The organism is Delftia sp. PX-1 (genome assembly GCF_055797465.1).
Window position 1 is genome coordinate 1,447,159 of sequence record NZ_CP184763.1, and the last position, 55,631, is coordinate 1,502,789.

Sequence of the window (55,631 nt, forward strand, 5' to 3'; positions counted from 1 at the left end):
CGCCGCTGGGCGGCGTGGAATGGCTCAACCGCTACGACATGCGCTTTCTCGACGGCATCATTCCCCAGACCTGGGATGGCCGCGAGACCGACAGCCTCACTCGCCTGTGGGTGCGCGACGAGCCGCCGCGCGCACTGGATTTTTGCGCGCTGGCCGGCCTGGCTGACGTATTCTTCCCGCGCGTGTGGCTGCGCCGCGCACAGCGCACCCCGGCGGGCACGGTGTCCATCACCGTCTACTTCCATGCGGGGCGCGAGGAACTGGCCGCCGCAGGCACGGGCCACCTGCTGGCCCAGGCGCGCGGCCAGGAATTTCGCAACGGCTTCTTCGACCAGAGCGCCCAACTGTGGAGCGAGGCCGGCGTGATGCTGGCGAGCAGCCACCAGATCGTGTATTTCAAGGAATAAGCAAGGCAAGACCATCATGAGCGAAACCACCCAGGACATCCTCGTGCACACCGAAGCCGGTGTCTGCACCATCACCTTCAACCGCGCCGACAAGAAGAACTCCATCACCGAGGCCATGTACGCCAGCATGGCCGATGCGCTGGCCCAGGCCGGCGAAGACGCCGCCGTGCGCTGCGTGGTCTTCCAGGGCGACATGGCCATCTTCAGCGCGGGCAACGACATTGCCGACTTCCTCAAGCAGTCGGCCGGCGGCGCCGCCAGGCCGGAGGGCGAGCAGCGCCCCGTCTGGCGCTTCCTGCACAACATCGCCGCCTTTCCCAAGCCCGTGATCGCCGCCGTCTGCGGCCCGGCCGTGGGCATCGGCACCACCTTGCTGCTGCACTGCGACCTGGTCTATGCGGGCGACAACGCGGCCTTCTCGCTGCCCTTCGTGAACCTGGGCCTGTGCCCCGAAGCGGCCTCCAGCCTGCTGCTGCCCCAGATGCTCGGCTACCACCGCGCGGCCGAGGCCCTGCTGCTGGGCGAGCCCTTCCTGGCCGAGGCCGCCCTGGAAGTGGGCCTGGTCAACCGCGTCGTGCCGCCCAGCGAATGCAATGCGCTGGCCCAGGCCCAGGCCAGGAAGCTGGCGGCCAAGCCGCTGTCGGCCCTGATCGAGACCAAGCGCCTCATGAAGGCCGGCCAGTCCGGCCTGGTGCGCGAGCGCATGGCCGAGGAGGGCGCGAGCTTCGGCAAGCTGATGGGCGGGCCTGCTGCCAAGGAGGCGTTCACCGCGTTCATGGAGAAGCGCAAGCCGGACTTCAGCCAGTGCTGAAATCCACGAAGGCCTCTGAGGTGCCCGTGCAGTTCGAGCCCGAGTTCATCGCCGGGCTGCGCGAGGTGTTCGAGCGCCAGATCGCCTTCAACCAGGTGCTGGGCCTGCGCATCACCGAAGTGCTGCCCGAGCGGGTTGAAGGCCGCATCACCATGCGGCCCGAGCTCATAGGCCACGCGGCCTACCAGCGCATCCACGGCGGCGTGATCAGCGCCGGCCTGGACTCCATGGGCGGCCTGGCCGTCATGGCCGCCATCGGTGCCAAGCACATGGACGACGCGCCGCTGCAGCGCCTGCACCGCTTCTCGCGCCTGGGCACCATCGACCTGCGCGTGGACTACCTGCGCCCCGGCATCGGCAGCGAATTCATCCTGCGCGCCGAGGTGCTGCGGCTGGGTTCGCGCGTGGCCAACACGCGCATGGAATTCCTGGGGGCCGATGGCAGCTTGCTGTCCACGGGGACGGCGGCGTATATCGTTTCTTGAAGCATGGTCCGCTGACTGCGGGCCTTCTTTTTGCGTTTCTTCACCCCCAGCGCGCGCGCCACACAGCCCAGGCCGTGCCTGCGCCATAGGCGGCCATGGCCACGGCCACGAGGATGAACAGCGACTGGGCGCTGCCCAGGCCGCTGGACATGAGCCAGCCGCCGCCCACCACCACGATCAGCAGGCGCACGGTGCCGGCCAGCACGGGCGCCCAGACGCGGCCTGCGCCCAGGGAGGCGAAGTACAGCACCAGTCCCAGGCCGAACAGCCCGAAGGCCGGGCCCACGGTGCGCAGGTAGAGGTCGGCGTAGGCGCGCACGGCCGGGTCGCCGGTGAAAATGCCCGACCACAGCTGCGGCCAGACCATGACCACCAGCCCCAGCACGCCCAGCAGGGCCGCTGCCATGGCGCCGCCCGACCAGGCCACGCGGCGCGCGCGCGCCACCTGGCCGGCGCCCATGGCCATGCCCACCATGGGCACGGCGGCCATGCCGACGCCGAAGGCCATGGGGATCAGCAGGAACTCCAGCCGCTGGCCAATGCCGTAGCCGGCCAGTGCCAGCGGGCCCAGGCGGGCGACCATGCCTGTCAGCAGCAGCGCGGCCAGCGCCGTTTGCACGGGGGACAGGCAGGCGAGGGCCCCCACGCGCAGGATGTCGCGGAACATGGGCCAGGCCAGGCGGGGCCTGCGCCAGTCCAGTTGCAGGCGCTGCTGGCCCCATTGCAGATAGGCCAGGAAGACTGCGACGGCCAGTGCCATGGCCACGATGTTGCCCACGGCCACGCCCGGCATGCCCCAGCGCGGCATGGGTCCCAGGCCCAGCCCCAGCGTGCCGCCGACAGCGATCTGCACCAGCGAGGCCGCAAAGATCACGGCCGACGGCATGCGCATATTGCCCGTGCCCCGCACCACCGAGGCCAGCGTATTGCACAGCCACACCAGGATGGCGCCGCTGAACAGCACGGCGCCAAAGCCTGTGGCCGCTGCCAGCACCTCGCCGCGCCCGCCCAGCCAGCTGTAGAAGGTGGCGCCGCAGAGCACGAAGATGAGCGAGTACAGCAGGCCTGCGATGGTGCCGATCACGATGGCGTGCAGGGCCAGTGCCGAGGCACGCGCGCCGTCGCCCGCACCCAGCGCGCGGCTGATGGCCGAGGACACGCCGCTGCCCATGGCACCGTTGCTCATCATCTGCGTGAGCATGGCCAGCGGAAACACCAGGGCCATGGCCGCCAGCGACACGGTTCCCAGCTGCCCTACGTAGTAGGTCTCGGCCACGGCGACCAGCACCGACATGCTCAGCGCCACCATGTTGGGCACGGCCAGGCGCATCAGGGTGGAGGCGATGGGGCCACTGACCAACGGATGCGCGGACCCGCTGACCGCAGCGCCAGGGGCTGCGGAGGACAGGGCGGCGCTCATTCCGCGCTCTCCTGCGTGGCGGTTTCCAGCACGGGCAGCATGCCCAGCACCAGGCTTTCCAGCGCGCCGATCTGCTCGCTGCCGCACAGCTCGCGCACGCGCAGCTGGGCCTGGCGCCACAGGGCGGCAGCCTCGCGGATGCGGGCGCGGCCTTCGGGCGTGACCACCACGCAGCGGCTGCGCGCATCCGCGCCGGGAACCAGGTCGATGAAGCCGGCCTGCTGCAGCGTGCGCAGGTTGCGCGTCATCGTCGTGCGGTCGGTGTGCAGCTGCTCGGCCAGGGCCGAGACCGTGGGCGGGCCGTCGGGCGCATTGCGCGCCTGCACCAGCAGGCTGAACTGCGTGCCGCGCAGGCCGCTGGGCGCGAGCGTGTCGTCATAGAGCTGGGAGATCTTGCGCGACAGGCTGCGCACCATGAAGCAGGTGCAGACCGGACTGGCGGCGCTTGAGGTGGAGGAGGTCATGGGGCGTGGGGCAGGTGGCCTGGAATGGAAATGAGTGTAGATGCACCTATTGATTTGCGCATGTCCGCTGCGCGACCTGCGCATGCGCGGTGTGTGATCGAGAAAGGCTTGCAAGCACATGAAACGGGAGAACCATCTGGTTACTTTTCTTGCGAGATGCCGGCATTTGTTGCCAGTTCGTGTGCGTAGCATCGGATTTTTCCGAAGGAGACCCACCCATGGCTGTTCAGAACCCGTTCTTTGGCAAGCGCGACAACGATGCTTTCACCTCCCGCAACACCCTGGGCAGCGGCATAGGCGCCACCGGTACGGGCGGCAGTCCCTCCGGTGCCGTCACGCCCAGCTCCAGCGTGACAAGTCCGTCGACCGCCCAGCGCCAGGCATCGGCCGTGGCGCAGGACTCCCAGGGCAGCAAGCTCACCGTAGGCCCCAATATCAAGCTCAAGGGCGTGGAGATCACCGACTGCGACACGCTGGTCGTCGAAGGCACGGTGGAAGCCACCATGGACTCGCGCGTGATCCAGATCGCCGAGCAGGGTGCCTTCCACGGCACGGCCGAAATCGACATCGCCGAGATCCATGGCGTGTTCGACGGCACGCTGACCGTGCGCGAGAAGCTGGTCATCTACGGCACGGGCAAGGTCAGCGGCAAGATCCGCTACGGCAAGGTGGTGATCGAAGAGGGCGGCGAGCTCACGGGCCAGATCGAGGCCGGCTCCTCGCCGCGCTCGTCCTCGTCGGGTTCGGCTGTGGCATCCAGCGCCTCCAGCCTGTCTTCCTCGTCGGCCGCCTCCAGCGACAGCGCCGCCAGCAGCTCCGCTGCGCTGGCCGCGGCCAGCGCGGCCGCCTCGCTGCAGCCGCGCGTCACGCCCTCGCTGGCCTGAGCCACCCCTGCGCCGGAAATGAAAAAGCGACCTGCAAAGGTCGCTTTTTTCATGGCTGCAGATGGGCGGGTTCAGCCGGCCTGCTGCTGCTTGCGTTCTGCATTGCGCTCGGCCGCTGCGCGCCAGGAACGCACCTGGTCGTTGTCCGGCAGCGACTGGGGCTTGCCCTGGCCGTCGATGGCCACGTAGGTCAGCAGGGCTTCGGTCACCTTGACGAAGCGGCCCTGGTCGGCAAAGCGCTCGGCATAGACCTCGACATCGACCGTGACCGAGGTGCGGCCCACGCGCTGCACGCTGGAGTAGAACGACAGGATGTCGCCCACGCGCACGGGCTGCTTGAAGATGAACTCGTTCACGGCCACGGTGACCATGCGGCTCTGGCCCAGGCGCGAGGGCAGCACCGAACCTGCCAAGTCAACCTGCGCCATGACCCAGCCGCCGAAGATGTCGCCATTGGCGTTGACATCGGCGGGCATGGGAATGACCTTGAGAACCAGCTCCTTGTCTGCGGGCAAGGGATGGGGCGGGAGGTCGGGGCGGGGTGGCATGGGCACAATCGGGTCAATATAACAACCGAGAATTGTCTTTCATGCGACGCGAGAGCGCTTCCCCTACGGATTTACCCTTAGTCCCAACCCCGGCACCGTCGCGGGACTGGAACGCGCTGCGGCGCCTGCTGCCCTACCTGTGGCAATACAAGTGGCGCGTGCTGGCGGCGCTGGGCTTCATGATCGGGGCCAAGCTCGCCAACGTGGGCGTGCCGGTGCTGCTCAAGCACCTGGTCGATGCGCTGGATCTGAAGGCCGGCGATGCCCGCGCGGTGCTCGTCGTGCCCGTGGCCCTGTTGCTGGCCTACGGGCTGCTGCGCTTTTCCAGCTCGCTGTTCACCGAGCTGCGCGACCTGGTCTTTGCCAAGGCCACGCAGGGCGCCTCGCGGGCGATTGCGCTGTCCACCTTCGAGCACCTGCATGCGCTGAGCCTGCGCTTTCACCTGGAGCGCCAGACCGGCGGCATGACGCGCGACATCGAGCGCGGCGTGCGCAGCACCGAGTCGCTGATCTCGTATTCGCTCTACAGCATCCTGCCCACCTTCATCGAGATGGCGCTGGTGCTGGGTATCCTGGCGCTGCGCTTCGACATCTGGTTCGCGGTCATCACGCTGGCGGCGCTGGTGTTCTACATCACGTTCACCGTCACGGTGACCGAGTGGCGCACGCGCTTTCGGCGCGAGGCCAATGCCCAGGAGTCGGCGGCCCACACCAAGGCCATCGACTCGCTGCTGAACTACGAGACCGTCAAGTACTTCGGCAACGAGGGCTTCGAGGCGCGGCGCTACGACGAGAACCTGGAGGCGCTGCGCCGCGTTCGCCTCAAGAGCCAGAGCACGCTGAGCCTGCTCAACTGCGGGCAGCAGCTGATCATCGCCACGGCCCTGGTCGCCATCCTCTGGCGGGCCACGCAGGGCGTGGTGGATGGCCGCCTGTCGCTGGGCGACCTGGTCATGGTCAACGCCTTCATGATCCAGCTCTACATTCCACTGGGCTTTCTGGGCGTGATCTACCGCGAGATCAAGCAGAGCCTGACCGACCTGGAGCGCATGTTCACCCTCATGGACAAGGAACGCGAGGTGGCCGACGCGCCCGGCGCCCAGCCGCTGCAGACCCATGGCGCACCGCCCGAGCTGCGCTTCGAGCATGTGGACTTCGCCTATGACCCCGAGCGGCCCATCCTCAAGGACGTGAGCTTCACCATTCCCGCCGGCAAGACCGTGGCCGTGGTCGGCCCTTCGGGCTCGGGCAAGAGCACGCTGGCGCGGTTGATCTTCCGCTTCTACGACGTGCAGTCCGGCCATGTGCGCATCGCCGGGCACGACCTGCGCGAGCTGACCCAGGACAGCGTGCGCGGCGCCGTGGGCATCGTGCCGCAGGACACGGTGCTGTTCAACGACACGGTGGAATACAACATCGCCTACGGCCGCCCTGGCGCCAGCCGCGAGCAGGTGGTGGCGGCCGCGCGCGCCGCGCGCATCCACGACTTCATCGAGGCCACGCCCCAGGGCTATGCCACGCGCGTGGGCGAACGCGGCCTGAAGCTGTCGGGCGGCGAAAAGCAGCGGGTGGCGATTGCGCGCACCCTGCTCAAGGACCCGCCCATCCTGATCTTCGACGAGGCGACGTCGGCGCTGGACTCGGCCAACGAGCGCGCCATCCAGGCCGAGCTGCAAAGCGCCGCGCGCAACAAGACGGCGCTGGTGATTGCCCACCGCCTGTCCACCGTGGTCGATGCGCACGAGATCCTGGTCATGGAGGCGGGCCGCATCGTCGAGCGCGGCACCCACGCCCAGCTGGTCGCGGCGGGCGGGCGCTATGCGGACATGTGGGCGCTGCAGCAAAGCGGGGAGCCCGCCGTGCTGTAGCGCGGGGCGGCCGAGGGACCGGGCGGCCGGGTGGCCGGGCGCCTGGACGGCTTCAGGGCTTGAGGTGCGTGACCAGGAACTGCTCCATGGCCTCGTAGAACTCGAACTTGTTCTCGTCGTTGTGAAAGCCGTGGCCCTCGTTGTCCTTGACCATGTACTGCACCTCGACGCCGCGCTCGCGCAGCGCCTTCACCACCTGGTCGCTCTCGTCCTTGTTCACGCGCGGATCGCGCGCGCCCTGGGCGATGAACAGCGGGGCCTTGATGCGGTCCACATGCAGGGCCGGCGAGGTGGCGGCCAGGCGCTCCCTGTCGCGCTCGGGATCGCCCACCATGGCGTGCATCTGGTCCAGCAGCGGCTTCCAGTAAGGCGGAATAGTCTTCATGAAGGTGAACAGGTTGGACACGCCCACATAGTCCACGGCCGCCGCATACAGGTCGGGCGTGAAGGCCACGCCGGCCAGCGTGGCATAGCCGCCATAACTGCCGCCGTAGATGCCGATGCGCGCAGGGTCGGCAATGCCCTGGTCGATCAGCCAGTGCACGCCGTCCGTGATGTCGTCCTGCATCTTCAGGCCCCACTGGCCGAATCCCGCTTCCCAGAACCCGCGGCCATAGCCCGTGGAGCCCCGGAAGTTCACCTGCAGCACGCAGAACCCCCGGTTGGCGAGGAACTGCACCTCGGGGTTGTAGCCCCAGCCGTCGCGGGCCCAGGGGCCGCCGTGCGGGTTGATGATGCAGGCCAGGTTCCTGGGCTCGCGGCCGGCCGGCAGGGTCAGGTAGCCGTGGATGGTCAGGCCGTCGCGGCTGGTGTAGCTGACGGGCTGCACGCGCGACATGGCGGACTCGGGGATGGCCGGGTTGATGTCGGCCAGCTTGGTCAGCGCGTCGGCGGCCGCGTCGTAGATGTAGCGCGCGCCCGGCGTGCGGTCGTTGAAGGCGGCGACGATGAACTTGTCCTCGGCGCGGTTGGCGCCCTGGATGGCGAAGTCGTAGCCGGGCAACTGCGCGGCCAGCCGGCCGTACAGGGCTTCGGTCTCGGCATCGAAGAAGCGGTACTGCGGCTTGTCGGTCTGGTAGGCGGCCAGGGTCAGGACGCGGCGCTTGCGCGAATAGGCGGCCGCGCCCAGATCGACTTCTTCGGGCACGAAGATTTCCTCTTCCTCGTCGGGCCTGGCCGGGTCGATGACCACCAGGGCCAGCTTGTCGCGGCCCCGGTTGGACAGGGCGTAGAGCCTGCGGTCATCGAAGGTGAAGAAGGCCGGGCTGACGCTGGTGCGGTAGTCGGTGGTGATCAGGGGCTGGAACTCGCCGGCCTCGTCGTCGCGGTAGAGCAGGGCGCTGTTCAGGCCGTCGCTGGCCACGGCGGCCCGCACGCGGCCTGCGTGGTCGGTCTGCCAGCCGACGATGTTGCCGGGGTTCTGCGCCACCAGTTGCGCCGCCCCCGTGTGCACGTTCACGCGGTACACGTCGAAGACCTCGGCATCGCGCCGGTTGTGGCTGATCAGCACATGGTCGGGGTCGTCTTCCAGGTCGTCCTCGATGCTGGCGCGCACGCCTTCCCAGGGCGTCAGGTCGGTGGCTTCGCCGCTGCGCGCGTTGACTGCCAGCACATGGAAGTTCTCGTCGCCGCCGAAGTCCTTCTGGTAGAGCACTACATCCGGGCCCTTCCAGAAGAAGTTGCTGATGTCGCGCTCGGTCTCGCCGGTGAGCCGGCGCACCTCGCCCGCGGGTGCGCTGCCGTCCAGCGCCTGCACATGAATGTTCATGCGCGCCGGATGGCCGTCCACGCTGACGGGCTGCATGAAGCCCAGCATGCTTCCGTCATCGGCCAGGCGGAAGAAGCCGCGTTCCGGATTGCGGAAGAAGTCCTTGATCGGATAGGCCTGCGGAGCCTGCGCATCGGCGCTGGCATCCCGTGCCAGGTTGAGGATGTGGGCGGCCATGGCGGGGTGTCGGGAAAACGTCGGCAAGGGTGACCTCCTGGGTTGCAGCGGCAGGGGAAAAAGGGAGCCGGCCATGATGCCATGGCGCTGTATACAAACAGGCGGGACACTGTCTTTGATGGGATTGGTTGTATACATTTGATTGGTGTTTTCCCGTGTTTTTGCGGAAAAGTGCACCATGAATCGCCTTGAATGTATACATTCACGCCATTCCATCCAGACAAAGCCCCATGAGCCCCCAGCTTGCCCCCGCCGCCTCCGAAGCGGAAAGCCATTCCCAGGTCATCAAGGCCCAGCTGCAACTGCGCGAGATGATTCTTGCGGGCGAGTTGCCCGCAGGCGAGCGCATTGCCGAGCTGACCGTGGTGCAGCGCCTGGGCATCTCGCGCACGCCGGTGCGCGCCGCGCTGATGCGGCTGGAGCAGGAAGGCCTGCTCGAAGCCATGGCCGGCGGGCGCGGCTACCGCGTGCGGCTGTTCTCCGAGGCCGACGTGGCCGATGCCATCGAACTGCGCGGCACGCTGGAAGGCCTGGCCGCGCGCTGGGCGGCCGAGCGCGGCGTGGCCGAGCCGCTGCTGGCGCAGGCCGGCCGCTGCCTGGATGCCATCGACCGCGTGCTGGAGACGCCCGACTGGGGCGATGAGGCCTTCTCGCGCTATGTGGCGCTGAACTCCGAATTCCACGACCTGCTGCATTCCATGGCCGGCAGCAGCGTCATGCAGCGCGAGCTGGAGCGCGTGGTGCGCATGCCCTTCGCCTCGCCTTCGGGCTTTGTGCTGGCGCGGGCCGAATCCCCGCGTGCGCGCCACAGCCTGATGGTGGCCCAGGACCAGCACCGCCAGGTGCTGGACGCCATTGCCGCGCGCGAGGGCGCCCGGGCCGAGGCGCTGATGAAAGAGCACTCGCGCATTGCGCGCCGCAACCTGCGCGAAGCCGTGAGCGAGCCCGGCAGCCATGCGGTTCCTGGCGTGCAGTTGATCCGAGCCTGATTCGAGTCTGACCCGCGCTTGATCTGCGCTTGATCTGCCCTTGATGTGCGCCGGCGGCCTCGGCCGCCTGCGCCCCAGCCACCGCAGCGCCAAGGACTGCGGACCCCACCCATAAAGGAGACCCCCCATGAGCACATTCCCCAAGAACACCTGGTACGTGGCCGCCACGTCCGACGAGATCCAGGACAAGCCGCTGGGCCGTCGCATCTGCGGCGAGCGCATCGCGTTCTACCGCGCGCAGCACGGCATTGCCGCCGTGGAGGATTTCTGCCCGCACCGCGGCGCGCCCCTGTCGCTGGGCTTTGTCTGCGAGGGCAAGCTGGTCTGCGGCTACCACGGGCTGGAGATGGGCTGCGACGGCAAGACCATTGCCATGCCGGGCCAGCGCGTGCGCGGCTTCCCCGAGATCCGCAGCTATCCCGTCGAGGAGCGCCATGGCTTCATCTGGGTCTGGCCCGGCGACAAGGCGCTGGCCGATGCCGCGCTCATCCCGAAGCTGCCCTGGCACGACAACCCCGAATGGGCCTATGGCGGCGGCATGTTCCACATCCAGGCCGACTACCGGCTGATGATCGACAACCTCATGGACCTGACGCACGAGACCTATGTGCACGCCAGCTCCATCGGCCAGGCCGAGATCGACGAGACGCCCTGCAAGACCGAGACGCGCGGCGAGGGCGCCGATGTCGAGGTGGTCACCAGCCGCTTCATGAACGACATTCCCGCGCCCCCGTTCTGGAAGATGGCGCTGCGCAGCAACGGCCTGGCCGACGATGTGCCCGTGGACCGCTGGCAGGTCTGCCGCTTCACCCCGCCCAGCCATGTGCTGATCGAGGTCGGCGTGGCCCACGCAGGCCACGGCGGCTACGACGCGCCCGACGAGCACAAGGTCTACAGCATGGTGGTGGACTTCATCACGCCGGAGACCGAGGAGTCCATGTGGTACTTCTGGGGCATGGCGCGCCGCTTCAATCCGGGCGATGCCGAAGTCACCGACCGCATACGCGAGGGCCAGCACAAGATCTTCAGCGAAGACCTGCAGATGCTGGAGCTGCAGCAGCGCAACCTCAGTGCCCACCCCGACCGCAAGCTGCTCAAGCTCAACATCGATGCGGGCGGCGTGCAGTCGCGCAAGGTCATCGACAAATGGATTGCGCAGGAACAGCAGGCGGCGGCGGTGGCCGCAGCAGCGGCCCAGCCTGCCGCCGCGGTGGCCTGAGGCCGGCCATGGCCCGGCGCGCATCCAGGACCGGCGCCGGGGATGGGGTAATCTCGGCGGGCTTCAACCCCAGGGCCGCAAGGCCTGCCGCCACCGATGGTCCACTCCGCCTCCGATCCGCTTTCCATCGACCTCTACGACCAGCCGGGCCACCTGATCCGGCGCGCGCAGCAGATCGCGGCGCAGCTGTTCCGCGACGTGCTGGGGCCGGACGTGACACCCGTGCAGTACGCCATCCTGCGCATGCTGCAGGAAAAGCCGGGCATCGACCAGGTAACGCTGGCGCGGCTGGTGGCGCTGGACAACTCCACCACAGCCGACATCGCGGCGCGACTGGAGGCCAAGGGCTGGGTGCTGCGCGAGATCCTGCCCCGGCGCCAGCGGCGCCTGACGCTCACGGCCGAGGGCGAGGCCATGCTGGGCGGCTTCGTGCCGAATGTGCACGAACTGCACAACCGCATGCTGGCCGCGCTGGAGCCCGAGGAGCAGGCCGAGTTCAAGCGCCTGCTGCGCAAGTTCGTGCAGTTGCACGACGCACGCGACGCCCTCGACGCTTCCTCATCCGACTGACAGCGGCCCGGCCGCCTCCGCGTCCGAGACTGCGCGGCCCCGCCTGATCGGGGAAATCCCGGTATCTGGCGCCGATTTTCATTCAGTAAACTGAATCACATTCAGCATACGTAATGATGTGCTGAGAACACAAGAAAGCTTCCACAGAGCTTCAACCCAAGGAGACCCACGATGACTGCCTCTACCCCTGTTCCATGGCTGCAGCGGCCTTGCGCCGCCGCATCGTCCAACTGCCCGTTGCGGGAGCTGCGGCCATGAGCGCCGACCTGCGTGCAAGCGTCGACCAGCGGCCCATGACGCGCTTCCAGTGGTCGGTCATAGCCCTGTGCATGGTGCTCAACATGATCGACGGCTTCGACGTCCTGGTTATGGCGTTCACGGCCTCTGCCGTGTCGGCGCACTGGCAGCTCAGCGGCGCCCAGCTGGGCTTTCTGCTCAGTGCGGGCCTGTTCGGCATGGCGGGCGGATCGCTGCTGATCGCGCCCTGGGCCGACCGGCTGGGCCGCCGGCCGCTGATCCTGGCCTGCCTGGCCCTCTCGGGCGTGGGCATGCTGGGCTCGGCCTTCAGCCAGAGCGCCACGCAGCTGGCGGCGCTGCGCGTGCTTACGGGCCTGGGCGTGGGCGGCATCCTGGCCTGCAGCAACGTGATCGCCAGCGAATACGCCTCGCAGCGCTGGCGCAGCCTGGCCGTCACCCTGCAGTCCACGGGCTACGCGCTGGGCGCCAGCATTGGCGGCTCCATCGCGGTGTGGCTGCTGGGGCGCCATGACTGGCGCGCGGTCTTCCTGTTCGGCGGCTGCGTGACGCTGGGCGTGCTGGTCCTGGCCTGGTGGCGACTGCCGGAATCCATGGACTTCCTGCTGGCGCGGCGCCCGGCCGGCGCGCTGCAGCGGCTCAACGCCCTGGTCGGGCGGCTGGGCCTGCCCGCATTGGCTGCGCTGCCGCCTGCCGCGCCCGCATCGGCGGGGCCGGCGCGGCGGGGCCCGCTGCAGCTGTTCGCACCGGGCCTGCGCCGGCCCACGCTGCTGGTCTGGCTGTCGTTCTTCGCGGTGATGTTCGGCTTTTACTTCGTCATGAGCTGGACGCCCAAGCTGCTGGCCGCCTCGGGCCTCACGCCCGAGCAGGGCGTGACCGGCGGGGTGCTGTTGAGCCTGGGCGGCATCCTGGGCGCCACCTTGCTGGGCCTGCTGGCGGCGCGCTATCCCGTGCACCGCGCGCTGGCCGGCTTCATGCTGGCCACGGCCGTGCTGCTGTGCTTCATCGTGAGCAATCCGGGCTCGCTGCTGCTGTCGTATGCGCTGGCTTTTCTGATCGGCGTCTTCGTCAACGGCTGCGTGGCCGGGCTCTATGCCATCGCGCCCATGGTCTATGGCGGCGAGGTGCGCGTGACCGGCGTGGGGTGGGGCATAGGCATAGGGCGCATCGGCGCCATCGTCTCGCCCATGGTCGCGGGCTCGCTGCTGGACGCCGCGTGGTCGCCCAGCCAGCTCTATGTGGGCTATGGCCTGGCCTTCGTGTTCGCGGCCTGCATCGTGTCGCTGCACCGGCTGCAGGGGCCCGAAGCCGGCAGGCCCGCAGCCACGGGCCGCACGCTGTCGGCGCATTGAGCGCGACTTGCAGACAAGAAGGAGAACCCATGACCGAATGCACCACCATTGCACCTGCCTCCACGCCTGCCTTCCCGCTGGACCAGTGGTATGTCGCCGGCTTTGCCTGGGAGCTGCAGGACGCGCCACTGGCACGCACCCTGCTGGGCCGGCCCGTCGTGCTGTTTCGCACGCCCGATGGCAGCGTGGCCGCGCTGGAGGACCGCTGCTGCCATCGCGAGCTGCCGCTGTCCTGCGGCACGGTGGAGGCGCGCGGCCTGCGCTGCGGCTACCACGGCCTGCTGTTCGACCGCGCCGGCCAGTGCCTGGAGATTCCGGGCCAGCAGCGCATACCGCCCAAGGCCTGCGTCAAGTCCTTCGACCTGCGCGAGCGTGACCAGATCCTCTGGATCTGGATGGGCGCCACGCCCGATTCCGTGCCCGCGCAGGAGCCGCCCGCCTATCCCGTGCACGGCGATGCGCGCTACCGCTTCGGCGGCGATGTCTACCACTACGAAGCGCCCTACCAGCTCATCCACGACAACCTGCTGGACCTCAGCCACCTGGGCTATGTGCACCTCAAGACCATTGGCGGCAATGCCGGCATCCACATGAATGCGGAGCTGCAGGTCCGCCAGGACGGGGACAGCGTCACCGTGCTGCGCTGGATGCCCGACTCCGACCCGCCGCCCACCTATGCGGCAGCCTGGCCGTTCGCGGGCCGCATCGACCGCTGGCAGGAAGTGGAATTCCACCCCTCGCACGTGTGCATCTGGACCGGCGCCATGGACGCAGGCAGCGGCCGGCTCGACGATCCGCAGCGCGAGGGCTTTCACATGCGGGGATTTCACGGCGTGACGCCGGAGACCGAGCATTCGGCCCACTACTTCTGGACCATTGCCACCAACCCGCATCCCGACATGCAGGACACCACGCGCCTGGTGATCGACCAGACGGCTGCCACCTTCGAGGAGGACAAGGTCGTCATCGAGGCCCAGTTCCGCAACCAGCAGCGCTTTGGCGCGCGCCCTGTCATCGACATCCACGTGGACGCCGGCCCCAACCGCGCGCGCCGCGTGATCAGCCGGCTGCGCGAGGCCAGCGCCCGTGCGCTGGCGGCGGCCTGATTTTCCGAACCCATCCCTTTCCGCATTTTTTCCCCATGCAAGCCAACCCCATCCTCCAGGTGCGCGTCGCGCGCAAATGCGCCGAGGCGCAGGACATCTGCAGCCTTGAACTCGTGCCGCTGGACGGCGAAAGCCTGCCCGCCTTCACGGCCGGCTCGCACATCGACCTGCACCTGCCCGGCGGCCTGGTGCGCCAGTACTCGCTGTGCAACGACCCGCAGGACACGGGCCGCTACGTGGTCGGCGTGCTGCGCGAGGCCGCCTCGCGCGGCGGCTCGGCCGCCGTGCACGAACAGGTGCAGGAAGGCCAGCAGATCGCCATCGGCGCACCGCGCAACCACTTCGCGCTGCATGCGGGTGGCCCTGCGCGGCACCTGCTGCTGGCCGGCGGCATAGGCATCACGCCCGTGCTGGCCATGGCGCGCCAGCTGGCGCGCGAGGGTGCCGACTTCGAACTGCACTACTGCGCGCGTTCGCGCGAGCGCATGGCCTTCACGGCCCTGCTGCAGTCCATGCCCTGGGCCGACCGCGTGCACCTGCATGTGGATGGCGAGGGCGCGCTCGACATGGCGCAGCTCCTCGGCGCCCCGCAGGCGGGCCTGCACCTGTATGTCTGTGGCCCACGCGGCTTCATGGACGCGGCCCTGGGCATGGCTCGCGCATCGGGCTGGAGCGAGGACCGCCTGCACTACGAATTCTTTGCAGGCGAGGCCGTGCAGCGCGAGGGCGATGCCGGGTTCGAGATCGAGATCGCCAGCACCGGCCAGGTGGTGCGCGTGGCGCCCGAGCAGACCGTGGTCCAGGCGCTGGCCGGCATCGGCGTGGAGGTGCAGACCTCGTGCGAGCAGGGCGTGTGCGGCACCTGCCTCACGCGTGTGCTCTCGGGCGAGCCCGAGCACCGCGACATGTACCTGACCGAGGACGAGCAGGCCGCCTGCGACCAGTTCCTGCCCTGCTGCTCGCGCGCGAAATCCGCCCGGCTGGTGCTGGACCTGTAGCGCTGGACCCGGCCGGCGCACAATGAGGTTTTCCCCCAAGGCCCGCCCTGTGGCGGCGGGCGCCGCCTTCCTGCCATGCAACCTGCCCTGCTCGTCCTCAACTTCAATACCGAGGCCCATCTGCGCCAGATGGCCCAGGCCTTTCCCTCCTTCGAACTGCTCTACGCGCCCGACGCCGCCCAGTGCGAGGCCGCCATCGCCGAGCACGGCACGCGCATACAGGCCGTGCTGACCATAGGCTCCATCGGCCTGTCGGCCGCGCAGATGCAGCGCATGCCCGCCCTCAGGCTGGTCTGCGCGCTGGGCGCGGGCTACGAGAACATCGATGTCGCCCATGCGCAGGCCCACGGCATTGCCGTGGGCAATGGCGCAGGCACCAATGACGACTGCGTGGCCGACCATGCCATGGGCCTGCTGATCGCCTCCGTGCGCGGCCTGGTGCGCCTGGACCGCGCCACGCGCGACGGCGTCTGGCGCACCGCCATGCCGCTGCCGCCCAATGTCTCGCACAAGCGCCTGGGCATCCTGGGCATGGGCGCCATCGGCGCCAAGATCGCCCAGCGCGCGCTGGGCTTCGAGATGGAAATCGGCTACCACAACCGCAGCCCGCGCAGCGGGCTGCCCCACCGCTACTTCGGCGACCTGCTGTCCCTGGCGCAGTGGGCCGATGTGCTGGTGGTCGCCACGCCGGGCGGCCCGGGTACGCGCCATCTCGTCAACGCCCAGGTGCTGGACGCACTGGGCCCGCAGGGCCACCTGGTCAATATCGCGCGCGGCAGCGTGGTCGATACCGCCGCCCTGGCCGCCGCCGTGCGCGAAGGCCGCCTTGCCGGCGCGGGCCTGGATGTCTACGAAAGCGAACCTGCGCCACCGGCCGAACTGCTGGACCTGGACGCCGTGGTGCTCACGCCCCATGTGGGCGGCTGGTCGCCCGAAGCCGTGCAGGCCTCGGTGGACCGCTTCATCGCCAACATGCGCTGCCACCTGGAAGGCCGCCCGCTGGTCTCGCCGGTCACGGCCTGAGGCTGGATTCAGCCCTGTGCCATCCCGGCAGCTGCTGCCAGGTGCAGCAGCCCCATGACCAGGCAGAGGGCCGAGGACACATGCCAGAAGCGGTCGCTGTTGTCCGGAAAGCGTGGTTTCAGCCACGGATAGGCCACGGCCCGCGCCACCAGCATCAGGCCGGCCCCGGCCAGCACCAGGCGCATGAAGGGCAGGGGACCCAGCAGGCCCGCGCCTGCCAGCGCATACCCTGCCAGCAGCGACAGCACCACGCCGATGGCCGCCGACACCAGCGGCGGATACCAGTGCCCGGCCTCGGCCATGCGCGCCATGCGCTCGCCGGCACCCATGAGCCGCAGCCCACGTCCCCCCCAGACGATGCAGGCGAAGTGGGCCAGCGCGGCCGCCGTGTCGAACAGGGCGGCGGCCAGGGCCAGCAGTTGCACGCCCTTCACGGCAGGGCTTCCCACGCGCCGGTGTGCTGATGCTTCTTCATGGTGTATTCCTTGGGATTTGCTGCAATGGCCGGCCACTGTAGTGCTTAAACTCCGGGCAGAAAACTCGCCTTGTGCTCAGGTTTTGCCGCATGCCCTCCCATACCTCCGCTACCACTGAATCCCAGAGAAGAAGACAGCCCGTACAGGCCCGTGCGCAGCGCACGCTGGAGGCCATTGTTCAGGCAGCAGCTCAGATTCTGGTCAAGGAGGGCGAAGCCGCGCTCACCACCAATCGCATTGCCGAGCGCGCAGGCGTCTCCATCGGCACGCTCTACCAGTACTTCCCCGACAAGCAGGCCGTCTTGCGCGCCATGGTCGATGGCCAGCGCCTTGCGGCCGTCGCGGCCATCGAGGCCTGGCTGGAGCAGGCGTCGGAGCAGGGCCTGCCGCGCGAGGCCGTGGCGCGCGGCGTGGTCGCCTGCATCGTCGAGGGCTTTGCGGGCCGTACGCCTGCGCGGCGCAAGCTGGCGCGCTTTGCCTGGCGCCAGGATGGTGACGAGCGCATTGCCCTGTCCATGCGCGAGACCGCCGAGCGTATGGCCGCCCACCTGCAGCGCTGGGGCGGCCCCTCGCTGTCCTATGCGCGCCTTTACGTGGCCACGCGGGCCGTGCTGGGCACGGTGCGCTTTGCCTCGCTGGAGGCTTCGCCGCTGATCGCCTCGGGCGCACTGGAGGAGCTGCTGTGCGAGATGGGGGCAGATATGTTGCTGGGTGGCGCGACGGACGCGGGAGCCGCTGCCCGTGCCCCTGGCCCATAGGCAGCAGGGGCTGTGCCTGTGCCATTTCGCTGGACCGGCTTCGCAGCAAGGCATGCCTTGATGGGCGGGCTGAAGTCCTGGTCGTCCTTGCGAAGCAGGATGGCGAAAAAAAGGCCCCGCAGAGCGGGGCCTTTTGCTTCTACCGGAGTGTGCGATCAACCGATAGCATTCTAACGAGTTCGCGCGGCAATGGCTTTCTCCGCCACATCCACCAGGTCGGCGCCGACCTGCTGCTTCCACTTGTCGTAGACGGGGCGCGTGGCCTTGACGAAGGCTTCGCGCTCGGCCGGCGTGAGCTGGGTCACGGTCACGCCGTTGGCGGCCAGGTCCTTGAGCAGGGGCTTGTCGGCCTCGATCATGCCCTTGCGCGCGATCACGACCTGCTCCTTGGCCGCGTCCACGGCGGCCTGGCGCACGATGTCCTGGTCTTCCTTGGTCCAGGTGGCCCAGATGTCCTTGTTGACCACGAAGATCAGCGGATCGTTGATGTAGCCCCACAGCGTCAGATGCTTCTGGCCCACGGACTGTAGCTTGGCGGCCATGTAGACCGAGACGGGGTTTTCCTGGCCGTCCACGGCGCCGCTGGCCATGGCGGGCTGGGCATCGGCCCAGCTCATCTGCGTGGGGTTGGCGCCCAGCGCGGTGAAGGTGTCCAGGAACAGCGGCGAGCCCACGACGCGGATCTTCAGGCCCTTGAGGTCGGCAGGGGTCTTGATGGCGTGCTTGGAGTTGCTGATCTCGCGGTAGCCGTTCTCGCCCCAGGCCAGCGGCACCACGCCGGCCTTGTCCAGGCGCTGGAACAGGCGCTTGCCGGGCTCGCCATGCGTGAGAGCGTCGGCAGCCGCGTAGTCGGGCATCAGGAAGGGCAGGGCGAACAGGTTCAGCTCCTTGATCTGGGGCGACCAGTTCAGCGTGGAGCCCACGGCCATGTCGATCACGCCCTGGCGCAGCGCGCTGAATTCGCGCGTCTGGTCGCCCTGGATCAGGGACACGCCCGGGTAGAGCTTGATGTTGATGCGGCCGTTGGTGCGCTCGCGCACCTTGTTGGCCCAGATCTCGCCGCCCTTGCCCCAGGGAAAGGCCGTGCCCAGCACCAGCGACATGCGGTACTCGCTCTTGTACTTGGCCGGTGTCTGCGCCACTGCGGGAGCGGACGAAAGGGCCAGGGCCGCCGCTGCGGCCAGGCCGCTGGCGAGGAAGGTGCGAAGTTTCATTGCGAAGGTCTCCTTGTTGAATTTTTGGGAAATCAGTAGCCCAGGCGTGCTGGGAGCCAGAGAGCCAGCTGCGGGAAGGCGATCACGGCGATCATCACCAGGAACATGGCCAGCAGCATGGGGCCGACCCAGCGCACGGTGGACTCCATGCGCACGCCCGCGATGCGGCAGGACACCATCAGGTTCACGGCCAGCGGCGGCGTGAACTGGCCCAGCGCCACCTTGAGCGTGAGGATGACGCCGAACCACACCGGGTCCCAGTGGTAGTGCTGCATGATCGGCAGCAGCAGCGGCACGAAGATCAGGAAGATGGAGATGCCGTCCAGGAACATGCCCACGGTGATCAGCAGCAGGATCAGCAGCGCCATCACGCCGTACTCGCCCAGGCCCGATTCCACGATGGCCTTGGCCACCGGATCGATCACGCCCAGCGTGGACAGCGAGAACGCGAAGATGCCGGCCAGCGACACCACCAGCAGGATCACGGCCGACAGCTCGCCGGCCTCGCGCAGGATGGGATACAGGTCGCGCAGCGTGATGGTGCGGTGGATCACCATGCCCACGAACAGGCCGTAGAACACGGCCACCACGGCGGCCTCGGTAGGGGTGAACCAGCCGGCGCGCATGCCGCCCAGGATCAGCACCGGGGCGGCCAGGCCCCAGGAGGCCTCGCGCAGGCTACGCCAGAACGGCGGGCGCGGCATGGACGATTCCAGCGCACCCATCCTGTGCCTGCGCGACATCCACACGGCCGGAACGATCAGCGCCACGCCGGCCAGGATGCCGGGGATCATGCCGGCCGCAAACAGCGCCGGCACCGAGGCGCCGGGCACCAGCACCGAGTAGATGATGAAGGCCACGGACGGCGGGATCAGGATGTCGGTGGCCGCGGCCGCGCCCACCACGCTGGCCGAGAAGCTGCCGGGATAGCCGGCGCGGCTCATGGCCGCGATCATCACGCCGCCCACGGCAGCGGCATTGGCCGGGCCCGAGCCCGAGATGCCGCCCAGGAACATGGCCACGGCAATCGCCACCAGGGGCAGCATGCCGGGGCCACGGCCCACGATGGCCACGGCGAAGTTCACCAGGCGCAGCGCCACGCCAGAGCGGTCGAAGATCGAGCCCACGAGCACGAACATCGGAATCGCCAGCAGCGGGTACTTGCCCAGGCCGGCATAGAAGTTCTGCGGCACGGCCAGCAGGCCGAACCACTGCGTGTCGGGGCTGGCCAGCGCGATGGCGGCCGCACCTGCCAGGCCCAGGGCCGCGCCGATGGGCACGCCCAGGAGCATCAGGCCCAGGAAGGCGATGAAGAGCAGGGTCGCGATCATGGCGCCTTCTCCTCGTCCACGAAGGCGCCGGGGCGCCCCTGGCGCAGGAACAGTTGCAGCGCGCGCAGCGTGATCAGCGCCGAGCAGATGGGCAGCCACATCGAATACCACCACTGCGGCACGCCGATGCCGGGCGAGGTTTCCTCGAAACGGTAGTCGTCCCAGACCACGCGCACGCTCAGTGCGGCGATCACCGCGAACAGCAGGGCCACCATCAGCGTGCCGAAGCGCGCCAGGCGCTTCCTGCGCAGGGCGCTGCCGCCTTCGGCGAAGTATTCGATGCGGATGTGGGCGTTGCGCGCCACGGCCGCCGAGCCCGCGACCATGGCCAGCAGGATCATCAGGAAGACCGAGATTTCCTCGGTCCACGCGAAGGAAGAGGAGGTGAAGTAGCGCACCAGCACATTGGCGAAGGTGATCAGGGCCAGCAGGGCCATGATGACCACGGTGAGCCAGTCCTCGATGCGCAGCGAACGCGGCTCGTCCGGCTGGGAAGGCGTCTCAGCGGCGCCGTTTTCGGTGGGAGGGGATGACATGGACGCGGGGAGTCAGAAAATTACACATGGCGGGGCAGATGCAGTCACTGAGCTTCCTCGGCGTCGTGTGCCGGGGGCCGTGAGGAAAAAATGTCACATTGGGTAAATGCGGCGCAGCGCCATTATGTGCGCATACGAGCGCCGCATCAGATGGCGGTTTCCTCAGTGTGGCGGCCCATGCGGGACGTTGATACGGGCATGGCCGGCGTGGAGGCACCGAGGAAGGGCCGCCCCGCACCGAGGGTGCCGTCCCCCTCCCGGAGAGAGAGGGGGAAGCGGCGTAGCCGCCCAGGGGGTGCCTTCCATCACAGCGGATAATGGCGGGCATGGAAACCAAATGGCTAGAAGATTTCGTCAGCCTGGCTGAAACACGCAGTTTCAGCCGCTCCGCCCAACTGCGGCATGTGACGCAACCTGCGTTCTCGCGCCGCATCCAGGCACTGGAGGCCTGGGCCGGCACCGACCTTGTGGACCGCAGCTCCTACCCGACCCGGCTCACGCCGGCCGGCAAGACCATGTATGACCAGGCGCTGGAGATGCTGCAGTCGCTGCAGAGCACGCGCACCATGCTGCGGGCCCATGTCAGCGCGGGCAAGGGCATGGTGGGGTTTGCCGTGCCGCACACGCTGGCCTTCACCTTCTTCCCGAACTGGGTCTCCAGCGTGCAGGCCAAGTTCGGGCCGTTCCGCAGCCGGCTGTTCGCGCTCAACGTGCACGACGCCGTGATGCGCCTGGTCGAGGGCGGCTGCGACCTGCTGATCGCCTACTTCCATCCGTCCCAGCCCTTCCAGCTTGACCCGGCGCGCTACGAGATGGTCAGCCTGGGCCATGAGGTGCTCGCCCCCTACGCCAGGCCCGACGCCGACGGCCTGCCGCTGCACCAGTTGCCGGGCCGCCAGGGCCAGCCGCTGCCCTACCTGGGCTATGCGCCGGGCGCCTACCTGGGCCGCGTGACGGAACTCATCCTCAAGGAAGCGGCCGAGGCCGTGCACCTGGAACGCGTCTACGAGACCGACATGGCCGAAGGCCTCAAGGCCATGGCGCTGGAAGGCCATGGCGTGGCCTTTTTGCCATTCAGCGCCGTGCGCAACGAGCTGGAGGCCGGCCGCCTGGTCAGCGCCGCACCTGCCGGTGACGACGGTTTCCGCATGGACATGGAAGTGCGTGCCTACCGCGAAAAACCCACCAGCAAGGATGCGCCCCAGGGCGTGGCCGGCGCGCTGTGGAACTTCCTGCTGGAGCAGGGCGAGACCATCGGCTGACACGCCAGGCGGCACACATGAAGACAAAGGGGCTCTCGAGCCCCTTTTTGCTGCACGCTGGTGCATGGCAAAGCCCTTCAAGAGACCGACTTGGTGCATGGGTTATGCCTAGGGTAAACACCTATTATGCATGGCATGCATAAGGGTTTCTGCAAACGGCATTGGCTGTGCTGCCACGCCTGGCATTAGAGTGCGCGCACAGCAGCCACGCCGTGTGCAGGCCCCCAGGCGCGCTGGATCGGGCAAAAAACGCGTGCCATGGCACGGCAGTTGCTTACCTGAATCCGGCTGACGTGCTGGAAAGCCCTAGCACGTGTCGGTGCTCCAGCACCGTGCGTGATTGCACAATATGTGTCACATCGTTGATAGTTCGAGCCAGCCCACAAGGCGACTCGACCGTTCTCATCAAGACCGTTTTCGTTCTCATCTCAGGAGACCCGTATGAAGAAGCATTTGTTGGCCATCGCCGTGACCGCCCTGGCTGCAGGCAGCGCTTTTGCGCAGGCTGGCGACACCCTGGCCAAGATCAAGTCCTCCGGCGCCGTGACGCTGGGCGTGCGTGAATCCTCCGGCCTGGGCTACACGCTGGGCAATGGCAAGTACGTGGGCTTCCACACCGAGATGGGCGAGCGCGTGCTGGCCGACATCCAGAAGCAGCTGGGCCTGGCCAAGCTGGACATCAAGTACCAGCCCGTCACCTCGCAGAACCGTATCCCCCTGGTGACCAATGGCACCGTGGACATCGAGTGCGGCTCCACCACCAACAGCCAGGCCCGCCAAAAGGATGTGGCCTTCGCCGTGACCACCTATGTGGAAGAAGTGCGCATCGCCGTCAAGGGCAACTCCGGCATCACCGGCATCAAGGACCTGAACGGCAAGACCATCGTCACGACGACGGGCACCACCTCGGTGCAGACCCTGCGCAAGAACAAGCGCGCCGACGGCCTGACCTTCAAGGAAGTCATGGGCAAGGACCACGCCGACAGCTTCCTGATGCTGGAAACCGGCCGTGCCGACGCCTTCATCATGGACGGCTCCATCCTGGCCGCCAACATCTCCAAGTCCAAGGCACCTGCCGACTACAAGATCGTCGGCGAAACCCTGTCGGTCGAGCCCATCGCCTGCATGCTGCGCAAGGACGACCCCGCCTTCAAGAAGGCCGTGGACGACTCCATCAAGCGCCAGATCGCCGACGGCTCCCTGGCCAAGCTCTATGACAAGTGGTTCATGCAGCCGATTCCCCCGGCCAACGTGAAGGTCGGCCTGCCGCTGTCCGACGCCACCAAGGACGCATGGGCCAACCCCAACGACAAGCCCATGGAGTCGTACGAAGTCAAGTAAGCACCAGCTGAATGCCGCCCCTTCTGCCATGCGGTTGGAAGGGGCGTTTTTTGTTGCGGCGCCGTTTTTGCCGGTAGTGCATTTTTCAAAAATCTGAATAAAGAGGTGCTCCTATGAGTTGGGATTGGCAGGTGTTCTGCCAGGACACCATTACCCAAGAGGTCGGTCAAAGCTGCTTCGGCAAGAACGGCGACATCACCTACCTCGACTGGATGCTGTCGGCCTGGGGCTGGACCATTTCCGTGTCGCTGCTGTCGCTGTTGATCGCATTGATCGTCGGCTCGCTGATCGGCACGCTGCGCACGCTGCCCGACCGGCCGTGGATCGTGCGGCTGGGCAATGCCTGGGTCGAACTGTTCCGCAATATTCCGCTGCTGGTCCACATCTTCATGTGGTACCACGTGGTGCCGTCCATCTTCCCCGCGCTGAAGTCCCTGCCGGGCTTCGTGCTCGTGGTGCTGGCGCTGGGCTTCTTCACCTCGGCGCGTATCGCCGAGCAGGTGCGTTCCGGCATCCAGGCGCTGCCGCGCGGCCAGCGGTACGCGGGCATGGCGCTGGGTTTCACCACGTTCCAGTACTACCGCTACGTGCTGCTGCCCATGGCGTTTCGCATCATCATTCCGCCGCTGACCAGCGAGACCATGAACGTGTTCAAGAACTCGTCCGTGGCGTTTGCCGTGTCCGTGGCCGAACTGACCATGTTCGCCATGCAGGCGCAGGAAGAGACTTCGCGCGGCATCGAGATCTACCTGGCCGTCACCGGCCTGTACGTGGTCTCCGCCTTTGCCATCAACCGCATCATGGCCTTCATCGAGAAGCGCTCGCGCGTCCCGGGCCTGATCGCTGCCAGCGGCGGAGGACACTGACATGAACCTGCAAATCGACTGGTCGTTCTTCACCTGGGACCTGTTCAGCAACTTCGTGCTGAAGGGCCTGTACTTCAGCCTGACGCTGACCGTCATCGCCACCATCGGCGGTGTGCTCTTCGGCACGCTGCTGGCGCTGATGCGCCTGTCGGGCAAGAAATGGCTCGATGTGCCCGCCACGCTCTACGTCAACGGCATGCGCTCCGTGCCGCTGGTGATGGTGATCCTGTGGTTCTTCCTGCTGATGCCGCTGATCATCGGGCGGCCCATCGGCGCCGAGGTCTCGGCCATCATCACCTTCATCGCCTTCGAGGCGGCCTACTTCAGCGAGATCATGCGCGCGGGCATCCAGTCCATCCCGCGCGGCCAGGTCTTCGCGGGCCAGGCCATGGGCATGACCTATGGGCAGAACATGCGCCTCGTGGTGCTGCCCCAGGCCTTCCGCAACATGCTGCCCGTGCTGCTGACGCAGACCATCATCCTGTTCCAGGACACCTCGCTGGTCTATGCCATCGGTGCCTACGACATGCTCAAGGGCTTCGAAGTGGCCGGCAAGAACTACGGCCGTCCCATCGAATCCTATCTGGCCGCTGGCGTGACCTACTTCGTGCTGTGCTATTCGCTGTCCTGGGCAGTGAAGCGCCTGCACAAAAAGATTGCCATCATTCGATGACACACCACCCCCTGAGTCGCTTCGCGCCTTCCCCCTTGAAGGGGGACGACGGCCTTGGCTGCGGGGCGGCCCTTGCTGGCCGTCCCGCCCCCATGACCGCGCCCCTTGTCGGCGCGGCGATGGACAACTGACACGAGTCGGAGTGAACCAATGATTGAACTCAAGAACGTTTCCAAGTGGTACGGCAGCTTTCAAGTGCTGACCGACTGCTCCACCAACATCCAGAAGGGTGAGGTCGTGGTGGTCTGCGGCCCGTCGGGCTCGGGCAAGTCCACGCTGATCAAGACCATCAACGCGCTGGAGCCCTTCCAGAAGGGCGAGATCTTCGTGGACGGCGTGGCCGTGCACGATCCCAAGACCAACCTGCCCAAGCTGCGCAGCCGCGTGGGCATGGTGTTCCAGCACTTCGAGCTGTTCCCGCACCTGTCGGTGACCGAGAACCTGACCATTGCCCAGGTCAAGGTGCTGGGCCGCAGCGCGGACGACGCCAGGAAGCGCGGCCTCAAGATGCTGGACCGCGTGGGCCTGACGGCGCACAAGGACAAGTTCCCGGGCCAGCTGTCGGGCGGCCAGCAGCAGCGCGTGGCCATTGCGCGCGCGCTGTCCATGGACCCCATCGTGATGCTGTTCGACGAACCCACCTCCGCGCTGGACCCCGAAATGGTCGGCGAAGTGCTGGACGTGATGATCGGCCTGGCCAACGAAGGCATGACCATGATGTGCGTGACCCACGAAATGGGCTTTGCGCGCAAGGTGGCCAGCCGCGTGATCTTCATGGACGTGGGCGGCAAGATCCTGGAGGACTGCTCCAAGGACGAATTCTTCGGCAACCCGGAAGCGCGCCAGCCCCGGACCAAGGAATTCCTCAACAAGATCCTGCAGCACTGAACCGGTGCGGCCCTTGCGGGCACGGCAATCAAGGGGCGCTTCGGCGCCCCTTTTTTGTGGCCGCGGAGAGACGATGATGAGAATCGTTCTCGATACAATCGCCGGCTCAGCTGTTTGCACCGTGCTCCAGATCCCGCCCCCATTTCCCCGCCACCGGACAACTTCCACGTCCGCCGTGCCATGCCTGCCATGAAGCGCGACGACGCCCCGGGAGAGCCCGGTGGCCATTCCCGCAGTCTCTACACCCGCTGGCGCAAGCCGCTGCAGCGCATGCTGGCGCGGTACTTCAAGAGCCCGGCCGATATCGAGGATGCCTCCCAGGAAGTCTTCGTGCGCATGCTGTCGGCCGACAAGCGCCTGCCTGTGGACGAAGAGCGGCCCTATCTGCATCAGGTCGTGCGCAGCGTGGCGGCCTTCGCGCACCGCACGGCGCCGCAGCAGGCCGGTGTGCGGCTGGTGTCCGTGGAGGATTGCCGCGACGAGGTCGAGGCCCTGCCGGCCCGCGACGGAGCCGACCATGCGCTGGACGATGAGCGCCGCCAGCGCCTGGCCCGGCTGCGCGATGCCCTGAACGAGCTGCCCGAGCGCCAGCGCCAGGCCTTCGTGCTGCACCGCGTGCAGGAACTGACGCTGGAGCAGACGGCCGAGCGCATGGACATCACCGTGCGCATGGTCTCGCGCCACCTGAGCCGGGCACTGTCCTATTGCGAGATCCGCGTACGCTACGCCAGCGCCGAGCAAATGCGTGCCCTGCTGCGCGCAGACGAGCAGCGGCCGGGCGCCGCAGAGAACACACGATGAGCAACGAACTTCCCCCGGGCGTTTCGCCGCAGGAGCTGGTGGGGCTGCATGACAGGGCGGCCGACTGGTTCGTGCGCCGCCAGCAGCCGGACTGGACGGGCGCCGATGAGCGCGCGCTGGATGCGTGGCTGGGCGCCCACCCGCTGCACCGCAGCATCTTCGAAGGCATGTCGCGCCACTGGCATGGCGCGCCACAACTCAGGGAATTGTTTCCCGATGAGTTCGGCGCAGCGGTGCCGCCCGCCGCGCCTGCCGTCTGCGCTGCACCAGCGGCCGCGCCGCCGCGCCAGCGCGTTCTTGCCCGCTGGCCCGGCCGCCCTGCGGCGGCCCTGTCCGTGCTGGCGGTGGTCTCGCTGCTGGCCTGGGGTGGCTGGTACCGCTGGGACCACACGCCAGGCTATACGCTGCAGGCCCGCACGGCGCCCGGGCAGACGCAGAGCATCGAGCTGCCCGATGGCTCGCGCGTGGCCCTCAACGTGGACAGCGAACTCCAGGTGCGCTACTACCCGCGCCGCCGCGAGGTGGTGCTGGATCGGGGCGAGGCCTTCTTCGAGGTCACGCCCGGCCCGGACAGGCCCTTCACCGTGGACTCCGGCGCCAGCCGCGTCCGGGTGGTGGGCACCGCGTTCAATGTGCGCGCCGGGCCGCCGCGGCTGGTGGTGAAGGTGCTGGAGGGCAAGGTGCAGCTGCGGCCCGAGCGTGACCGGGCCGGGGGCGATGTCCTGCTGCTGGCGGCAGGCGCGGGCGTGGCTGTGGACGGCGCCGGCCGGCACAGCGCCGTGGTGGCCGATGCGGACAGCGTGGGCGACTGGCGCACGGGCCAGGTGCGCTTCAGCGGCACGCCGCTGGCGGAGGTGGCGCAGGAGCTGTCGCGCTATCTGGGTGCGCCCGTGGAGCTGGGCGACGAGTCGCTGGGCCGCCTGCGTGTCTCGGGCCTGCTGGCCACGGCCGCGCCCGAGCGCTTTGTGCGCGCGCTGCCGGCCTTGATTGCGGTGCGCGTGCAGCCGCGCAGCGGCGGAGGTTGGCTGATCGTGCGGGGATGAATCGAAGGATGGGAAACAATTTGTTTCAAATTGGTGAACAACCCCAGGTTCCAGCTTTGCACCGCTCTTGGCTTCTATAGGGGCAGGGGCGTGGATTTTCCAGGCCCGCACGGCTGCCAGCCAAGGACCACCGAGGGCGCTCGTCCCTCACGCCCCAGCCAACGGCCGCAACACCTGACGCGCATGCGCGGGTGGGCTGGCATGGCTTGTCCGGCGCGGTTCCTGATCGCCCGCGACGGCTGCCTGCGGCCTGCCCGTCGCGTGCCCGTGCAACGGCACAGCAACGGAGAGGCAATGAGAGCGCAAGAAGCAGCAGGCAGGGAATTCGCAGGCAGGGGCACACATGCCCGACGCAGGAACATGAAGGAGCAGGGCGCCGGCCCGCAGGCCAGTCCGCGCCTGCTGGCGTGGCTGGTGGCCGGTGCCGTGGCCGGCATGGGCGCCGCGCCGTCCGCCCGTGCGCAACAGCTTCAGCAGCCGGCCGCCTCTTCACCGATGCCGTCATCCGGACAGCGGCTGGCCTTTGACCAGCCGGCCCAGCCGCTGATCAACGCGCTGCGCGCCTTTGGCCGCCAGACCCAGTTCCAGGTGCTGTACGACGAAGCCGTGCTGGTCGGCCGCCAGGCGCCGGCCCTCCGGGGCAGCTTCACGCCGCAGGAGGCCATGGACCGGCTGTTGGCCGGCACCGGCGTGACCGCGCACAGCACCGAGCAGGGCACGTTCACGCTGCGAAAGGCGCCTGCGCCTGAGCCTGCGCCGCAGGCGTCGGCGGGCACCACGCTGTCCACGGTCAACGTGACCTCGCAGCGCATGGCCGCGCCGGGCAGCTACGTGGGCAGCGGCAGGAGCGCCAGCACCAAGCTGGACACGCCGCTGATCGAGACGCCGCGCTCCATCTCCATCGTCACCCAGGAGCAGCTGCAGAACCAGGCGCCCAAGAGCATCGAGCAGGCCCTGTCGTACACGGCCGGCGTGTCCACCGAAGTCACGGGCGCGGACCTGCGCATGACGGGCGCCATCATCCGGGGTTTCAGCGATGGCAGCTCCTACTACAAGGACGGCCTGCGGCAGTTCTCGGCCGGCACCTATGGTTCGTGGAACGACGAGATCGACGAGCTGGACAGCATCGAGGTCATCAAGGGCCCGGCCTCCGTGCTCTTTGGCCAGGGGCGGCCGGGCGGCGTGATCAACGTGGTCTCCAAGAAACCCGAGGCCGACCATGTGAACAGCGTGGGCCTGTCCTATGGCCGCTACCAGCGCGCCCAGGCCACGGCCGATCTGGGCGGCGCGCTGGATGCCTCGGGCGACCTGCTGTACCGGCTCAACCTCAAGGCGCGTGACAGCGACGGACGCACCGTGGGCTCGCGCGATGACCGCATCTCCATCGCGCCCTCGCTGCGCTGGAACCTCTCCGGCCGCACCCACCTGACCGTGCTGGGCAGTTACTCGCGCGAGCGCGGCACGCCCAAGTCCTGGTGGCCCAGCCTGTTCACCTACCCGCAGATCAAGGACCTGCCTGCGCACCTGACCGCCGGCGACCCGTCCTTCGACCGCTTCAACCGCGACACGCGATCGCTGGGCTACGAGTTCTCGCACCAGACCGACAGCGGCTGGCAGCTCACGCAGAACCTGCGCTACTCCACCATCGACATCGATTACCGCCATATCTACGCCATGGACGTGCTGGCCGACGGCCGAAGCGTCTCGCGCGCCAGCCTGGCCCAGCGCACCAAGGGCCGCACGCTGGCGCTGGACACCCGCCTGCAAAAGGACCTGCGATGGGGCGGGCTGCAGCACCGGCTGGCCTTCGGCATGGACCATGTGAAGTACAAGGAGCGCGGCGGCCTGGGCTTTGGCTGGGATGTGCCCGACCTGGACATGCTCGACCCCGCCTATGGCCAGTCCATCGCCTATCCAGAGCTGGAGGACAGCCGCACGGACCTGCGCCAGACCGGCATCTACACGCTCAACCAGTTCAAGTGGGACCGCTGGGTGGCCAATCTCAGCCTGCGCCATGACCAGGCGCGCACCACGCAGAACAGCAGCACCCAGCCGCGCATGAGCGACAGCGCCACCACCGGCAGCGCGGGCCTGCTCTACCTGTTCGACAGCGGCTGGGCGCCCTATGCGAGCTATGCGACCTCCTTCGATCCGGTCACGGGCCTGCAGTACGACGGCAATCCGTTCGAGCCCCGGCGCGGCAAGCAGTACGAGGCGGGCGTGAAGTACCAGCCTCCGGGAAGCACCTCGCTGATCACGGCCTCGGTCTTCGACCTGCGCCAGACCAACGTCACCACGCTGGACCCCGACCACCCGCGCTTCAGCATCCAGACGGGCGAGGTGCGCTCCACGGGGCTGGAGCTGGAAGGCCGCTTCGCGCTCACGCGCGAGCTGAACGCGCTGGCCAGCTACACCTACCTGGACCCGCGCACCACGCAGAGCAACCGGCCCGCCGAAATCGGCCGCCAGACCATACAGACCACACGCCACATGGCCAGCCTGTGGCTGGACTACCGCCCGCGCGCGGTGCCGGGCCTGATGGTGGCCGGCGGCCTGCGCTACAAGGGTCGCTCTCCCTACAACGTGGCGGCGGACGGCACGCTGAACATCAACGACTCCGCCACGCTGGCCGACCTGGCGCTGGCCTACGAGACGCCGCAGTACCGCATCGCGCTGAACATCAACAACCTGTTCAACCGCAAGTACTTCGCAGGCATCTTCCGCGGCGTGGATCGCGAGGCCACGCTGAGCTTCAAGTACTACTGGTCTATGTAGAAGACCTGCGCGCGGTGGGCTTGCGCGCGGCGCGAGCCGGCCCGCGCGGCTCGGGCGTCCTGATCAGCTGGTGGTTGAACTCCCTCCACAGCGCGTCGCGCCGGGCCAGCGCCTCGGACACATCGGCATGGCGCAACTGGGCCACGGCCGAGACCAGGGCATTGCACAGGTAGAAGGCGGCCGTGTAGGAGTGAAAGGGCGAGGCATTGGCCGTGCGCACCTGCAGCCAGTGGTGGGCCACGGTGGCCAGGGGGGCCGTGGGGCTGTCGGTGATGGCCAGCACCCGGGCGCCGGCTTCCGAAAATCGCTGCGCCACCTCGTAGGTGCCGCGTGAATACTGGCTCACGCTGAAGGCCAGCAGCGTGTCGGTGGGGCCTACCCACAGCAGCTGGTCGGCCGGGGCGATGGCGCCTGCATCCAGCTGCTGCACGCCGGGGCGGCACATGTTCAGGTGCAGGGCCAGCCAGGCGGAGACCGGCGAGCTGTTGAGCTGGGCCAGCACGAACACCCGGCCCTCGTCCTGCGCGAGCTGCCGGGCCATGGACTCGAAGGCCGCCATGTCCAGCCCCTCGCGCGTGGACTGGATGTTGTGCTGGTCGTGCAGCAGTGCATCGTCCACGCACTCGCTCAGGCTGCGCTGCGCGCCCAGCAGCACGGGCGCGCGCTGGGCAGCCGTCTGCAGCAGCGCCGTCACCTCGCCGCGCGCCTCGCGCTGGGCCTCGGCATAGCTGGCATAGCCGAGCTTGGCGAACAGGCGCACCACGGTCGAGGCGCTGGTGCCTGTGCGCGCTGCCAGGGCGGTGGCCGATTCCAGCAGCGCATGCGGATAGTCGCTGCCCAGGGTCTGGGCCAGCGTCTGCTCGCTGGCCGTCAGTTCCGCGCCCTGCTGCGCCAGGCGCTGCGGCAGCAGCAGCGCGGCTTTTTGCAATGGTGATTTCATGTTTTTCTTGTATATGCAACGTATGTTGCAAAATAGGGGGTCGCGTGCAACACTGCATGCACTCTGGAGATTCCACCATGCACGATACCCTCGAACAAAGCCGCGTGCAGCAGCGCGCGAGACTGCTGGACTGGCTGGGCGGCCAGCAGCAGGCCATGCAAGACCTGTTGCACAGGATTGTCGATATCGACAGCGGCAGCCGCGACGAAGCCGGCATCCTGGCCGTGGCCCAGGCACTGCGCGAGCGGCTGGAGGCGGCCGGCGTGGCCGTGCGCTTCGAGGACGTGCCCGGCTACGGCGTGCTGCTGCATGCCGACGTGCCCGGGCCCGGCGAGGGCGCGCCCATCTATCTGATGGGCCACATGGACACGGTCTTTCCGGCCGGCACCGTGGCGCGCCGCCCCTTCCGCGTGGAAGAAGGCCGGGCCTACGGTCCCGGCGTGGCCGACATGAAGTCGGGCCTGGTGCTCAACGTCTTCGTGGCCGAGGCCTTTGCGCGCTGCGGCGGCCTGGGCGCGCCGCTCAAGCTGTTCTTCTCGTGCGACGAGGAGATCGGCTCGCCCGCCACGCGCCAGACCATCATGGATACGGTGCGCGGTGCGCGCGCCGTCTTCAACGCCGAGCCGGGCCGCGTCAGCGGCAACCTGGTGACCAGCCGCAAGGGATCGATGGCCGTGGAGTTCGAGGTACAGGGCGTGGCCGCCCACGCCGGCATCAACCACGCGGCCGGCGCCAGCGCGCTGGAAGCCATGGCGCGCAAGCTGCTGGCCCTGCATGCGCTGACCGATCCCGCCACGGGCACGACCACCAATGTGGGCGTGCTGCAGGGCGGCATCGTGCCGAACATGGTGGCGCCCCACGCCAAGGCCGAGCTCGATGTGCGCTACACGGCCCAGACCGATCCCGATGCGCTGATGGAGCGCATCCGCGCCATCGTGGAGGAAGAATCCGTGCCCCGCACCCAGGGCCGCGTCACCGCCGTGCGCCGCACCCTGCCCATGGCGCCCACGCCCGATGCGCTGCTGCAGCTGTACCGTCGCGGCGCGCAGTCGCTGGGCTTCGACGTGCAGGGCGAGTTCACGGGCGGCGCGGCCGACAGCGGCCTCACGGCCTCGGTGGGCGTGCCCACGCTGTGCGCCACCGGCCCCGTGGGCGGCCATCCCCATACCGAGCGCGAGTACTGCGAGCTGGCCACCTTCGTGCCGCGCGCCCAGGCCGTGGCCCTCGCCATCTTCGACCATCCTTGACTCCGCTGATACCCATGAAAAACCTGTCCGTGAATGCATCCTTCCCCACCCGCCGCAAGCTGCTGGGCGCAGGCCTTGGCCTGGCGGGCCTGTCCGCGCTGGCGCCGATGGCCGCACGCGCCGATGACAAGTACCCCTCGCGCCCGATCACGCTGGTCGTGCCGTTTCCGCCCGGCGGCTCGGTGGACATCATGGGCCGCCAGTACGCCGAGCCCCTGTCGCGCATCCTGGGCGTGCCCATCGTGGTGGAGAACCGTCCCGGCGCGGGCGGCTCGGTCGCCACGCAGTACGTGTCGCGCGCCAAGCCGGACGGCTACACCCTGGTCGTGTCCTCGCAAAGCAGCCACCTGGCCAATCCGCTGACCCAGCCCAAGATCGGCTACGACCCCATCAAGGACTTCGAGAACATCGCCATCCTGGGCCGCCAGCCCAATGCGTTGATGGTGCATTCCAGCCTGCCCGTGAAGAACTTCCAGGAGTTCATCGAGTACGTGAAAAAGCGCCCCGGCCAGGTCAACTACGGCAGCGCCGGCATCGGCAGCATGGGCCAGCTCAATGTGGAAATGCTCAAGGCCGCCACGGGCATCTTCGCCACGCACATCCCCTACCGTGGCGGCTCGCCGCTGGTCACGGCGGCCATCGGCAACGAGGTGCAGTTCATCCTCGACAACCTGGTCTTCATGCTGCCCCACGTGCAGTCGGGCAAGGTGCGCGCCCTGGTCGTGGCCTCGGAGCAGCGCCTGCCCATGCTGCCCGACGTGCCCACCATGGCCGAGGTCGGCTATCCCCAGCTCAACATGAGCTCCTGGACCGGCATCGCGGCGCCTGCGGGCACGCCCGACGCCATCGTGCAGACGCTGCACAAGGCCGTGCGCCAGGCCGCCACCGCGCCTGCCATGGTGGCCAGCCTCAAGGAGCGCGGCGTGGTCGCGCCCGAGGAGATGAGCCCTGCCGCGTTCGAGAAGATGATGGCCGAGCGCCTGAAGCTCTTCGGCGAGGTGGTGCGCAAGGCCCATATCGTGGCCGAGTAAGCAGGGCACGCCCAGGGCGCCCCCAGGGCGCCCCGGATGGCCGGACGCAGCCGACGTATTTCCATAAGGAGGAGACATGGGCATGACCCCTATCGCCCGCCAGGCTGCCAGCCACCCTTCCCGCCGCCGCGTGCTCGGCGCGGGGCTGGGCCTGGGTATGCTGGCGCCGCTTGCGGCGCTGGCCGCCGAAGGCAAGGCCGCCGGCTACCCCTCGCGCCAGATCAGCTTCATCGTGCCGTTCCCTCCGGGCGGTTCGGTGGATGCCATGGCACGCCAGTACGCCGAGCCCATGGCACGCATCCTGGGCGTGCCCATCGTCGTGGAGAACCGGCCCGGCGCGGGCGGCTCGGTGGCCGCGCTGGCCGTGGCGCGCGCCAAGCCGGACGGCTACACCCTGGTCGTGTCCTCGCAGAGCAGCCACCTGGCCAATCCTCTGACCCAGCCCAAGGTGGGCTACGACCCCATCAAGGATTTCGAGAACATCGCCATCCTGGGCCGCCTGCCCAATGTGCTGGTCGTGCCCGCCAGCCTGCCCATCCGCAGCTTTGCGGAGTTCATCGCCTATGCCAAAAAGCACCCTGGCCAGCTCAACTACGGCAGCGGCGGCACGGGCAGCATGGGCCAGCTCAACATGGAGATGTTCAAGGCCGATGCGGGCCTGGACATCACCCATGTTCCCTACCGGGGCGGCACGCTGCTGGTCACCTCGGTGCTGGCGGGCGAGGTGCAGGTGTTCCTGGACAACCTCATCTCCATGCTGCCCCACATCCAGGCAGGCAAGGTGCGCGCCCTGGCCGTGGCCTCCGAGCAGCGCGTGGCGCAGCTGTCCGATGTGCCCACCCTGGCCGAGGTGGGCTACCCGCAGCTGAACATGAGCTCATGGACCGGCCTGGCCGCGCCGGCCGGCACGCCCGCGCCCGTGGTGCAGGCCCTCTTCAAGGCCGTGCGCCAGGCCGCCACGGCGCCGGCCATGGTGGCCAGCCTGCAGGACCGTGGCGTGACCCCGCCCGAGGAAATGAGCCCCGCCGCCTTCGAGGCCATGATGTCCGAGCGCCTCAAGCGCTTTGGCGAGGTGGTGCGCAGGACGGGCATCGTGGCCGAGTGAGCTGCTAGTCCAGCTGCACGCCCACCTCGCGCACCAGCCGCCCCCAGTCCGCCAGGTCCTGGCGCAGCGTGTCGGCGAATTGCGCGGGCGTGGTCCGGGGCAGGTCGGTCAGGTTGAGCTCGCCCAGCTTTTTGGCCGTGGCCGGGTCCTGCAGCAACTGGTTGATGGCGGCGTTGAGCTTGTCCACGATGGGCTGCGGCGTTTTGGCGGGCGCGAAGACGCCGTACCAGGAATAGTTGTGGAACGGGTAGCCGGCCTCGGTCAGGCTGGGCAGGTCCGGCTGGCTGGGAATGCGCTTGTCGCCGCTGTGGGCGATGGCGCGCACGCGGCCCGCACGCACCAGCTCCACGGTGGAAGAGGTGTCCGCAAACGCCGCTTGCACCTGCCCGCCCAGCAGGCCCTGCACACAGGGGCTGCTGCCCTTGTAGGGCACATGCTGCATCTGCAGGCCGGCCTGCTTGAGCAGGAATTCCATGGTCAGGTGCCCGCCCGAGCCCTGGCCCCAGGAGCAGTAGCTGAGCTGGCCGGGCCGGGCGCGCACATGCTCCACGAACTCCTTGAGCGAATGCACGGGCAGATCGCGCGAGACCAGCAGCAGATTGCCCGCGCGCCCTATTTGCGCAATGGGTGCGAAGTCCTTGATCGGGTCATACGGAACCTTGCGGTAGAGGCTGGGGTTCACGGCCATGGACGCCGTGTAGGTGAACAGCAGCCGGTAGCCGTCCGGCGCGCCGCGCGCGGCCTGCTCCACGCCGACCAGGCCGTTGGCGCCGGGCCGGTTGTCCACCACGAAGGGCTGCCTGAGCAGCCTGGTCAGGCCTTCGGCAAACACCCGCGCGATGGTGTCCGTGCCGCCGGCGGCGGCCGTAGGCACGATCAGCGTGACGGGGCGGGCGGGGTAGTTGCCGGCATCCTGCGCCGGCTGGGCGTGGCCCGTGCAGGCCATGGCCAGCAGCAGTGCCAGGGCCATGCCGTGCTTCTTCATCGTCTTCATGCACTTGTCTCCTTGTGTCGCCTTGAGTCGCCTTGCCTGTGCGCGGCCCCGTCAGCGCAGCCCCAGGCGCGCCTGCCGGCCCTGCTCGATCATGTCGGCCCCCACGCGGTAGAGGTTGCGCGAGACATAGCTGTCCACCTCGCGCGCACGCTCGCGCAGCCAGGCGGCCTTGAGGCTGCGGGCCTGGCCGATCTCGGGCGCGTCGCCGGCCGCCGTGGCCAGCACGTCGATCACATGCAGGGCCAGCTGCCACTGGCCCGCGTCGGCCAGCGCCTGGGCGCTGGCCACCAGGCCGGGCTTGTCGGTGATGGCATCGGCGATGGCGGCGCCTGCGGCCTCGGGCGGGGCCGGGTGCAGCGTGGTCGGGTTGCGGTCCCACCAGCCGTTTTCCGAACGGTAGATGTCGCGCACGATGTAGCTGGGGTCGCCATAGGTGGGCTTCATCCACTCCACGCCGAACAGCTCCTGCGGATAGTCCATGGCCGCGAGCACCTGCTGCTCGTTCAGGCCCTCGTTCATCAGGCGCACGACTTCGGCGCGCAGCCAGCGCAGCGCCTGTGCGGTGTGCAGCAGCACCTGCTGCACGGCCTGCTCGCCCTCGATCACGGGACCGAACTCGCGCACGGCCTTGAGCGGGCGCAGCGCGGCCATGGCCTGCAGCGTGTCGGCCCAGCGCACGGTGTCGCGCAGCGTGCGAAAGGGCGTGCCGATGTTGGGGATGGAGTCCAGCAGCGCCGCGCCGCCGTACAGCACGCGCTGGCCGGGGCTCCACAGCGCGATGGCATCGTCGGTCTCGGACGGCGCCCAGAACAGTTCGATGCGGCTGTCCCCGCTGCCTATCTCCAGCCGCGTGAAGAAGGTTTCGGTGGGCTCGTGCATGTCCAGCCGGTGCTCGAAAAAGCCCGCGCTGCGGTTGAACTGGATCTCGGCCATGCGGTGCTGCAGCGCCCGGGTCTCGCGGTAGCGTGCCTGGCGGCGCGGCAGGTTGCGATGCGCGATCAGGCGCGGCACAGGCTCTCCGCGCGCGGCCGCATGCTCCAGCCAGGCGGGCACGCCCGCGTTGTAGCCGATGTGGCCGTGGCTGTAGCACAGCGCATGCACGGGCGCGTCGCTGAGCTGGCGCAGGCTGGCGATCATGTCCTGGCTGACCTTGCCGCCGGGGCCGGCGTCGATCACCACCAGGCCCGCGTCGGTCTCGGCCACGAAGGACTGGCCCTGGCCGCGCAGTATGTGCAGGCCCGGCGCCACGGTTTCGCTGCCGGTGCCCACCAGCAAGAAGGGCTTGTCGTCGTCTCTGGCGTTCATGGGGTCTCCGGGTCTGGTTCGATGGGGGGCAGGGCGTAGCGGCCGTCCAGCAGTTCGGGACTGGGCATGTAGGCGCGCAGGCACAGGTAAAAGCCTTCGCGCGGCGCGGGGAGCCAGTTGGCGCGGTGGTCTTCGCTGGCCGGTGGCGCGTGGCTGATGTGGATAGTCAACCCGCCATCGCCATCGCCATCGCCATCAGCGTCGGGGCGCAGGCCCGGCGTGCGGTCGCCGATGGCATGGCGGTCGATGGGGTTGTCCACCAGCATGCAGTCGTGGGCGCCGTAGAGGGTCAGGGACCAGAAGGCCTGCACGGGCGGCAGCGCGCCTGGGGCAAAGCGCAGCCGGTAGCGGCGGCTGCCGTGCAGGGGCAGGCCCTGGGCGTCATGCCAGGCCAGCGGGTAGATGGCCTCGCGGCTTTCCAGCATGCCGATGTACTTGAGCGCAATCTCGGCGCGGGCCTGGAAGTCGTCGCCAAAACTGCCTTCGACCAGGGCGGGGAGTTCCCAGCCCGAGTCCAGGCGCCGGCCCGTGCTGGCCGCGCGCAGCCGGGGCAGCACGCTGTCCAGTGCGCGCTGCAGTGCGGCTTGCTGTTGCGCATCGGGTGCGCCCAGCCCGGCGCCCAGGCCCACGGCCGCAAAGCGCGCGACCCGTGCGGTGTGTTCCTCTGGTGGCGGGTTGTCGCGCAAGGCGGCATTCACCTGGGCTGCATAGTGCTCGGCATTTGGCGGGGCCTGGGGATCGCAGTCCGGGTCGAAGGCGCGGGCCTGCGAGGGCGTGCCCGCCTGCCAGTCGGCCAGCGGGCGCACCGCAAAGCCGTCCTGCAGCGCGTGCACGGCGGGCAGGTCATGCTCGCCATCGACCAGGATGCGGCCTATCACCCACAGCCAGGGCGTGGGCGCGGCAATGTGTGCGCCGGGCGCATCGAACGGTGGCGGCAGCGTCCCCTGCCAGCCGGGCGGCGTGACCAGGAAGGAGCGCGCAGCCGTGCCCGTCAGGCGCTGGCCCAGGTGGGCGAAGGGGTTGGTGATGAAGTCCAGCAGGCCCAGCACGTAGTAGCGGCCCGCCGTGTCGGGCACGTCGATCACCAGCGGCCCGGCGCCCAGGTCCAGCCAGGCGTTGGTGTAGAGCGTGTCGTTGTTGGGCGTGACCACGCGGCTGGTGCCGGCGCGCAGCAACTGGCGCGCATGCACGAACTGGTTGCACCAGCGCAGCGGTGCGGGCGCGGCCTCGCCCGCCGCATTGCGCCGGGGCGAGGTGGCCGCGCGCATGCGGCGCATCTCGTACAGCGGGCAGGTGTGGATGACGGCCTCCTCGGCCAGGGTGCTCAGGTCCATGGCGTGTCTCATGCGGCCACGGGCTGCAGGGGCGGAACAGGCCATTGGTGCGCGCCTGCCTGCGGGTGGTACATGCGCAGGATGAGGTAGAAGCGCCCGTGCGGCGTGGGCAGCCAGTTGGCGGCGCCCTGTGCCGGCCGGGCATGGCCCAGGTCGATCTGCAGGCTGCCGTCGGCCTCGCGCAGCAGTCCCGGCGTGCGGTCCCCTATGGAGTGGCGGCCGATCTCGTTGCCGTAGAGAAAGCGGTCGGCGTCGTACAGGGTGACCGACCAGAAGGCGTCGGCCGGCGGCATGTCGGCGGCATTGAAGCGCAGCACATAGCGCTGGCTGCCGTCCAGCGGCTGCAGGCCTGCGTCGTGGTGGGCGGCGGCGTAGATGGCCTCGCTGGTGGCCAGCGCGCCCAGGCCCAGGTAGGCGGTGCGTGCGCGGCCCAGGTACTCGCTGCCGTAGCGGCCGGTGGACGGCGTCATGGTCCAGGGCCGGGGGCGGCGGTTGCGCCCCATGGCGGCCACGGTGCACACGCCGTCGGCAAAGCCCTCGGTCAGGCCTTCGCGCACGGGCTCCTCCAGCTGCTCCCACGCCATGTGGGCGCTGGCCACCAGGCCGGCCTGGCCGAACCAGGCCAGCAGCCCCTGGTCCTCCTTGCGTCCGGGCGCCTCGGCCAGTGCATGGCAGAGGTTGGTGAAAAAGCGCGGCGCAACCTCGGCCGCAGGCTCCTGGTTCTCGAAGGCGGCCGCCATGGCGTCCACGGGCGGGCCGACCCAGTTCGCGACGGCGGCCGGGCGGCCTCCTTTCGGCGTGCCCGGCGCGGGCTCCAGCCGGATGTCGGCCTGCAGTGCGCGGGCTGCAGGCCAGTCGGGCGCATCGCCCACCACGGTGCGGCCGATCAGCCAGACCAGGTTGCTGGGGCAGTGCACCAGACGGTGGCCGGCCAGGTGTTCCGGCACCTGGCCGCCCGGCCCGACCAGGACCACGGTCTCGCCTTCGGGCGCGCAGTTGCGCGGTCCCAGGTTCTCGAAATTCTCGGTATAGGCGTCGTACAGGGCCAGCACGAAATAGCGGCCCGGATGCGCAGCGCTGGAGGGCACGGTCAGCAGGCGCGGGCCGTCGGCCAGGTGGATCCAGGCCAGCGAGTACAGCAGGTCGTTGGCGGGCGTGACCACGTCGCGGTCCTCATGGGTGGAGGGGCGCTGGCTGTGGTGCAGCGTGTCGAAGTCGCCGCGCATGTCCAGGCCCAGGCCGGTGGCACGTGCGGCGCCGGCATCGGTCTGCAGGCGGCAGGTGCGGTAGGTCTCTATCAGCGGATAGCCGTAGACAAAGGCGGCCAGGCCGATGGAGCGCGCCAGGGCGCGGCGGACTTCGGGCAGGGAGGGAGGGGTCGGGTTCATGTCCATTGTTTTCTTCAGGGCAGGAGGGGGGTCAGTCGAGGGTCACGCCCGTGGAGCGCGCCAGGTCCAGCGCCACGGGCAAGAAGGCGGCGTAGGCGGCGCTGGCCTCGGCCGGGCTGTTGCCCTGGGCCTCCAGGCCCAGCGCCTCGACACGCTGGCGCACCTGGGGCTCGCGCATCACGGCGGCGACCTCGCGGCCCAGGCGTTCGACGATGGCGTCGGGCGTGCGCGCGGGCGCCATCAGCGAGATCGATCCCGTGATGGCATACACGGGCTCGCGGTAGCCCTGCTCGGCAAAGGTGGGCACATCGGGCAGGGCCTTGCTGCGGCGCGGTCCGGCCACGGCCAGGGCGCGCAGCTTGCCGGCGTCGATGAAGGGCTTGAGCGTGGCGGCCGAGCCCAGCGTCATCTGGATCACGCCGCTGATCAGGTCGATGGACATGGGCCCCTCGCCCTTGTAGGCCACGTGCAGCGACTGCAGGCCGTAGGCCTTGTCCATGAAGACCTGGACCTGGTGCGGCTGCGTGCCCGCCCCCCAGGAACCCATGGCGTACTTGCCCGGCGACTGGCGCACGGCCTCGACCAGGCCCTTGAAGTCCTTGGCCGGCACGGCCGGGTTGACGGCCATCACCATGGAGGGCGAGACCACGTCCGAGACCATGCGCAGCTCGGTGCGCGGGTCGTAGGGCAGCTTCTTGTAGAGCACCAGGTTGGCCGTGATGGGCCCGGGCACGGTCAGCAGCAGGGTGTGGCCGTCGGGCACGCTCTTGGCCACATGCTCGGTGCCGATGATGCCGCCCGCGCCGCTGCGGTTGTCCACCACCACGGGCTGGCCCAGGCGCTTGGCCAGGCCCTCGGCCAGGATGCGCGCCACGGTGTCGGTGGAGCCGCCGGCCTGGTATTGCACGACGATGCGCACGGGCCGGGCGGGATAGCCGTCCTGGGCCAGCGCGGCGCTGCAGGCCAGGGCAAGACAGGTCAGTGCGGCGGTGCGCAGCAGGGGTGTGTTCATGGTGGCCTCCGGGCGGGAGATGGAATGGGCATTGGCTTTCATGCAGCCTCCCTGCCGATGACCAGCGCATCGACGGCCACGCAGCCGCCGTCCTCGCGCGGGCGGGCGATCAGGGGGTTGATCTCGGCGCTTTCCAGCGTGGCGCCTGCGCGCTGCGCAAAGCCGGCCAGGGCGCACAGCGTGTCGGCAATGCTGTCCAGGTCCACGCGGGGGCGGCCGCGCGCGCCGTCCAGCACGGCAAAGGCCCGCAGCTCGCGCGCCATGGCCAGTGCGTCGTCGCGCGTGATGGGCAGCAGTCGCAGCGAGACATCGCGCAGGATCTCGGCATGGATGCCGCCCAGCCCGAACATCAGCACCGGGCCGAATACCGGGTCGCGGTGCACGCCGGCGATGCACTCCACGCCGCCCTGCACCATGGGGGCGGCCAGCGCGCCGTCGATGCGCGCCTCGGGCCGGGCCTGGCGCGCATTGGCCAGGATGCGGTCGAAGGCGGCCTGGGCGCCGGCCGCATCCGCCAGGTTCAGTGCCACGCCGCCCACGTCGGATTTGTGGGCGATGGCATCGCTGCAGACCTTGAGGGCCATGCGTCCGCCCATCTCCTGCATGGCCTGCGCTGCCTCTGCCGCCGTGCGCACCAGCCGGTGCGGCACCACGGGCACGCCGGCCTCGGCCAGCAGGGCCATGCTGCGCTGCTCCGACAGCGTGCCCGCCGCCAGGTGCAGCGCACTGCCTGCATCGGCCATCGAGGGCAGCGCCTGCGGTGTTTCATGCAGGCGGGCCAGCGCGCCAATGCAGCGTATGGCTGCGCCCGGGTCGGCGAACACCAGGCAGCCCAGCGCCTCCAGCGCATCGCGGCGCTCAGGCGGGCACAGCGTGCTGACGGCCAGCAGGGTATCGGGATGGTGGGTGCGCAGCGTCTGCACCAGGCTTTGCAGCACGGGCCAGAAGGCGTCGGACAGGCCGCCTGCCGCGAAGAAGCCCAGCCAGCTGTCGAACTGCCGGTCGGCCAGCATCAGGCGGGCGCTGCGCTCCAGCAGCGTCATGTCGTTGGTGACCTGGCCCGTGATGTCCACGGGGTTGCGCGGCGCGGCAAACGGCACCCATTCGCGCAACTGGCGCTGGGCCGCGTCGGACAGCGGTGCCACGTCCAGGCCGGCTGCGCTGGCGTCGTCGGCCATCATGGCGCCCACGCCGCCCGAGACCGTGAACAGTCCGATGGACCGCCCCTTGGGGGCCCGCGCGATGGAGGCGCTGGCCGCCAGCGCGAAGAAGTCCGTGATGGAATGCGCGCGCAGCACGCCGTAGCGGCGGAACACCGCGTCATAGACGGCATCGTTGCCCGCCAGCGAGGCCGTGTGCGATGCGGCGGCGGCCGCGCCCAGGGCGCTGGTGCCCACCTTGCACATGACCACGGGCCTGCCGCGCTCCTGCGCCAGGGCCAGGGCCGCGCGCAGCCGGGGGCCGTCGCGGCAGCCCTCCATGTAGGCCATGATCACGTCGGTCTCGGGGTCCTGGGCCAGCCAGGCCAGGCCATCGGCCAGCTGCACATCGGCCTCGTTGCCCGTGGTGGCCCACAGCGACAGGCCCAGCCCGCGCTCGCGCGCCAGGCTGTAGGCATAGGCACCGAAGGCGCCCGACTGGCTGACCATGCCGATGCGCCCGGGCCGCACCAGGCCGCCGCCCGGCGCGGGCGAGAACGTGGCGTAGACCTGGTGGCCGGGGCGCATGAAGCCCAGGCAGTTCGGGCCGATGAGGCGTATGCCCGCCTCCTGCGCGCGCCGCGCCAGCGCCTGCTGGGCGGCCGTGCCGTCGGAGCCGGTCTCGGCATAGCCCGAGGAAAACAGCACCATGGACTGCACGCGCGCGGCGGCCGCATCCTCCAGCACGCCGGCCACCTGCGACTGCGGCACGGCGACGATGGCCAGGTCCACCGGCGCGCCGATGGCGGCCAGCCGCTCGTGCGCGGGCAGGCCCTGCACGCGGCTGGCGCGCGGGTTCACCGCATACAGCGCGCCGCCGTAGCCGAAGCGCAGCAGGTAATCCAGCGGAATGCCGCCGATCTTGCTGGCCTGGTCCGAGGCGCCGACCACGGCGATGGAGCGCGGCGCGAACAGCGCGTCGAGCCGGGAAGTGTCGAAGCAATGGCTGTCGGTCATGTGTGTCCCTCAGAAGTTGTGGCGCACGCCCAGCGCCAGGGACCGCACGCCGTCGCCGCTGTGGGCGGCCACCGGCACGTTGGCAATGGCGGCCGAGGCATTGGCCGCGTTGCCCAGCTGCAGCCAGCGCGCGTAGAGCACGGTGCGCTTGCTCAGCGCGTAGTCGTAGCCCAGCGTCCAGGTGTTCTGGGCGCGGTCCGTGCCGCCCACCTCGCGCCGCGCCACCGAGACCAGCAGCTTGGAGCGCGCATCCACGCTCCAATCGGCGCCCAGCTGGGCCAGCTTCGCCTTGGGTGTGCCGGCGCGGTCCACGCGGTTGATGACGTAGTTGCCCGTCAGGCGCAGCCCATTCAGGGCTTCCCAGCTGGCCGACAGTGCCTGGTACTGGCTGGTGGCGGGCGCGGCCACGGGTGCGGCGGCGCTGCCTTCCACGGACTTCTGGAAGCTGTAGGCCAGGAACCAGGGCTTCTGGTTCCAGCCCAGCGTGGCGCCGTAGAGGCGGCCGTTGCTGCTGTTCGGTGAAGCTGCTTCGCCGAAGGAATAGGCCAGGTCCGCCAGCCAGGGCTGGCCTGCCGGCGTGCGGTAGCGCACCAGGTTGTTGGCCCGCGCCGCAAACGGCCGCAGGCCGGCCTGGGCATCGGTGGCCGACACCAGGTTCAGCGAGGAAAACAGCGCGTTCATGCCCAGCGGATCGGCCCGGAACAGCGCGCCGAACATGGGCGTGTACATGCGGCCCATCTCCACGGCGCCCCAGCCGCTGTTCAGCCCCACCCAGGCCTGGCGCGTGAAGGCCAGGCCCGGGCCGGGAATGGTGCCCAGGCCCGTGTCCGGCGCCACGCCGGCCTCCAGCATGAACTGGGCACGCAGGCCGCCGCCCAGGTCCTCGCTGCCGCGAAAGCCGATGCGCGATGCCGCGCTGCCCCCGTCCTCCAGCCGGCTCAGGCGCGTGGCGCCCGACCTTGCGCTGTTGATGTGGACGTCGACGATGCCGAACATCTCCACGCTGCCCTGGGCCCACGCGGACGTGCCCAGGGCCGCCATGCCGCCGGCGGCCAGCCAATGCTTGTGCTTCACGAACTTGTCTCCTTGGTAGCGCCCCGGATGCTTTGCCCGGTGGCTTGCTTGCTACTATCCCGAGCGACAGGGGATGCACTCTGTCAAGCCATTGACAAATGGCGGTACATGGGCACCGGACTAACCCGGGGCCTTCGACATCGTGAGAGAACCATGCGCTCCAAGCCTGCTCCCGTGGCCGACCCTTCGGCGCTGATCCGCCGCGCCCTGGGCCTGTGCCGCATGCTGCGCAACTGGCCGCCCGAGGTGCTCGATGAGCTGACGGCGCTGTCTCGCCTGGGCCGCTACGAGCGCCACCAGCAGGTGCGCGCCGCCGACCCCAAGCGGCGCGAGGTGCTGGTGGTGGCTTCGGGCTGCGTGGAAGTGGGCGGCGTGGACGCCACGGGCTCGCGCTTCGTGCTGTCCATGCACAGCGCGGGCGACATCGTGGGCCTGGCGCGGCTGCTGGAGCACACGCAATTCGTCTACGACTACCACGCGCACCAGCCCACCGTGCTGGTGGAGATCCCCGGCGAGTCCTTCCTGGCCCTGCTCGATGCCCATCCGCTGCTGTGGAAGGACATCTGCCTGCTGGTGCTGGCACGCATGCACGAGCTGATCGTCGTCCAGCAGCGCCACGCCTTCAGCAACATCGACAACCGCGTGGCCGAGCTGCTGGCGCGGCTGGCCCCCACGCATGGCCAGCCCGCGCCCGACGGGCAGGGCGTGGTGCTGCGCATCTCGCAGAGCGACCTGGCCGCCATGCTGTCGGTCTCGCGCCAGACCATCAACAAGGAGCTGCGCCTGCTGGAGCAGCGCGGCCTGCTGCAGGCCGCCTATGGGCGGCTGACGCTGGTCGATCTTGCCGGCCTGGGGCGCGCGGCCGCAGCCGGCCCGGCAATGGGACAATAGCGCACCATGACCGCCTCCACCGACACCCTCACGATCACCCGTCCCGATGACTGGCACCTGCACGTGCGCGATGGCGAAGCCATGCGCAGCGTGGTGCCGCATACGGCCGCGCAGTTTGCGCGCGCCATCATCATGCCCAACCTCAAGCCGCCGGTGACCACCGCCGAGCAGGCGCTGGAGTACAAGCAGCGCATTCTCTCGGCCGTGCCCGAAGGCATGGCCTTCGAGCCGTTGATGACGCTGTACCTCACCGACAACCTGCCGCCCGAGGAAATCGTGCGCGCCAAGGCGGCCGGCGTCGTGGCCTGCAAGCTCTACCCGGCTGGCGCCACCACCAACAGCGACCACGGCGTCACCGACCTGCGCAAGATCTACCCCACTTTGGAAGCCATGCAGCGCGAAGGCCTGCTGCTGCTGGTGCACGGCGAAGTCACCAGCAGCGACATCGACCTGTTCGACCGCGAGGCCGCCTTCATCGACCAGCACCTGATCCCGCTGCGCCGCGACTTCCCCGAACTCAAGATCGTCTTCGAACACATCACCACGCGCGAAGCCGCCCAGTACGTGACCGAGGCCGACCGCTTCGTGGGCGCCACCATCACGCCCCAGCATCTGCTGTTCAACCGCAATGCCATCTTCACGGGCGGCATCCGTCCCCACTACTACTGCCTGCCCGTGCTCAAGCGCGAGACGCACCGCCTGGCCCTGGTCGAGGCGGCCACCAGCGGCCTGCCCAAATTCTTCCTGGGCACGGACAGCGCGCCGCACGCGGCCCATCTCAAGGAACACGCCACGGGCTGCGCGGGCTGCTACAGCGCCCACGCCGCCATCGAGATGTATGCCGAGGCCTTCGACAATGCCGGCGCGCTGGACAAGCTCGAAGCCTTCGCCAGCTTCAACGGCCCGGACTTCTACAGCCTGCCGCGCAACACCGGCAAGATCACCCTGGTGCGCGAAAGCTGGACGCCGCCGGACAGCTTCGCCTTCGGCGAGGCGCAACTGAAGCCGCTGCGCTCCGGCGAAGCCCTGCCCTGGAAGCTGGTTTAAGCTGGCGGGACTGCCACCCGCCAGAGGATTGCCATGCCTGAGCCGCAACCGCGCATCGCCCTGCTGATCGACGCCGACAACGCGCCGGCCGAGATGATCGACGAGATCCTGACCGAGCTGTCGACCTTCGGCGTCATCGACATCCGCCGCGCCTACGGCAACTGGACCAAGCATTCGCTCAGCGGCTGGCAGCGCAAGCTGCTCGATTTCGCACTGCGGCCCATGCAGCAGTTCGACTACTCCAAGCACAAGAACGCCACCGACATGGCGATGACCGTGGACGCCATGGAGCTGCTCTACACCGAGCGGCCCGACGCCTTCGGCATCGTCTCCTCCGACGCCGACTTCACCCCGCTGGTGATGCACCTGCGCTCCAAGGGCGCGGCCGTCTACGGCTTCGGCATGGCGCAGACACCCCAGCCCTTCGTCAATGCCTGCTCGCGCTTCCTGTACCTGGAAGCGCTGGGCGAGGCGGCGCCAGCCAACGGCAATGGCCAGGACGCCGCGCATGAGGCAGGCCAGGCGGCGGTGCCGCCCGTGGCTGCATCGGCCGCCGCCGCGCCCCAGCCGCCCAACGGTGCCGGCAAGGAACGCGCGCCGGCCCAGGCCGAGCAGGCACCTGCCTCCTTGTCTGCTCCCGAGCCGCAGCGCCCCTGCCTGCGCGTTCCTTCGCAGGAGCTGCGCCAGGACACGCGCCTGCTGAACATGCTGCGCAGCGCCGTCAACGCCACGCAGGACGAAAGCGGCTGGGCCCATGTGGGCGCCGTGGGCGCGCAGATCGGCAACAAGGCCTCGTTCGATGCGCGCAACTACGGCTATGCCACGCTCACCAAGCTGCTGGCGGCCACGCAGGCCTTCGAGATGCGCGACGAGGGCACCTCGCGCGTGGCCGTGCGTGACAAGCGCCTGGCCAAGGCGCAGTCCAGGCCGTCCGGCAATTGACGTTTCCCATCGACTGGAATGCGCCCTGGCTGCAGGGGCTGCAAACGCAGGGCAGGGCGGCCTGCCAGCGGGTGGCGCAGGGCCGGCCGGTCTGGAAGGCCCTGCAGTCACTGGCCGACGCACAGGCGCTGCCCTGGCGCTTTGTGCCCCAGCACGACCTGCCCGAAGGCATGGCCTACGAGCAATTCATCTTCGAGACGCGCTGCATTCCCACGCGCGACAACCTGCATGACTTCTTCAACGGCCTGATCTGGCTGCGCTGGCCCGCGCTCAAGCAGCGCTGCAATGCCCTGCAGGCCGGCGCCATTGCCCAGGCGGGCGTGGGCGCGCAGCGCGGGCCGCTGCGCGATGCCGTCACCGTGCTGGACGAGAACGGCGCCCTGCTGCTGGCGCCGGCCGCGCTGTGCGAGGCGCTGCGCCACCGGCGCTGGCACCAGCTCTTCGTGGAGCAGCGCGCACTATGGCGCCAGGCCAGGCTGCTGCCCATAGGCCATGCGCTGCTGGAAAAGCTGGTGCAGCCGCGCAAGCCCATCACGGCCCATGTGCTGTGCGTGCACACGGATGGTGCAGGCGTCACGCCGGCTTCTGGCGCAGCGGATATCGACGCCTGGCTGGCCGCCAGCGCCTGGCTGGCCGCCAGCGCCTGGCTGGAGCCGGACACGCTGGCGGCCAAGCCTTTTGCGCCCTTGCCGGTGCTGGGCGTGCCCGGCTGGTGGCGCGAAAACGAGAACTTTTCCTTCTATGATGACTCTCTCGTGTTCCGGGCGCCCCGTTCCGTACAAGCATCACAACAAGGAATGACAACGGCGCAGGACCCGGCTTGAAAACAGCCGGTGCGGCCCTCACTTTTCAACGCTGCAGGGCCCAGATCCTTCCCCCTTTCCCCACTTTGTGGAGAACCCACTGATGAAACGCATCGCACTTTTTCTATTGACCAACGTCGCCGTCGTGGTGGTGCTGGGCATCGTCGCCAGCCTGCTGGGCGTCAACCGCTTCCTGACCTCCAATGGCCTGAACCTCGGGGCCCTGCTGGGCTTCGCCTTCATCATGGGCTTTGGCGGCGCCATCATCTCGCTGCTGATCTCCAAGCCGCTGGCCAAGTGGAGCTCGGGCGTGCACGTGATCAACGAGCCGCGCAACGCCGATGAGGCCTGGATCGTCAACACCGTGCGCGGCTTCGCCGACCGTGCTGGCATCGGCATGCCCGAAGTCGGCATCTACGAGGGCGAGCCCAATGCCTTCGCCACCGGCGCCTTCAAGAACTCGGCCCTGGTGGCCGTGTCCACGGGCCTGCTGGAAGGCATGACGCGCGAAGAGGTGGAGGCCGTGATCGGCCACGAGGTCGCCCACATCGCCAATGGCGACATGGTGACCATGACCCTGATCCAGGGCGTGATGAACACCTTCGTGGTCTTCCTGTCGCGCGTCATCGGCTATGCCGTGGACAGCTTCCTGCGCAAGAACGACGAAAGCAGCTCGGGCCCCGGCATCGGCTACTACGTGACCACCATCGTGCTGGACATCGTGCTGGGCTTCCTGGCCGCCATCATCGTGGCCTGGTTCTCGCGCCAGCGCGAATTCCGCGCCGACGCGGGTGCCGCCCAGCTCATGGGCCGCAAGCAGCCCATGATGAACGCCCTGGCCCGCCTGGGCGGCATGCACCCCGGCGAGCTGCCCAAGAGCGTGGCCGCCATGGGCATTGCCGGTGGCATCGGCAAGCTGTTCTCGACCCACCCGCCGATCGAAGAGCGCATTGCCGCGCTGCAAAACGCGCAGAACCTCTGATTCAGGATCAGGTTCGACACGCTGGAGCCTGTCCAGTGGGGCCCGGTCATTGACTGGGCTCCGCTTCCCGAAGCCCCATCAGAAATGCTTGTCCGGTACTCCATTTTTGCGAATGTAGTAACGTACAAGCATTTTCTTTGACGGAGGTGCGTCATGCAGATTTCGACCTTCAGCAGCCGTGAATTCAACCAGCATGTTTCCGCTGCCAAGAAAGCGGCCAGTGGTGATGACGTGGTCTACATCCTGGACCGGGGGCAACCTGCCCACGTGCTGATGAGCATTGAGAAATTCCGTGAACTGTCGGGGCAGACCCGGAACATTCTTCAATTGCTGGCCATGCCCGAGGCCGCCGATATCGATTTCGACATTGAGCGCGCGAAGGATTTGCCGCGCGCCGTGGACCTGTCCTGATGTATCTGGTGGACTCCAACGTCGTTTCCGAACTGCGCAAGGCATCGTCGGGCCGCGCGAACGATGGCGTTGTGGCCTGGGCGCAATCGGTCGCGGCCGAGTCCCTTTTCATCAGCGCGATCACGCTGATGGAGCTGGAGAAAGGCGTGCAGTTGAAAGCCCGGCAAGACCCGATTGCCGGGCAGGTGCTGCGCCGCTGGCTGGTGGAGCGCGTGTTCACGGCCTTTCAGGGGCGTGTACTGCCAGTGGATGCGATGGTGGCCATGGAAAACGCGGCCTACCACGTGCCTGCGCCGCAGCCGCTGGCCGACAGCCTGATCGCGGCCACGGCGAAGGTGCATGGCTTGTGCGTGGTCACCCGCAACATCAAGGACTTCGAGCCGTTCCAAGTTCATGGAGTGCGCGTCTTGAACCCTTGGATGTAGGGCCCGTCTCAACCCCACGTACAGCCAGACTTGATCTTTACCCAGGCTTCACAAGCCCCTGTCAACAACCGGCAGGGGCTTTTTCGTTGTATCTGCATGGCCGTACTAAGCGCGGCCAGGAGTGCATCGTGAAGCCTGTATTCATTCAAACGCCGGGCCGTCGCCTGGTTCCGGCCCTGGTCCTGGCTGCCGCTGCGGTGGCGTTGACCGGCTGCGTGGTGGCGCCTGCCTATCCCGTAGGTCCTTCGGGCGAGGTGGTCTATGCGCCCATGGCGCCGCCGCCGGTGCAGACCGAGGTCATTCCGGTCGCTCCCTCGCCGGTTCATGTCTGGATCGGCGGCTCCTGGGGCTGGGGTGGCGGCCGTTATGCCTGGCGTCCTGGTTATTGGGCGGCGCCGCCGCATCCCGGCTATGCCTGGCGCCCGCACCGCTGGGACCATGGGCCGCGCGGCTGGTACCAGCGTCCCGGCGGCTGGTATCGCCGCTGAGTCAGGTGGCGGCGGCGTCGGCGCTGCCACCCTGGCCGGCCTTGGCCAGCAGGAAGTCGATGCAGGTGCGCACGGCCCGCGTCTGGTGGCGGTCGGGCAGGTACAGCAGGTACATGTGGGTGCCGAAGATGCTCAGGCGGTACTCCTGCAGGGTCAGTACCACCTCGCCGCTGGCCACCTTGTCCTGCACCACGTAGTCGGGCACCAGGCCCACGCCCAGGCCCGCCAGAATGCCCTGGCGCAGGAAGGGGAAGTGCTCGGAGATCATGGTCGGCGCCAGCAGCACCTCCTGGCGGTCCGTTCCCTGGTAGGCCGACAGGCGCAGCTGGCGGCCCATCACGCCGGCCGTGATCAGCGGGCTGTTGCGCAGCTCGTACAGCGTGCTGGGCAGGCCGTGCTGCTGCGCATACTCGCGTGAGGCGCAGGCCACGTAGTGCACATTGCCCAGGCTGCGCGCAATCACCGACAGCGGCGGCTCCTGGATCACGCGGATGGCGATGTCCACCTCGTCGCGCAAATGGTCGGCCCGGTTCTCGAACAGCACATCCAGCACGATGGCCGGATACAGCCGCTTGAACTCGATCAGCCAGTCGCTCATCACGATCTGCCCATAGCCGCTGGGCACGCTCAGCCCCACGCGCCCTGCCATCCCCTGGCCCAGCGACGTGATCGTCTCGCGCGCCGACATCATCTCGTTCTGGATCGCGCGGCCATGCTCGTACATCCGCATCCCCACCTCGGTAGGCTCCACGCGCCGCGTGGTGCGCCGCACCAGCTGCACCCCCACCGATTTTTCGAGCTGCGTCAGGTGATAGCTCACATTGGCCCGCGTCATCTTCAGCTTGCGCGCCGCCTGGCTCAGATTGCCGCTATCGATGATTTCCACCAGCAGGGTCAGCGAGTTCAGATCCATTCAGTTCACCAAGCAAAACAGCGAGATCGAGCGCAAGAGCAGAGGGCATAAAACTGGCGCAACCCAAAGCGAGGGACACCGAGGAAGGGCCGTCCCGCACCGAGGGTGTCGTCCCCCTCCCCCGCGAAGCGGGTAGAGAGGGGGAAGCGGCGTAAGCCGCTCAGGGGGTTGTCAAATACGTTTTTACAGTCTGTCAATCATTCATGGGATTGTAAAGAACCATTGTCGTGGCAAGAATGGATGTTTTGAGTGGAAAACCCAAGTTCGGAGACATGCAGATGAGCGAACAAGCCCAGGCTTCCGTGGTCCAGACCCGCCTTGATGGTGCCGTGCTGGTGGTCAGCATCAACAACCCCCCCGTGAATGCCCTGGGCCAGGCCGTGCGCGCCGGCCTGCTGGCTGCCGTGGAGCAGGCCGAATCGGATGCCGCCGTCAAGGCCGTGCTCATCGTGGGTGAGGGCAAGGCCTTCATCGCCGGAGCAGACATCCGCGAATTCGGCAAGCCCGCCATGCCGCCCTCGCTGCCCGAGGTGCTCAATCGTCTCGAAGCCTCCGACAAGATCGTGGTCGCCGCCATCCATGGCCCGGCCTTGGGCGGCGGCCTGGAAGTGGCCATGTCGGCCCACTATCGCCTGGCTTTGCCGGCTGCCAAGCTCGGCCTGCCCGAAGTCAACCTGGGCCTGCTGCCCGGCGCTGGCGGCACGCAGCGCGCACCGCGCCTGATGGGCGTGAAGGCGGCCGCCGACCTCATGCTCAGCGGCAAGCACCTGTCGGCCAAGGCCGCGCTCGCCGCCGGCCTGGTGGACAAGCTGGTGGACGGCACGGATGCCACGGCCGCAGGCCTGGCCTACGCCAACGAACTGCTGGCAACCAATACCGCGCCGCGCCGCACGCGTGACATTGAAATCGCCGACAAGGCTGCTGCCCTGGCCGAACTCGACGCACTGGCCGCCGACACCGCCAAGAAGAGCCGCGGCCTGTTCTCGCCGCTGAAGATCGTGGAATGCGTGCGCGCCGCCGTGGAGCTGCCCTTCGACGAAGGCATCGCCAAGGAGCGCGCCCTGTTCGTGGAGTGCCTGAACAGCCCGCAGCGCGCCGGCCTGATCCACGCCTTCTTCGCCGAGCGCGAAACCGCCAAGATTCCCGAGGCCAAGGCTGCCGCGCCGCGCCACTTTGCCAAGATCGCCGTCATCGGCGGCGGCACCATGGGCGCCGGCATCACGGTGTCCGCGCTGGACGCGGGCCTCACCGTGACCATGATCGAGCGCGACGCCGAGTCCATCGCGCGCGGCCAGGCCAATGTGGAGAAGGTCTACAACGGCCTGATCGCCAAGGGCCGCATGACCGAGGAGGCCAAGGCCGCCGTCATGGCGCGCTACACACCCAGCACCTCCTATGACGACATCAAGGATGTGGACCTGGTGATCGAGGCCGTGTTCGAGGACCTCGAGGTCAAGAAGGCCGTGTTCAAGGAACTGGACCGCGTCTGCAAGCCCGGCGCCGTGCTGGCCACCAACACCTCCTACCTGGACATCGACGCCATTGCCGCCGCCACCTCGCGCCCGCAGGACGTGATCGGCCTGCACTTCTTCAGCCCCGCCAACATCATGAAGCTGCTGGAGATCGTGGTGCCCGCCAAGGTGGCGCCCGACGTGGTGACCACGGCCTTCGAGCTGGCCAAGCGCATGAAGAAGGTGCCCGTGCGCGCCGGCGTCTGCGACGGCTTCATCGGCAACCGCATCCTGGCCGTCTACAAGCAGGCTGCCGACTACATCATGGAAGACGGCGCCAGCCCCTACGAGATCGACGAGGCCGTGCGCGGCTTCGGCTACCCGATGGGCCCGTTCCAGGTCACCGACCTGGCCGGCGGCGACATCGGCTGGGCCACGCGCAAGCGGCGCGCTGCCACGCGCGATCCCAAGGCCCGCTACGTCGAAGTGGCCGACCGCGTCTGCGAGCGCGGCTGGTTCGGCCAGAAGACGGGCCGTGGCTTCTACCTCTACCCGCAGGGCGCGCGCGTCGGCCAGCCCGACCCCGAAGTGCTGGCCATCGTCGATGCCGAGCGCGCCAAGAAGGGCGTGACGCCGCGCCAATTCACCCCTGAGGAAATCATGCGCCGCTACATGGCCGCCATGGTCAACGAAGGCGCCAAGGTGGTGGAAGAGGGCATTGCCCTGCGCCCGCTGGACGTGGACGTGACCTTCCTGTCCGGCTACGGCTTTCCGCGCTTTCGTGGCGGCCCCATGAAGTGGGCCGACATGCAAGGTCTGGACAAGGTGCTGGCCGACATCCGCGAATTCGCCAAGGAAGACGCGCTGTTCTGGAAGCCCGCTCCCCTGCTCGAAAAGCTCGTGGCAGAAGGCCGCGATTTCGAAAGCCTGAACAAGGCAGCGTAACTGATCACCCCCTGAGCCGCTGCGCGGCTTCCCCCTCTCTCGCTACGCGGGAGGGGGACGACACCCTCGGTGTGGGGTGGCGCGGCCGGCGTAGGCCCTTCCTCGGTGTCCCCGACTGAGCCGCGCCGGCAACAAGTAATAGAAATTCCCAAGAGACAAGCAAGGACCGACCATGCGCGAAGCCGTCATCGTTTCCACTGCCCGCACGCCCCTGACCAAGTCGCACCGCGGCGAGTTCAACGTCACGCCCGCCGCCCAGCTGGCGGCCTTCTCGGTCAAGGCCGCGGTCGAGCGCTCGGGCATCGACCCGGCCATGATCGAGGACCTGATCCTGGGCTGCGGCAACCCCGACGGCTTCCAGGGCCGCAACCTGGGCCGCCAGACCGTGCTGCGCGCCGAGCTGCCCCTGTCCATCGCGGGCACGACCATCACGCGCTTTTGCGCCTCGGGCCTGCAGTCCATCGCCATCGCGGCGGGCCGCATCGTGGCCGAGGGCGTGGACGCCATGCTGGCCGGCGGCATCGAGACCATCTCGGGCATCCGCCCCGGCAACAACCTGCCCACCGACATGGACCCCTGGCTGGTCGAGCACAAGCCCGCGCTGTACATGGCCATGATCGACACGGCCGACATCGTGGCGCGCCGCTACGGCATCAGCCGCGAGGACCAGGACGCCTTCTCGCTGCAAAGCCAGCAGCGCACGGCCGCTGCCCAGGCCGCCGACCTGTTCAAGGACGAAATCATTGCCTGCGCCACGCGCATGGCCGAGAAGAACAAGGACACGGGCGAGATCACCTACCGCGACGTGGTCGCCACCAAGGACAACTGCAACCGCGCCTCCACCACGTTGGAAGGCCTGGCCAAGCTGGAACCCGTCAAGGGCCCGGACCAGTTCATCACGGCCGGCAATGCCTCGCAGCTGTCCGATGGATCGTCGGCCTGCGTGCTGATGGAAGCCAGGCAGGCCGAGCGCCTGGGCCTGTCCCCGCTGGGCGCCTTCCGCGGCTTTGCCGTGGCCGGCTGCGAGCCTGACGAAATGGGCATCGGCCCCGTCTTCGCGGTCCCCAAGCTGCTGGCGCGCCACGGCCTCAAGGTCGAGGACATCGACCTGTGGGAACTCAACGAGGCCTTCGCCTCACAGGCCCTGTACTGCCAGCGCAAGCTGGGCATTCCCAACGAGCGCCTGAACGTCAACGGCGGCGCCATCTCCATCGGCCACCCCTTCGGCATGACGGGTGCGCGCCTGGCGGGCCACATCCTGCTGGAAGGCCGGCGCCGCAAGGCCCGGGACGCGTCAGTCAAGTGGGGCGTGGTCACCATGTGCATCGCAGGTGGCATGGGCGCCGCAGGCCTGTTCGAAATTTATTGAGGACACAGCAATGGATTTGCAATTTACGACTGAAGAACTGGCCTTCCGCGACGAGGTTCGCGGCTTCCTCAAGGACAAGCTGCCCGAGGACCTGTCGCACAAGGTCAAGAACGGCCTGCAGCTGAGCAAGCAGGACATGGAGCGCTGGCACGCCATCCTCAACGAGCGCGGCTGGCTGGCCAACCACTGGCCCGAGCAGCACGGCGGCCCGGGCTGGAGCGCGGTGCAGAAATTCATCTTCGAGCATGAATGCGCGCTGGCAGGCACGCCGCGCATCGTGCCCTTCGGGCTGAGCATGCTGGGCCCCGTCCTGATCAAGTACGGCAACGAGGCGCAGAAGGCCCACTGGCTGCCGCGCATCCTCAATGGCGCCGACTGGTGGTGCCAGGGCTATTCGGAGCCGGGTTCGGGCTCGGACCTGGCCTCGGTCAAGACGTCGGCCGTGCGCGATGGAGATCACTACATCGTCAACGGCCAGAAGACCTGGACCACGCTGGGCCAGCACGCCAACATGATCTTCTGCCTGGTGCGCACCAACCGCGAGGCCAAGGCGCAGCAGGGCATCAGCTTCCTGCTGGTGGACATGAACTCGCCCGGCGTGGAAGTGCGCCCCATCATCACGCTGGACGGCGAGCACGAGGTCAACGAAGTCTTCTTCACCGACGTCAAGGTGCCCGTGGAGAACCTGGTCGGCGAGGAGAACAAGGGCTGGACCTACGCCAAGTACCTGCTGACCTACGAGCGCACCAACATCGCGGGCGTGGGCTTCTCGGTGGCCGGCCTGGAAAAGCTCAAGGCCGTCGCCGGCCGCATGCTGCGCAACGGCAAGCCGCTGACGCAGGACCCGCTGTTCGCGGCCCGCCTGGCCAAGGTCGAGATCGACCTGGAGAATATGAAGACCACCAACCTGCGCGTGATCGCCGCCGTGGCCGGCGGCGGCGTGCCGGGCGCCGAAAGCTCCATGCTCAAGATCCGCGGCACCGAGATCCGCCAGGAAATCCTGTCCCTGGTGCGCCGCGCCATGGGACCCTACGCCGCGCCCTTCATCGAAGAGGCCCTGCAGGCCGGCT

52 protein-coding genes (2 of these 52 only partly in view) are annotated in these 55,631 nt (G+C 68.5%); 35 read left to right on the forward strand and 17 right to left on the reverse strand.

From position 1 onward, the window contains the following. The 3 genes in view from ACN20X_RS06675 to ACN20X_RS06685 are tightly spaced (at most 16 nt apart) and all read left to right on the forward strand, a layout consistent with a single transcriptional unit that may run on beyond the window. Positions 1–407 carry the 3' end of an acyl-CoA thioesterase gene (locus ACN20X_RS06675; protein ID WP_016446427.1) on the forward strand. Its footprint begins 424 nt before the window's first position, so 407 of the gene's 831 nt are visible here — the last part of the coding sequence; its start codon lies off the left edge, out of view; it ends in the stop codon at positions 405–407. A gap of 16 nt (positions 408–423) precedes the next feature. After that, complete coding sequence (locus tag ACN20X_RS06680; RefSeq protein ID WP_013804194.1) at positions 424–1,218, forward strand: enoyl-CoA hydratase; 795 nt, start codon at positions 424–426, stop codon at positions 1,216–1,218. Further along, positions 1,212–1,703 carry a thioesterase family protein gene (locus ACN20X_RS06685; RefSeq protein WP_034365063.1) on the forward strand — a complete coding sequence of 164 codons (492 nt, stop codon included), beginning with the start codon at positions 1,212–1,214 and terminating at the stop codon, positions 1,701–1,703. Before ACN20X_RS06680 ends, ACN20X_RS06685 begins: the two co-directional genes overlap by 7 nt. Positions 1,704–1,743: 40 nt before the next feature. On the opposite strand, the gene ACN20X_RS06690 is transcribed toward ACN20X_RS06685, so the two are convergent. Together ACN20X_RS06690 and ACN20X_RS06695 are read right to left on the reverse strand one after the other, a co-directional pair. After that, on the reverse strand, positions 1,744–3,123 hold the full coding sequence (locus ACN20X_RS06690; protein ID WP_133072464.1) for an MATE family efflux transporter: 1,380 nt from the start codon (positions 3,121–3,123) through the stop codon (positions 1,744–1,746). Continuing rightward, positions 3,120–3,587, reverse strand: coding sequence for a MarR family winged helix-turn-helix transcriptional regulator (locus tag ACN20X_RS06695; RefSeq protein ID WP_043789930.1), 468 nt, complete (start codon positions 3,585–3,587; stop codon positions 3,120–3,122). Before ACN20X_RS06695 ends, ACN20X_RS06690 begins: the two co-directional genes overlap by 4 nt. A gap of 218 nt (positions 3,588–3,805) precedes the next feature. On the opposite strand from ACN20X_RS06695, the gene ACN20X_RS06700 reads away from it, so the two are divergent. Further along, complete coding sequence (locus ACN20X_RS06700) at positions 3,806–4,471, forward strand: bactofilin family protein (RefSeq protein ID WP_016446423.1); 666 nt, start codon at positions 3,806–3,808, stop codon at positions 4,469–4,471. A gap of 71 nt (positions 4,472–4,542) precedes the next feature. On the opposite strand, the gene ACN20X_RS06705 is transcribed toward ACN20X_RS06700, so the two are convergent. Beyond that, the gene (locus tag ACN20X_RS06705) at positions 4,543–5,019 is read right to left on the reverse strand and encodes an acyl-CoA thioesterase (RefSeq protein WP_012203278.1); all 477 of its coding nucleotides are present in this window, start codon (positions 5,017–5,019) and stop codon (positions 4,543–4,545) included. A 41-nt stretch (positions 5,020–5,060) separates the two neighbouring features. Between ACN20X_RS06705 and ACN20X_RS06710 the strand changes: the two genes are divergently transcribed. Beyond that, positions 5,061–6,887 carry an ABCB family ABC transporter ATP-binding protein/permease gene (locus ACN20X_RS06710; RefSeq protein ID WP_312840008.1) on the forward strand — a complete coding sequence of 609 codons (1,827 nt, stop codon included), beginning with the start codon at positions 5,061–5,063 and terminating at the stop codon, positions 6,885–6,887. Positions 6,888–6,939: 52 nt separating this feature from the next. Here the strand turns inward: ACN20X_RS06710 and ACN20X_RS06715 are convergent, their stop codons facing one another. After that, a complete protein-coding gene (locus ACN20X_RS06715; RefSeq protein ID WP_473210805.1) occupies positions 6,940–8,832 on the reverse strand; it encodes a S9 family peptidase in 1,893 nt (630 codons plus the stop codon). Positions 8,833–9,062: 230 nt separating this feature from the next. Here ACN20X_RS06715 and ACN20X_RS06720 point away from each other — a divergent pair, with 230 nt between their 5' ends. From ACN20X_RS06720 to ACN20X_RS06750, 7 genes are all read left to right on the forward strand, one after another. Next, positions 9,063–9,821 (forward strand): GntR family transcriptional regulator, encoded by a 759-nt coding sequence (locus ACN20X_RS06720; RefSeq protein WP_016451803.1) that lies wholly within the window; start codon positions 9,063–9,065, stop codon positions 9,819–9,821. A 127-nt stretch (positions 9,822–9,948) separates the two neighbouring features. Beyond that, positions 9,949–11,040: an aromatic ring-hydroxylating oxygenase subunit alpha gene (locus ACN20X_RS06725; protein WP_012203282.1), complete on the forward strand. Its 1,092-nt coding sequence runs from the start codon at positions 9,949–9,951 to the stop codon at positions 11,038–11,040. A 96-nt stretch (positions 11,041–11,136) separates the two neighbouring features. Beyond that, positions 11,137–11,610, forward strand: coding sequence for a MarR family winged helix-turn-helix transcriptional regulator (locus tag ACN20X_RS06730; RefSeq protein ID WP_016446419.1), 474 nt, complete (start codon positions 11,137–11,139; stop codon positions 11,608–11,610). A gap of 254 nt (positions 11,611–11,864) precedes the next feature. Next, positions 11,865–13,217, forward strand: coding sequence for an MFS transporter (locus ACN20X_RS06735; protein ID WP_016451801.1), 1,353 nt, complete (start codon positions 11,865–11,867; stop codon positions 13,215–13,217). A 29-nt stretch (positions 13,218–13,246) separates the two neighbouring features. Beyond that, complete coding sequence (locus ACN20X_RS06740; protein WP_017404540.1) at positions 13,247–14,323, forward strand: Rieske 2Fe-2S domain-containing protein; 1,077 nt, start codon at positions 13,247–13,249, stop codon at positions 14,321–14,323. Positions 14,324–14,358: 35 nt separating this feature from the next. Further along, the gene (locus tag ACN20X_RS06745; RefSeq protein ID WP_016451799.1) at positions 14,359–15,321 is read left to right on the forward strand and encodes a PDR/VanB family oxidoreductase; all 963 of its coding nucleotides are present in this window, start codon (positions 14,359–14,361) and stop codon (positions 15,319–15,321) included. A gap of 75 nt (positions 15,322–15,396) precedes the next feature. Further along, positions 15,397–16,344 (forward strand): 2-hydroxyacid dehydrogenase, encoded by a 948-nt coding sequence (locus ACN20X_RS06750; protein WP_016450265.1) that lies wholly within the window; start codon positions 15,397–15,399, stop codon positions 16,342–16,344. 8 nt (positions 16,345–16,352) lie between these two features. On the opposite strand, the gene ACN20X_RS06755 is transcribed toward ACN20X_RS06750, so the two are convergent. Beyond that, entirely contained in the window at positions 16,353–16,793 is a 441-nt protein-coding gene (locus ACN20X_RS06755) for a hypothetical protein (RefSeq protein ID WP_473210384.1), read from the reverse strand. Positions 16,794–16,909: 116 nt separating this feature from the next. On the opposite strand from ACN20X_RS06755, the gene ACN20X_RS06760 reads away from it, so the two are divergent. Continuing rightward, the gene (locus ACN20X_RS06760) at positions 16,910–17,578 is read left to right on the forward strand and encodes a TetR/AcrR family transcriptional regulator (RefSeq protein ID WP_473210385.1); all 669 of its coding nucleotides are present in this window, start codon (positions 16,910–16,912) and stop codon (positions 17,576–17,578) included. Positions 17,579–17,748: 170 nt separating this feature from the next. On the opposite strand, the gene ACN20X_RS06765 is transcribed toward ACN20X_RS06760, so the two are convergent. The 3 genes from ACN20X_RS06765 to ACN20X_RS06775 are packed head-to-tail and all read right to left on the reverse strand — an operon-like array spanning position 17,749 to position 20,659. Then, positions 17,749–18,792, reverse strand: coding sequence for a DctP family TRAP transporter solute-binding subunit (locus tag ACN20X_RS06765; RefSeq protein ID WP_016451795.1), 1,044 nt, complete (start codon positions 18,790–18,792; stop codon positions 17,749–17,751). 32 nt (positions 18,793–18,824) lie between these two features. Further along, positions 18,825–20,123, reverse strand: a complete 1,299-nt coding sequence (locus ACN20X_RS06770) for a TRAP transporter large permease (RefSeq protein ID WP_016451794.1) — start codon at positions 20,121–20,123, stop codon at positions 18,825–18,827. Next, a complete protein-coding gene (locus ACN20X_RS06775; protein ID WP_016450270.1) occupies positions 20,120–20,659 on the reverse strand; it encodes a TRAP transporter small permease in 540 nt (179 codons plus the stop codon). Before ACN20X_RS06775 ends, ACN20X_RS06770 begins: the two co-directional genes overlap by 4 nt. A gap of 326 nt (positions 20,660–20,985) precedes the next feature. Between ACN20X_RS06775 and ACN20X_RS06780 the strand changes: the two genes are divergently transcribed. From ACN20X_RS06780 to ACN20X_RS06815, 8 genes are all read left to right on the forward strand, one after another. After that, positions 20,986–21,921, forward strand: coding sequence for a LysR substrate-binding domain-containing protein (locus ACN20X_RS06780; RefSeq protein ID WP_016450271.1), 936 nt, complete (start codon positions 20,986–20,988; stop codon positions 21,919–21,921). 441 nt (positions 21,922–22,362) lie between these two features. Beyond that, positions 22,363–23,262: a transporter substrate-binding domain-containing protein gene (locus ACN20X_RS06785; protein WP_016450272.1), complete on the forward strand. Its 900-nt coding sequence runs from the start codon at positions 22,363–22,365 to the stop codon at positions 23,260–23,262. A 113-nt stretch (positions 23,263–23,375) separates the two neighbouring features. Then, positions 23,376–24,128 carry an amino acid ABC transporter permease gene (locus tag ACN20X_RS06790; protein WP_016450273.1) on the forward strand — a complete coding sequence of 251 codons (753 nt, stop codon included), beginning with the start codon at positions 23,376–23,378 and terminating at the stop codon, positions 24,126–24,128. A 1-nt stretch (position 24,129) separates the two neighbouring features. Further along, a complete protein-coding gene (locus ACN20X_RS06795) occupies positions 24,130–24,801 on the forward strand; it encodes an amino acid ABC transporter permease (protein ID WP_016450274.1) in 672 nt (223 codons plus the stop codon). A 150-nt stretch (positions 24,802–24,951) separates the two neighbouring features. Beyond that, positions 24,952–25,689: an amino acid ABC transporter ATP-binding protein gene (locus ACN20X_RS06800; RefSeq protein WP_016450275.1), complete on the forward strand. Its 738-nt coding sequence runs from the start codon at positions 24,952–24,954 to the stop codon at positions 25,687–25,689. Positions 25,690–25,878: 189 nt separating this feature from the next. Continuing rightward, positions 25,879–26,490, forward strand: a complete 612-nt coding sequence (locus tag ACN20X_RS06805; RefSeq protein WP_224986090.1) for an RNA polymerase sigma factor — start codon at positions 25,879–25,881, stop codon at positions 26,488–26,490. Next, positions 26,487–27,533, forward strand: coding sequence for a FecR family protein (locus ACN20X_RS06810; protein ID WP_310035865.1), 1,047 nt, complete (start codon positions 26,487–26,489; stop codon positions 27,531–27,533). The genes ACN20X_RS06805 and ACN20X_RS06810 overlap by 4 nt, the downstream gene beginning before the upstream one ends. Before the next feature lie 360 nt (positions 27,534–27,893). Then, positions 27,894–30,308 carry a TonB-dependent siderophore receptor gene (locus ACN20X_RS06815; protein WP_473210386.1) on the forward strand — a complete coding sequence of 805 codons (2,415 nt, stop codon included), beginning with the start codon at positions 27,894–27,896 and terminating at the stop codon, positions 30,306–30,308. Here ACN20X_RS06815 and ACN20X_RS06820 read toward each other — a convergent pair. Next, the gene (locus tag ACN20X_RS06820; protein ID WP_126311317.1) at positions 30,301–31,248 is read right to left on the reverse strand and encodes a MurR/RpiR family transcriptional regulator; all 948 of its coding nucleotides are present in this window, start codon (positions 31,246–31,248) and stop codon (positions 30,301–30,303) included. The two genes, ACN20X_RS06815 and ACN20X_RS06820, sit on opposite strands and share 8 nt — an antisense overlap. A gap of 77 nt (positions 31,249–31,325) precedes the next feature. Between ACN20X_RS06820 and ACN20X_RS06825 the strand changes: the two genes are divergently transcribed. From ACN20X_RS06825 to ACN20X_RS06835, 3 genes are all read left to right on the forward strand, one after another. Next, positions 31,326–32,495 (forward strand): M20 family metallopeptidase, encoded by a 1,170-nt coding sequence (locus tag ACN20X_RS06825; protein WP_016451791.1) that lies wholly within the window; start codon positions 31,326–31,328, stop codon positions 32,493–32,495. A 14-nt stretch (positions 32,496–32,509) separates the two neighbouring features. Beyond that, positions 32,510–33,526: a Bug family tripartite tricarboxylate transporter substrate binding protein gene (locus tag ACN20X_RS06830; protein ID WP_154835751.1), complete on the forward strand. Its 1,017-nt coding sequence runs from the start codon at positions 32,510–32,512 to the stop codon at positions 33,524–33,526. A 76-nt stretch (positions 33,527–33,602) separates the two neighbouring features. After that, positions 33,603–34,631 carry a Bug family tripartite tricarboxylate transporter substrate binding protein gene (locus ACN20X_RS06835; protein ID WP_473210387.1) on the forward strand — a complete coding sequence of 343 codons (1,029 nt, stop codon included), beginning with the start codon at positions 33,603–33,605 and terminating at the stop codon, positions 34,629–34,631. Between the two features lie 4 nt (positions 34,632–34,635). Here the strand turns inward: ACN20X_RS06835 and ACN20X_RS06840 are convergent, their stop codons facing one another. Genes ACN20X_RS06840 through ACN20X_RS06870 form a run of 7 tightly spaced genes read right to left on the reverse strand, consistent with a single transcriptional unit; the run spans position 34,636 to position 43,894 of the window. Beyond that, positions 34,636–35,625 (reverse strand): Bug family tripartite tricarboxylate transporter substrate binding protein, encoded by a 990-nt coding sequence (locus ACN20X_RS06840; protein WP_016451789.1) that lies wholly within the window; start codon positions 35,623–35,625, stop codon positions 34,636–34,638. A 51-nt stretch (positions 35,626–35,676) separates the two neighbouring features. After that, a complete protein-coding gene (locus tag ACN20X_RS06845) occupies positions 35,677–36,930 on the reverse strand; it encodes an alkyl sulfatase dimerization domain-containing protein (RefSeq protein ID WP_473210388.1) in 1,254 nt (417 codons plus the stop codon). Next, entirely contained in the window at positions 36,927–38,264 is a 1,338-nt protein-coding gene (locus tag ACN20X_RS06850) for a DUF1254 domain-containing protein (RefSeq protein ID WP_473210389.1), read from the reverse strand. The genes ACN20X_RS06845 and ACN20X_RS06850 overlap by 4 nt, the downstream gene beginning before the upstream one ends. Positions 38,265–38,272: 8 nt before the next feature. After that, positions 38,273–39,658 carry a DUF1254 domain-containing protein gene (locus tag ACN20X_RS06855; protein WP_473210390.1) on the reverse strand — a complete coding sequence of 462 codons (1,386 nt, stop codon included), beginning with the start codon at positions 39,656–39,658 and terminating at the stop codon, positions 38,273–38,275. Between the two features lie 25 nt (positions 39,659–39,683). Further along, complete coding sequence (locus tag ACN20X_RS06860) at positions 39,684–40,706, reverse strand: Bug family tripartite tricarboxylate transporter substrate binding protein (RefSeq protein WP_063327254.1); 1,023 nt, start codon at positions 40,704–40,706, stop codon at positions 39,684–39,686. After that, positions 40,703–42,820: an acetate--CoA ligase family protein gene (locus tag ACN20X_RS06865; RefSeq protein ID WP_473210391.1), complete on the reverse strand. Its 2,118-nt coding sequence runs from the start codon at positions 42,818–42,820 to the stop codon at positions 40,703–40,705. The genes ACN20X_RS06860 and ACN20X_RS06865 overlap by 4 nt, the downstream gene beginning before the upstream one ends. 9 nt (positions 42,821–42,829) lie before the next feature. Then, positions 42,830–43,894, reverse strand: coding sequence for a porin (locus ACN20X_RS06870; RefSeq protein ID WP_016450289.1), 1,065 nt, complete (start codon positions 43,892–43,894; stop codon positions 42,830–42,832). A 153-nt stretch (positions 43,895–44,047) separates the two neighbouring features. On the opposite strand from ACN20X_RS06870, the gene ACN20X_RS06875 reads away from it, so the two are divergent. From ACN20X_RS06875 to ACN20X_RS06910, 8 genes are all read left to right on the forward strand, one after another. Continuing rightward, a complete protein-coding gene (locus tag ACN20X_RS06875) occupies positions 44,048–44,785 on the forward strand; it encodes a Crp/Fnr family transcriptional regulator (protein ID WP_016451782.1) in 738 nt (245 codons plus the stop codon). Positions 44,786–44,791: 6 nt separating this feature from the next. Further along, on the forward strand, positions 44,792–45,832 hold the full coding sequence (gene pyrC, locus ACN20X_RS06880) for a dihydroorotase (protein WP_016450291.1): 1,041 nt from the start codon (positions 44,792–44,794) through the stop codon (positions 45,830–45,832). Positions 45,833–45,865: 33 nt separating this feature from the next. Beyond that, on the forward strand, positions 45,866–46,774 hold the full coding sequence (locus tag ACN20X_RS06885; protein ID WP_016451781.1) for an NYN domain-containing protein: 909 nt from the start codon (positions 45,866–45,868) through the stop codon (positions 46,772–46,774). Further along, positions 46,771–47,598: a DUF3025 domain-containing protein gene (locus tag ACN20X_RS06890; protein WP_473210392.1), complete on the forward strand. Its 828-nt coding sequence runs from the start codon at positions 46,771–46,773 to the stop codon at positions 47,596–47,598. The genes ACN20X_RS06885 and ACN20X_RS06890 overlap by 4 nt, the downstream gene beginning before the upstream one ends. 82 nt (positions 47,599–47,680) lie before the next feature. Continuing rightward, positions 47,681–48,559, forward strand: coding sequence for a protease HtpX (gene htpX / locus ACN20X_RS06895; RefSeq protein ID WP_013804154.1), 879 nt, complete (start codon positions 47,681–47,683; stop codon positions 48,557–48,559). Between the two features lie 153 nt (positions 48,560–48,712). Next, on the forward strand, positions 48,713–48,970 hold the full coding sequence (locus tag ACN20X_RS06900; protein ID WP_016450294.1) for a type II toxin-antitoxin system Phd/YefM family antitoxin: 258 nt from the start codon (positions 48,713–48,715) through the stop codon (positions 48,968–48,970). Continuing rightward, positions 48,970–49,395, forward strand: a complete 426-nt coding sequence (locus ACN20X_RS06905; protein ID WP_473210393.1) for a PIN domain-containing protein — start codon at positions 48,970–48,972, stop codon at positions 49,393–49,395. The genes ACN20X_RS06900 and ACN20X_RS06905 overlap by 1 nt, the downstream gene beginning before the upstream one ends. Positions 49,396–49,523: 128 nt before the next feature. Then, positions 49,524–49,883, forward strand: a complete 360-nt coding sequence (locus ACN20X_RS06910) for a YXWGXW repeat-containing protein (RefSeq protein ID WP_026062496.1) — start codon at positions 49,524–49,526, stop codon at positions 49,881–49,883. A 1-nt stretch (position 49,884) separates the two neighbouring features. Here the strand turns inward: ACN20X_RS06910 and ACN20X_RS06915 are convergent, their stop codons facing one another. Then, positions 49,885–50,796: a LysR family transcriptional regulator gene (locus tag ACN20X_RS06915; RefSeq protein ID WP_017405809.1), complete on the reverse strand. Its 912-nt coding sequence runs from the start codon at positions 50,794–50,796 to the stop codon at positions 49,885–49,887. A 278-nt stretch (positions 50,797–51,074) separates the two neighbouring features. Between ACN20X_RS06915 and ACN20X_RS06920 the strand changes: the two genes are divergently transcribed. From ACN20X_RS06920 to ACN20X_RS06930, 3 genes are all read left to right on the forward strand, one after another. Next, complete coding sequence (locus ACN20X_RS06920) at positions 51,075–53,192, forward strand: 3-hydroxyacyl-CoA dehydrogenase NAD-binding domain-containing protein (protein ID WP_133073955.1); 2,118 nt, start codon at positions 51,075–51,077, stop codon at positions 53,190–53,192. A 172-nt stretch (positions 53,193–53,364) separates the two neighbouring features. Further along, positions 53,365–54,561 carry an acetyl-CoA C-acyltransferase gene (locus tag ACN20X_RS06925; protein ID WP_012203324.1) on the forward strand — a complete coding sequence of 399 codons (1,197 nt, stop codon included), beginning with the start codon at positions 53,365–53,367 and terminating at the stop codon, positions 54,559–54,561. A gap of 10 nt (positions 54,562–54,571) precedes the next feature. Next, a protein-coding gene (locus tag ACN20X_RS06930; protein ID WP_071954387.1) for an acyl-CoA dehydrogenase family protein crosses the window boundary here: on the forward strand, positions 54,572–55,631 show its 5' portion. The gene runs 137 nt beyond the window's last position; only the first 1,060 of its 1,197 coding nucleotides appear in the window; the start codon lies at positions 54,572–54,574; its stop codon lies beyond the right edge, outside the window.

Coding starts and splice junctions, on each gene's coding strand:
- ACN20X_RS06750 (WP_016450265.1), top strand. CDS start 15,397: ATGCAACCTGCCCTGCTCGTCCTCAACTTCAATACCGAGGCCCATCTG.
- ACN20X_RS06725 (WP_012203282.1), top strand. CDS start 9,949: ATGAGCACATTCCCCAAGAACACCTGGTACGTGGCCGCCACGTCCGAC.
- ACN20X_RS06745 (WP_016451799.1), top strand. CDS start 14,359: ATGCAAGCCAACCCCATCCTCCAGGTGCGCGTCGCGCGCAAATGCGCC.
- ACN20X_RS06845 (WP_473210388.1), bottom strand. CDS start 36,930: ATGAACGCCAGAGACGACGACAAGCCCTTCTTGCTGGTGGGCACCGGC.
- ACN20X_RS06795 (WP_016450274.1), top strand. CDS start 24,130: ATGAACCTGCAAATCGACTGGTCGTTCTTCACCTGGGACCTGTTCAGC.
- ACN20X_RS06915 (WP_017405809.1), bottom strand. CDS start 50,796: ATGGATCTGAACTCGCTGACCCTGCTGGTGGAAATCATCGATAGCGGC.
- ACN20X_RS06920 (WP_133073955.1), top strand. CDS start 51,075: ATGAGCGAACAAGCCCAGGCTTCCGTGGTCCAGACCCGCCTTGATGGT.
- ACN20X_RS06860 (WP_063327254.1), bottom strand. CDS start 40,706: ATGAAAGCCAATGCCCATTCCATCTCCCGCCCGGAGGCCACCATGAAC.
- ACN20X_RS06855 (WP_473210390.1), bottom strand. CDS start 39,658: ATGGACATGAACCCGACCCCTCCCTCCCTGCCCGAAGTCCGCCGCGCC.
- ACN20X_RS06710 (WP_312840008.1), top strand. CDS start 5,061: ATGCGACGCGAGAGCGCTTCCCCTACGGATTTACCCTTAGTCCCAACC.
- ACN20X_RS06850 (WP_473210389.1), bottom strand. CDS start 38,264: ATGGACCTGAGCACCCTGGCCGAGGAGGCCGTCATCCACACCTGCCCG.
- ACN20X_RS06805 (WP_224986090.1), top strand. CDS start 25,879: ATGAAGCGCGACGACGCCCCGGGAGAGCCCGGTGGCCATTCCCGCAGT.
- ACN20X_RS06875 (WP_016451782.1), top strand. CDS start 44,048: ATGCGCTCCAAGCCTGCTCCCGTGGCCGACCCTTCGGCGCTGATCCGC.
- ACN20X_RS06785 (WP_016450272.1), top strand. CDS start 22,363: ATGAAGAAGCATTTGTTGGCCATCGCCGTGACCGCCCTGGCTGCAGGC.
- ACN20X_RS06735 (WP_016451801.1), top strand. CDS start 11,865: ATGAGCGCCGACCTGCGTGCAAGCGTCGACCAGCGGCCCATGACGCGC.
- ACN20X_RS06740 (WP_017404540.1), top strand. CDS start 13,247: ATGACCGAATGCACCACCATTGCACCTGCCTCCACGCCTGCCTTCCCG.
- ACN20X_RS06720 (WP_016451803.1), top strand. CDS start 9,063: ATGAGCCCCCAGCTTGCCCCCGCCGCCTCCGAAGCGGAAAGCCATTCC.
- ACN20X_RS06765 (WP_016451795.1), bottom strand. CDS start 18,792: ATGAAACTTCGCACCTTCCTCGCCAGCGGCCTGGCCGCAGCGGCGGCC.
- ACN20X_RS06800 (WP_016450275.1), top strand. CDS start 24,952: ATGATTGAACTCAAGAACGTTTCCAAGTGGTACGGCAGCTTTCAAGTG.
- ACN20X_RS06835 (WP_473210387.1), top strand. CDS start 33,603: ATGGGCATGACCCCTATCGCCCGCCAGGCTGCCAGCCACCCTTCCCGC.
- ACN20X_RS06680 (WP_013804194.1), top strand. CDS start 424: ATGAGCGAAACCACCCAGGACATCCTCGTGCACACCGAAGCCGGTGTC.
- ACN20X_RS06775 (WP_016450270.1), bottom strand. CDS start 20,659: ATGTCATCCCCTCCCACCGAAAACGGCGCCGCTGAGACGCCTTCCCAG.
- ACN20X_RS06760 (WP_473210385.1), top strand. CDS start 16,910: ATGCCCTCCCATACCTCCGCTACCACTGAATCCCAGAGAAGAAGACAG.
- ACN20X_RS06865 (WP_473210391.1), bottom strand. CDS start 42,820: ATGACCGACAGCCATTGCTTCGACACTTCCCGGCTCGACGCGCTGTTC.
- ACN20X_RS06815 (WP_473210386.1), top strand. CDS start 27,894: ATGAAGGAGCAGGGCGCCGGCCCGCAGGCCAGTCCGCGCCTGCTGGCG.
- pyrC (WP_016450291.1), top strand. CDS start 44,792: ATGACCGCCTCCACCGACACCCTCACGATCACCCGTCCCGATGACTGG.
- ACN20X_RS06730 (WP_016446419.1), top strand. CDS start 11,137: ATGGTCCACTCCGCCTCCGATCCGCTTTCCATCGACCTCTACGACCAG.
- ACN20X_RS06790 (WP_016450273.1), top strand. CDS start 23,376: ATGAGTTGGGATTGGCAGGTGTTCTGCCAGGACACCATTACCCAAGAG.
- ACN20X_RS06810 (WP_310035865.1), top strand. CDS start 26,487: ATGAGCAACGAACTTCCCCCGGGCGTTTCGCCGCAGGAGCTGGTGGGG.
- ACN20X_RS06690 (WP_133072464.1), bottom strand. CDS start 3,123: ATGAGCGCCGCCCTGTCCTCCGCAGCCCCTGGCGCTGCGGTCAGCGGG.
- ACN20X_RS06840 (WP_016451789.1), bottom strand. CDS start 35,625: ATGAAGACGATGAAGAAGCACGGCATGGCCCTGGCACTGCTGCTGGCC.
- ACN20X_RS06925 (WP_012203324.1), top strand. CDS start 53,365: ATGCGCGAAGCCGTCATCGTTTCCACTGCCCGCACGCCCCTGACCAAG.
- ACN20X_RS06900 (WP_016450294.1), top strand. CDS start 48,713: ATGCAGATTTCGACCTTCAGCAGCCGTGAATTCAACCAGCATGTTTCC.
- ACN20X_RS06820 (WP_126311317.1), bottom strand. CDS start 31,248: ATGAAATCACCATTGCAAAAAGCCGCGCTGCTGCTGCCGCAGCGCCTG.
- ACN20X_RS06770 (WP_016451794.1), bottom strand. CDS start 20,123: ATGATCGCGACCCTGCTCTTCATCGCCTTCCTGGGCCTGATGCTCCTG.
- ACN20X_RS06715 (WP_473210805.1), bottom strand. CDS start 8,832: ATGGCCGCCCACATCCTCAACCTGGCACGGGATGCCAGCGCCGATGCG.
- ACN20X_RS06780 (WP_016450271.1), top strand. CDS start 20,986: ATGGAAACCAAATGGCTAGAAGATTTCGTCAGCCTGGCTGAAACACGC.
- ACN20X_RS06700 (WP_016446423.1), top strand. CDS start 3,806: ATGGCTGTTCAGAACCCGTTCTTTGGCAAGCGCGACAACGATGCTTTC.
- ACN20X_RS06830 (WP_154835751.1), top strand. CDS start 32,510: ATGAAAAACCTGTCCGTGAATGCATCCTTCCCCACCCGCCGCAAGCTG.
- ACN20X_RS06885 (WP_016451781.1), top strand. CDS start 45,866: ATGCCTGAGCCGCAACCGCGCATCGCCCTGCTGATCGACGCCGACAAC.
- ACN20X_RS06825 (WP_016451791.1), top strand. CDS start 31,326: ATGCACGATACCCTCGAACAAAGCCGCGTGCAGCAGCGCGCGAGACTG.
- ACN20X_RS06905 (WP_473210393.1), top strand. CDS start 48,970: ATGTATCTGGTGGACTCCAACGTCGTTTCCGAACTGCGCAAGGCATCG.
- ACN20X_RS06695 (WP_043789930.1), bottom strand. CDS start 3,587: ATGACCTCCTCCACCTCAAGCGCCGCCAGTCCGGTCTGCACCTGCTTC.
- htpX (WP_013804154.1), top strand. CDS start 47,681: ATGAAACGCATCGCACTTTTTCTATTGACCAACGTCGCCGTCGTGGTG.
- ACN20X_RS06705 (WP_012203278.1), bottom strand. CDS start 5,019: ATGCCACCCCGCCCCGACCTCCCGCCCCATCCCTTGCCCGCAGACAAG.